Origin of the sequence: Komagataeibacter sp. FNDCF1 (genome assembly GCF_021295335.1) — a bacterium.
Classification (GTDB): Bacteria; Pseudomonadota; Alphaproteobacteria; order Acetobacterales; family Acetobacteraceae; genus Komagataeibacter.
Window position 1 is genome coordinate 807,540 of the sequence record NZ_JAIWOT010000001.1, and the last position, 55,240, is coordinate 862,779.

General features: G+C 62.9%; 62 protein-coding genes and 1 tRNA gene (2 of these 63 only partly in view). 40 read left to right on the forward strand and 23 right to left on the reverse strand.

What is annotated here, in order from left to right; translation table 11 throughout:
• From LDL32_RS03725 to LDL32_RS03810, 18 genes are all read left to right on the forward strand, one after another.
• Positions 1-292: the 3' portion of a gp436 family protein gene (locus LDL32_RS03725; RefSeq protein WP_233064604.1), read on the forward strand. 131 nt of this gene lie to the left of the window's left edge; only the last 292 of its 423 coding nucleotides appear in the window; its start codon lies off the left edge, out of view; the stop codon is at positions 290-292.
• Positions 292-909 (forward strand): hypothetical protein, encoded by a 618-nt coding sequence (locus LDL32_RS03730; protein WP_233064605.1) that lies wholly within the window; start codon positions 292-294, stop codon positions 907-909. The genes LDL32_RS03725 and LDL32_RS03730 overlap by 1 nt, the downstream gene beginning before the upstream one ends.
• Entirely contained in the window at positions 906-1,160 is a 255-nt protein-coding gene (locus LDL32_RS03735; RefSeq protein WP_233064606.1) for a hypothetical protein, read from the forward strand. Before LDL32_RS03730 ends, LDL32_RS03735 begins: the two co-directional genes overlap by 4 nt.
• Positions 1,157-2,641 carry a phage tail sheath subtilisin-like domain-containing protein gene (locus LDL32_RS17985; protein ID WP_233064607.1) on the forward strand — a complete coding sequence of 495 codons (1,485 nt, stop codon included), beginning with the start codon at positions 1,157-1,159 and terminating at the stop codon, positions 2,639-2,641. The genes LDL32_RS03735 and LDL32_RS17985 overlap by 4 nt, the downstream gene beginning before the upstream one ends.
• Positions 2,642-2,647: 6 nt before the next feature.
• Positions 2,648-3,007 carry a phage tail tube protein gene (locus LDL32_RS03745; protein ID WP_233064608.1) on the forward strand — a complete coding sequence of 120 codons (360 nt, stop codon included), beginning with the start codon at positions 2,648-2,650 and terminating at the stop codon, positions 3,005-3,007.
• Positions 3,007-3,420: a hypothetical protein gene (locus LDL32_RS03750; protein WP_233064610.1), complete on the forward strand. Its 414-nt coding sequence runs from the start codon at positions 3,007-3,009 to the stop codon at positions 3,418-3,420. The genes LDL32_RS03745 and LDL32_RS03750 overlap by 1 nt, the downstream gene beginning before the upstream one ends.
• Positions 3,421-3,584: 164 nt before the next feature.
• Entirely contained in the window at positions 3,585-5,843 is a 2,259-nt protein-coding gene (locus LDL32_RS03755) for a phage tail tape measure protein (protein ID WP_233064612.1), read from the forward strand.
• The gene (locus LDL32_RS03760) at positions 5,840-7,219 is read left to right on the forward strand and encodes a DNA circularization N-terminal domain-containing protein (RefSeq protein ID WP_233064613.1); all 1,380 of its coding nucleotides are present in this window, start codon (positions 5,840-5,842) and stop codon (positions 7,217-7,219) included. Before LDL32_RS03755 ends, LDL32_RS03760 begins: the two co-directional genes overlap by 4 nt.
• Positions 7,216-8,580 carry a phage baseplate assembly protein gene (locus LDL32_RS03765; RefSeq protein WP_233064616.1) on the forward strand — a complete coding sequence of 455 codons (1,365 nt, stop codon included), beginning with the start codon at positions 7,216-7,218 and terminating at the stop codon, positions 8,578-8,580. The genes LDL32_RS03760 and LDL32_RS03765 overlap by 4 nt, the downstream gene beginning before the upstream one ends.
• A complete protein-coding gene (locus LDL32_RS03770; RefSeq protein WP_233064618.1) occupies positions 8,577-9,140 on the forward strand; it encodes a phage baseplate assembly protein in 564 nt (187 codons plus the stop codon). The genes LDL32_RS03765 and LDL32_RS03770 overlap by 4 nt, the downstream gene beginning before the upstream one ends.
• 67 nt (positions 9,141-9,207) lie before the next feature.
• A complete protein-coding gene (locus LDL32_RS03775; RefSeq protein ID WP_233064619.1) occupies positions 9,208-9,693 on the forward strand; it encodes a phage GP46 family protein in 486 nt (161 codons plus the stop codon).
• Positions 9,693-10,775 (forward strand): baseplate J/gp47 family protein, encoded by a 1,083-nt coding sequence (locus tag LDL32_RS03780; protein ID WP_233064621.1) that lies wholly within the window; start codon positions 9,693-9,695, stop codon positions 10,773-10,775. Before LDL32_RS03775 ends, LDL32_RS03780 begins: the two co-directional genes overlap by 1 nt.
• Positions 10,772-11,317 (forward strand): putative phage tail protein, encoded by a 546-nt coding sequence (locus tag LDL32_RS03785; protein WP_233064623.1) that lies wholly within the window; start codon positions 10,772-10,774, stop codon positions 11,315-11,317. The genes LDL32_RS03780 and LDL32_RS03785 overlap by 4 nt, the downstream gene beginning before the upstream one ends.
• A complete protein-coding gene (locus tag LDL32_RS03790) occupies positions 11,317-12,555 on the forward strand; it encodes a hypothetical protein (RefSeq protein ID WP_233064625.1) in 1,239 nt (412 codons plus the stop codon). Before LDL32_RS03785 ends, LDL32_RS03790 begins: the two co-directional genes overlap by 1 nt.
• Before the next feature lie 9 nt (positions 12,556-12,564).
• The gene (locus LDL32_RS03795; RefSeq protein ID WP_233064627.1) at positions 12,565-12,795 is read left to right on the forward strand and encodes a hypothetical protein; all 231 of its coding nucleotides are present in this window, start codon (positions 12,565-12,567) and stop codon (positions 12,793-12,795) included.
• The gene (locus LDL32_RS03800) at positions 12,792-13,130 is read left to right on the forward strand and encodes a hypothetical protein (protein ID WP_233064628.1); all 339 of its coding nucleotides are present in this window, start codon (positions 12,792-12,794) and stop codon (positions 13,128-13,130) included. Before LDL32_RS03795 ends, LDL32_RS03800 begins: the two co-directional genes overlap by 4 nt.
• The gene (locus tag LDL32_RS03805) at positions 13,127-13,396 is read left to right on the forward strand and encodes a hypothetical protein (RefSeq protein WP_233064629.1); all 270 of its coding nucleotides are present in this window, start codon (positions 13,127-13,129) and stop codon (positions 13,394-13,396) included. Before LDL32_RS03800 ends, LDL32_RS03805 begins: the two co-directional genes overlap by 4 nt.
• Complete coding sequence (locus LDL32_RS03810) at positions 13,393-13,800, forward strand: hypothetical protein (RefSeq protein WP_233064630.1); 408 nt, start codon at positions 13,393-13,395, stop codon at positions 13,798-13,800. Before LDL32_RS03805 ends, LDL32_RS03810 begins: the two co-directional genes overlap by 4 nt.
• Positions 13,801-14,008: 208 nt before the next feature.
• Here LDL32_RS03810 and LDL32_RS03815 read toward each other — a convergent pair whose 3' ends face one another.
• Genes LDL32_RS03815 through LDL32_RS03825 form a run of 3 tightly spaced genes read right to left on the reverse strand, consistent with a single transcriptional unit; the run spans position 14,009 to position 16,116 of the window.
• Positions 14,009-14,851 carry a PhzF family phenazine biosynthesis protein gene (locus tag LDL32_RS03815; RefSeq protein WP_233064631.1) on the reverse strand — a complete coding sequence of 281 codons (843 nt, stop codon included), beginning with the start codon at positions 14,849-14,851 and terminating at the stop codon, positions 14,009-14,011.
• 27 nt (positions 14,852-14,878) lie between these two features.
• Positions 14,879-15,415: a sugar O-acetyltransferase gene (locus LDL32_RS03820; protein ID WP_233064632.1), complete on the reverse strand. Its 537-nt coding sequence runs from the start codon at positions 15,413-15,415 to the stop codon at positions 14,879-14,881.
• Positions 15,412-16,116 (reverse strand): DUF1349 domain-containing protein, encoded by a 705-nt coding sequence (locus tag LDL32_RS03825; RefSeq protein ID WP_233064633.1) that lies wholly within the window; start codon positions 16,114-16,116, stop codon positions 15,412-15,414. Before LDL32_RS03825 ends, LDL32_RS03820 begins: the two co-directional genes overlap by 4 nt.
• A gap of 68 nt (positions 16,117-16,184) precedes the next feature.
• Here LDL32_RS03825 and LDL32_RS03830 point away from each other — a divergent pair, with 68 nt between their 5' ends.
• On the forward strand, positions 16,185-16,745 hold the full coding sequence (locus tag LDL32_RS03830) for a TetR/AcrR family transcriptional regulator (RefSeq protein ID WP_233064634.1): 561 nt from the start codon (positions 16,185-16,187) through the stop codon (positions 16,743-16,745).
• 129 nt (positions 16,746-16,874) lie between these two features.
• On the opposite strand, the gene hchA is transcribed toward LDL32_RS03830, so the two are convergent.
• Positions 16,875-17,744, reverse strand: coding sequence for a glyoxalase III HchA (gene hchA / locus LDL32_RS03835; RefSeq protein ID WP_233064636.1), 870 nt, complete (start codon positions 17,742-17,744; stop codon positions 16,875-16,877).
• Between the two features lie 207 nt (positions 17,745-17,951).
• Positions 17,952-19,466, reverse strand: a complete 1,515-nt coding sequence (locus tag LDL32_RS03840) for an FAD-dependent oxidoreductase (protein ID WP_233064637.1) — start codon at positions 19,464-19,466, stop codon at positions 17,952-17,954.
• A 67-nt stretch (positions 19,467-19,533) separates the two neighbouring features.
• On the opposite strand from LDL32_RS03840, the gene LDL32_RS03845 reads away from it, so the two are divergent.
• Positions 19,534-19,986 (forward strand): MarR family winged helix-turn-helix transcriptional regulator, encoded by a 453-nt coding sequence (locus LDL32_RS03845; protein ID WP_233064638.1) that lies wholly within the window; start codon positions 19,534-19,536, stop codon positions 19,984-19,986.
• Between the two features lie 162 nt (positions 19,987-20,148).
• Here the strand turns inward: LDL32_RS03845 and istB are convergent, their stop codons facing one another.
• Both istB and istA read right to left on the reverse strand, forming a co-directional pair.
• On the reverse strand, positions 20,149-20,928 hold the full coding sequence (istB, locus tag LDL32_RS03850; protein WP_007396536.1) for an IS21-like element helper ATPase IstB: 780 nt from the start codon (positions 20,926-20,928) through the stop codon (positions 20,149-20,151).
• Positions 20,918-22,441 carry an IS21 family transposase gene (gene istA / locus LDL32_RS03855; RefSeq protein ID WP_233064639.1) on the reverse strand — a complete coding sequence of 508 codons (1,524 nt, stop codon included), beginning with the start codon at positions 22,439-22,441 and terminating at the stop codon, positions 20,918-20,920. The genes istB and istA overlap by 11 nt, the downstream gene beginning before the upstream one ends.
• Positions 22,442-22,629: 188 nt before the next feature.
• On the opposite strand from istA, the gene LDL32_RS03860 reads away from it, so the two are divergent.
• The 5 genes from LDL32_RS03860 (at position 22,630) to LDL32_RS03880 (ending at position 26,352) form a co-directional block, all read left to right on the forward strand.
• On the forward strand, positions 22,630-22,860 hold the full coding sequence (locus LDL32_RS03860; RefSeq protein ID WP_233064640.1) for a hypothetical protein: 231 nt from the start codon (positions 22,630-22,632) through the stop codon (positions 22,858-22,860).
• Positions 22,857-23,198 (forward strand): helix-turn-helix domain-containing protein, encoded by a 342-nt coding sequence (locus tag LDL32_RS03865; protein WP_007400607.1) that lies wholly within the window; start codon positions 22,857-22,859, stop codon positions 23,196-23,198. The genes LDL32_RS03860 and LDL32_RS03865 overlap by 4 nt, the downstream gene beginning before the upstream one ends.
• A gap of 71 nt (positions 23,199-23,269) precedes the next feature.
• Complete coding sequence (locus LDL32_RS03870) at positions 23,270-24,175, forward strand: tyrosine-type recombinase/integrase (RefSeq protein WP_233064641.1); 906 nt, start codon at positions 23,270-23,272, stop codon at positions 24,173-24,175.
• 132 nt (positions 24,176-24,307) lie between these two features.
• The gene (locus LDL32_RS03875) at positions 24,308-25,363 is read left to right on the forward strand and encodes a nucleoid-associated protein (protein ID WP_233064642.1); all 1,056 of its coding nucleotides are present in this window, start codon (positions 24,308-24,310) and stop codon (positions 25,361-25,363) included.
• The gene (locus LDL32_RS03880; RefSeq protein WP_233064644.1) at positions 25,360-26,352 is read left to right on the forward strand and encodes a GTP pyrophosphokinase family protein; all 993 of its coding nucleotides are present in this window, start codon (positions 25,360-25,362) and stop codon (positions 26,350-26,352) included. Before LDL32_RS03875 ends, LDL32_RS03880 begins: the two co-directional genes overlap by 4 nt.
• Before the next feature lie 154 nt (positions 26,353-26,506).
• On the opposite strand, the gene LDL32_RS03885 is transcribed toward LDL32_RS03880, so the two are convergent.
• The 4 genes from LDL32_RS03885 to gatC form a co-directional block, all read right to left on the reverse strand.
• Positions 26,507-26,599, reverse strand: a tRNA-Ser gene (locus tag LDL32_RS03885).
• Positions 26,600-26,698: 99 nt separating this feature from the next.
• Positions 26,699-28,147 (reverse strand): Asp-tRNA(Asn)/Glu-tRNA(Gln) amidotransferase subunit GatB, encoded by a 1,449-nt coding sequence (gene gatB, locus LDL32_RS03890; RefSeq protein WP_233064645.1) that lies wholly within the window; start codon positions 28,145-28,147, stop codon positions 26,699-26,701.
• Positions 28,144-29,628, reverse strand: coding sequence for an Asp-tRNA(Asn)/Glu-tRNA(Gln) amidotransferase subunit GatA (gene gatA / locus LDL32_RS03895; RefSeq protein ID WP_233064646.1), 1,485 nt, complete (start codon positions 29,626-29,628; stop codon positions 28,144-28,146). Before gatA ends, gatB begins: the two co-directional genes overlap by 4 nt.
• A gap of 1 nt (position 29,629) precedes the next feature.
• Positions 29,630-29,917, reverse strand: a complete 288-nt coding sequence (gene gatC, locus LDL32_RS03900) for an Asp-tRNA(Asn)/Glu-tRNA(Gln) amidotransferase subunit GatC (protein ID WP_233064647.1) — start codon at positions 29,915-29,917, stop codon at positions 29,630-29,632.
• A 78-nt stretch (positions 29,918-29,995) separates the two neighbouring features.
• On the opposite strand from gatC, the gene ruvX reads away from it, so the two are divergent.
• The 3 genes from ruvX to LDL32_RS03915 all read left to right on the forward strand — a co-directional run bounded on the left by ruvX (position 29,996) and on the right by LDL32_RS03915 (position 33,343).
• A complete protein-coding gene (gene ruvX, locus LDL32_RS03905) occupies positions 29,996-30,472 on the forward strand; it encodes a Holliday junction resolvase RuvX (protein WP_233064648.1) in 477 nt (158 codons plus the stop codon).
• A 167-nt stretch (positions 30,473-30,639) separates the two neighbouring features.
• Complete coding sequence (locus tag LDL32_RS03910) at positions 30,640-31,569, forward strand: MIP/aquaporin family protein (protein ID WP_233064649.1); 930 nt, start codon at positions 30,640-30,642, stop codon at positions 31,567-31,569.
• Positions 31,570-31,708: 139 nt separating this feature from the next.
• Positions 31,709-33,343: a dihydroxyacetone kinase subunit DhaK gene (locus LDL32_RS03915; RefSeq protein ID WP_233064650.1), complete on the forward strand. Its 1,635-nt coding sequence runs from the start codon at positions 31,709-31,711 to the stop codon at positions 33,341-33,343.
• Positions 33,344-33,404: 61 nt separating this feature from the next.
• On the opposite strand, the gene LDL32_RS03920 is transcribed toward LDL32_RS03915, so the two are convergent.
• Both LDL32_RS03920 and LDL32_RS03925 read right to left on the reverse strand, forming a co-directional pair.
• The gene (locus tag LDL32_RS03920) at positions 33,405-33,758 is read right to left on the reverse strand and encodes a zinc ribbon domain-containing protein YjdM (protein ID WP_233064651.1); all 354 of its coding nucleotides are present in this window, start codon (positions 33,756-33,758) and stop codon (positions 33,405-33,407) included.
• A 281-nt stretch (positions 33,759-34,039) separates the two neighbouring features.
• A complete protein-coding gene (locus LDL32_RS03925; RefSeq protein ID WP_233064653.1) occupies positions 34,040-34,186 on the reverse strand; it encodes a hypothetical protein in 147 nt (48 codons plus the stop codon).
• A gap of 631 nt (positions 34,187-34,817) precedes the next feature.
• Here LDL32_RS03925 and LDL32_RS03930 point away from each other — a divergent pair.
• Positions 34,818-35,312, forward strand: a complete 495-nt coding sequence (locus tag LDL32_RS03930) for a YaiI/YqxD family protein (protein WP_233064654.1) — start codon at positions 34,818-34,820, stop codon at positions 35,310-35,312.
• A gap of 65 nt (positions 35,313-35,377) precedes the next feature.
• On the opposite strand, the gene pgm is transcribed toward LDL32_RS03930, so the two are convergent.
• On the reverse strand, positions 35,378-37,048 hold the full coding sequence (gene pgm, locus LDL32_RS03935; protein ID WP_233064655.1) for a phosphoglucomutase (alpha-D-glucose-1,6-bisphosphate-dependent): 1,671 nt from the start codon (positions 37,046-37,048) through the stop codon (positions 35,378-35,380).
• Between the two features lie 299 nt (positions 37,049-37,347).
• On the opposite strand from pgm, the gene LDL32_RS03940 reads away from it, so the two are divergent.
• Positions 37,348-37,695, forward strand: a complete 348-nt coding sequence (locus LDL32_RS03940; RefSeq protein WP_233064656.1) for a hypothetical protein — start codon at positions 37,348-37,350, stop codon at positions 37,693-37,695.
• Between the two features lie 14 nt (positions 37,696-37,709).
• On the opposite strand, the gene LDL32_RS03945 is transcribed toward LDL32_RS03940, so the two are convergent.
• Positions 37,710-38,159: a Fur family transcriptional regulator gene (locus LDL32_RS03945; RefSeq protein ID WP_233064657.1), complete on the reverse strand. Its 450-nt coding sequence runs from the start codon at positions 38,157-38,159 to the stop codon at positions 37,710-37,712.
• Between the two features lie 130 nt (positions 38,160-38,289).
• Here LDL32_RS03945 and LDL32_RS03950 point away from each other — a divergent pair, with 130 nt between their 5' ends.
• From LDL32_RS03950 to mtnK, 3 genes are all read left to right on the forward strand, one after another.
• Entirely contained in the window at positions 38,290-38,925 is a 636-nt protein-coding gene (locus LDL32_RS03950) for a hypothetical protein (protein WP_233064658.1), read from the forward strand.
• A 22-nt stretch (positions 38,926-38,947) separates the two neighbouring features.
• Positions 38,948-39,145, forward strand: coding sequence for a hypothetical protein (locus LDL32_RS03955; RefSeq protein ID WP_233064659.1), 198 nt, complete (start codon positions 38,948-38,950; stop codon positions 39,143-39,145).
• A 194-nt stretch (positions 39,146-39,339) separates the two neighbouring features.
• Positions 39,340-40,584 (forward strand): S-methyl-5-thioribose kinase, encoded by a 1,245-nt coding sequence (gene mtnK, locus LDL32_RS03960; RefSeq protein ID WP_233064660.1) that lies wholly within the window; start codon positions 39,340-39,342, stop codon positions 40,582-40,584.
• Here the strand turns inward: mtnK and LDL32_RS03965 are convergent.
• The 3 genes from LDL32_RS03965 to LDL32_RS03975 all read right to left on the reverse strand — a co-directional run bounded on the left by LDL32_RS03965 (position 40,581) and on the right by LDL32_RS03975 (position 44,673).
• Entirely contained in the window at positions 40,581-42,221 is a 1,641-nt protein-coding gene (locus LDL32_RS03965) for a class I SAM-dependent DNA methyltransferase (protein WP_233064662.1), read from the reverse strand. The genes mtnK and LDL32_RS03965 overlap by 4 nt on opposite strands.
• A gap of 9 nt (positions 42,222-42,230) precedes the next feature.
• Positions 42,231-43,280: an AI-2E family transporter gene (locus tag LDL32_RS03970; protein ID WP_233064664.1), complete on the reverse strand. Its 1,050-nt coding sequence runs from the start codon at positions 43,278-43,280 to the stop codon at positions 42,231-42,233.
• Between the two features lie 214 nt (positions 43,281-43,494).
• On the reverse strand, positions 43,495-44,673 hold the full coding sequence (locus tag LDL32_RS03975; protein ID WP_233064666.1) for a restriction endonuclease subunit S: 1,179 nt from the start codon (positions 44,671-44,673) through the stop codon (positions 43,495-43,497).
• A gap of 148 nt (positions 44,674-44,821) precedes the next feature.
• On the opposite strand from LDL32_RS03975, the gene LDL32_RS03980 reads away from it, so the two are divergent.
• Positions 44,822-46,204: an MATE family efflux transporter gene (locus tag LDL32_RS03980; protein ID WP_233064668.1), complete on the forward strand. Its 1,383-nt coding sequence runs from the start codon at positions 44,822-44,824 to the stop codon at positions 46,202-46,204.
• A 55-nt stretch (positions 46,205-46,259) separates the two neighbouring features.
• Here the strand turns inward: LDL32_RS03980 and LDL32_RS03985 are convergent, their stop codons facing one another.
• Complete coding sequence (locus tag LDL32_RS03985; RefSeq protein ID WP_233064669.1) at positions 46,260-46,766, reverse strand: hypothetical protein; 507 nt, start codon at positions 46,764-46,766, stop codon at positions 46,260-46,262.
• A 150-nt stretch (positions 46,767-46,916) separates the two neighbouring features.
• Between LDL32_RS03985 and LDL32_RS03990 the strand changes: the two genes are divergently transcribed.
• Entirely contained in the window at positions 46,917-47,243 is a 327-nt protein-coding gene (locus LDL32_RS03990; protein ID WP_233064670.1) for a superinfection immunity protein, read from the forward strand.
• 151 nt (positions 47,244-47,394) lie between these two features.
• On the opposite strand, the gene serA is transcribed toward LDL32_RS03990, so the two are convergent.
• The 3 genes from serA to LDL32_RS04005 form a co-directional block, all read right to left on the reverse strand.
• Positions 47,395-48,660, reverse strand: a complete 1,266-nt coding sequence (gene serA, locus LDL32_RS03995) for a phosphoglycerate dehydrogenase (RefSeq protein ID WP_233064671.1) — start codon at positions 48,658-48,660, stop codon at positions 47,395-47,397.
• A gap of 108 nt (positions 48,661-48,768) precedes the next feature.
• Positions 48,769-49,578: an inositol monophosphatase family protein gene (locus LDL32_RS04000; RefSeq protein WP_233064672.1), complete on the reverse strand. Its 810-nt coding sequence runs from the start codon at positions 49,576-49,578 to the stop codon at positions 48,769-48,771.
• On the reverse strand, positions 49,575-50,081 hold the full coding sequence (locus LDL32_RS04005; RefSeq protein ID WP_233064673.1) for a cytochrome c family protein: 507 nt from the start codon (positions 50,079-50,081) through the stop codon (positions 49,575-49,577). The genes LDL32_RS04000 and LDL32_RS04005 overlap by 4 nt, the downstream gene beginning before the upstream one ends.
• A 142-nt stretch (positions 50,082-50,223) precedes the next feature.
• Between LDL32_RS04005 and LDL32_RS04010 the strand changes: the two genes are divergently transcribed.
• The 4 genes from LDL32_RS04010 (at position 50,224) to smpB (ending at position 53,359) form a co-directional block, all read left to right on the forward strand.
• A complete protein-coding gene (locus tag LDL32_RS04010; RefSeq protein WP_233064674.1) occupies positions 50,224-50,967 on the forward strand; it encodes a 3-deoxy-manno-octulosonate cytidylyltransferase in 744 nt (247 codons plus the stop codon).
• Positions 50,964-51,809 (forward strand): prephenate dehydratase, encoded by an 846-nt coding sequence (locus LDL32_RS04015; RefSeq protein ID WP_233064675.1) that lies wholly within the window; start codon positions 50,964-50,966, stop codon positions 51,807-51,809. The genes LDL32_RS04010 and LDL32_RS04015 overlap by 4 nt, the downstream gene beginning before the upstream one ends.
• A 172-nt stretch (positions 51,810-51,981) precedes the next feature.
• Positions 51,982-52,860, forward strand: coding sequence for a 4-hydroxy-tetrahydrodipicolinate synthase (gene dapA / locus LDL32_RS04020; RefSeq protein ID WP_233064677.1), 879 nt, complete (start codon positions 51,982-51,984; stop codon positions 52,858-52,860).
• A 4-nt stretch (positions 52,861-52,864) separates the two neighbouring features.
• On the forward strand, positions 52,865-53,359 hold the full coding sequence (gene smpB, locus LDL32_RS04025) for an SsrA-binding protein SmpB (protein WP_233064679.1): 495 nt from the start codon (positions 52,865-52,867) through the stop codon (positions 53,357-53,359).
• Positions 53,360-53,539: 180 nt separating this feature from the next.
• Here smpB and LDL32_RS17930 read toward each other — a convergent pair whose 3' ends face one another.
• Entirely contained in the window at positions 53,540-54,232 is a 693-nt protein-coding gene (locus tag LDL32_RS17930; protein WP_305069317.1) for a cold-shock protein, read from the reverse strand.
• A 385-nt stretch (positions 54,233-54,617) separates the two neighbouring features.
• On the opposite strand from LDL32_RS17930, the gene LDL32_RS04040 reads away from it, so the two are divergent.
• Positions 54,618-55,240, forward strand: the 5' portion of a protein-coding gene (locus LDL32_RS04040; protein WP_233064681.1) for a TetR/AcrR family transcriptional regulator. The gene runs 109 nt beyond the window's last position; only the first 623 of its 732 coding nucleotides appear in the window; it begins with the start codon at positions 54,618-54,620; the stop codon falls past the right edge of the window.

The following is a 55,240-nucleotide window of genomic DNA, read 5'->3' on the forward strand; positions in this document are numbered from 1 at the left end:
ATCAAGCCGGATGGACAGCTACCTGCGCCGCCGTTACCTGGTGCCGGTGGCCAATCCGCCGCCGGTGCTGACCCAGTATTGCTGCGCGGTTGCCCGCTACCTTCTGCATTCGGGCGGCAACAGCAATCCCAGTGACCAGATGCGTGCCGATTACAAGGACGCGATTGCGTGGCTGAAGGACATCAATAACGAGCACGCCACGCTGGATGGCGCGATCCCGGCCAACACGACCGAGACCTTTTCGCGCATCCAGATGCGTGCCCCAAGCTTCTATCCCGGAAAGCTGTACTGATGGAACTGCCTGAAAACCAGTATCCGCGCCTGCTGCTGCATGGCGGACCGATCGTGGAGGCATTCATGGCGCTGCGCCAGCGCCTGCATGAAGCGTTCCCGCCAGACATTTTCCGGCACATAATCGTGCCGCCCAATGCCAAGCGCGCAACGTGGGAAAGGCTCCTGACCACAAAGCCTGCCATCGGGCTGGCATGGAATGCATGGAAGCCGCATGGCGATTGTGGCGCAACATTCCGGGGCGATCTGGTTTTTGCCGTGTTCATCGCCGTCCAGCACACGGACCCCGGTCGGCTATATGTCGGTGTTCCCGGAAGTCTGCGCGGCATGGGGGCGATGGGTGCTGCCGGAGCGGCGGCTGCCTTCCTGCATTCACGCCCGCTGCCAGGTGAACTGGGCACCCCCATGGTTCGCCTGGTCGCGCTGCCGCCCACAGCGGACTGGCTTGCGGATGATGTTGGCCTGATATCGCTGGAAGTGACCGTTCCCAACGTGTCGTTCGATGGTTCGGCGTTGGCTCAGCAGCTTGATGACTTCAAGGGCCTGCGTGAGACGTGGCAGGACGCCGAGGGCGACACGCTGGTCGCGCCCCCACCCCAAACAGGAGAAACCGCATGACCACGCTGGTGCATGTGACGCCCGGCCGGGTGGTGAAAATCCCGGCCGGAAACAGGACGCGCAGGCTGCCCGATACGGGCTTTAACGTGAACGAACGAGATCCGTTCTGGGCCGCGCTGCTGCGCAATGGTGACCTGACGGCAGGTGACGTGCCCGCGCAGGCTGCCGCCGCATCCGCCACCCCGGCAAAGGCGACCACCGCCGCAACCCCGGCCACGACACAGGCCGCCAGCGGGAGTGCCACGAAGTGAGCGAGACCATCTCCTTCAGTGAAATCCCCGCAGGCTGGGCCGTTCCGGGCAGCTATGGCGAGGTCACGACCGTCCCCAGCGGTAACGATGTGACCGACATGCCGCTGCGCCTGCTGGTGCTGGGCCAGCGGGGCGGCGGCACGGGCACGTCGCTGGTGCGCTACCAGAATATCTCGCCCGCGCAGGCGGCTGCCCTGGCGGGCCCTGCATCCGCGCTGGCGGCCACCGTGGCCGCCGTGGTTGCAGCCGCCCCGTATGTTGCGGTGGACATGGTAATGGTGGATGCCCCGACCGGGGGCACCGCCGGGGCCGCTACCCTGACATTCACCGGCCCGGCCACGGCCAACGGCACGGCGGCGATTGAAGCCAATGGCGTGCGGGTGCCGTTCGTGGTGACCAGCGGCATGGCCGCGACCGACATGGCCGCTGCTGCCGCTGCCGCATTCACCGCTGACGTGTCGGTACAGACCGGCCTTAACGCCACGGTGGCCCTGGGCGTGCTGACGCTGACCAGTGCGGAAACCGGCAGCTTCGTGAACGACATCGACGTGCGCATGAGTTCGCTTACGGCCGACCTGGTGCCGGGCATGAGCGTGGCCGTTACGGCCATGACCGGCGGCGCGGGCACGGTGGACCTGTCGGCAGCACTCGCGCTGGTGTCCAACGTCTGGTTCACCGATATCGTGTCCTGCCTGAATGACGCGGCCAACCTGACCGCGCTGGCGACGGAAGCCGAACGCCGGTATGGCGCGATGGTCAAGAAAGACACGCATGTCTATTACGGCTACCGGGGCACCTACGGGCAGGCGCTGGCGCTGGCGGAGACGCTAAACAGCCGGTTCATGACCTGTGTTCCGGCACAGAACCCGCGCTGGGCACCGTGGATCATGGCGGGCATTGCCGGTGCCATCGCGGCACAGGCGCTGAACAATGACCCGTCGCGGCAGCTGCGCGCGCTGGAACTGACCGGCCTGACTGGTCTGGCCCCAGATGATGCCGACCTGTTCACGGATGCGATGCGCAACGTGCTGCTGCAATCGGGCCTGTCCACCTTCACCGTTGACCAGGACGGCACCGTGCGCATCGAGCGCATGGTGACGAACAACCAGACCGACGCGGAAGAAAATCCCACCACGGCATGGCGCAACATCATGGTGCCCAAGACCGTCAGCCGCGTGCGCTATGAGTGGAACACTTATATCAGCGCGACCTATCCCCGCGCCAAGCTGGCCGATGATGCGTCGCGCATGGTCGGGATCGCAACAGGCGTGGTGACGCCGGGCGCGCTGAAGGGAAGCTGGGCCGCGCAGTCCGAACTGTATGAGACGGTCGAGGGCTGGCTTACGGACACCGACGCGCTGGCGCAGCAGGCGGCGTTCACCATCAACCCGACCGACCGTAACCGCTGTGACGCGGCCCTGCCCATCCGTGTGATGGGATCGCTGATCGTCATGGCCAATTCCATCCAGCTACAGGCGTAAGGGCACATGGCAGGTTCAACCGTTGGTATCTTCAGGGCCTGGTGGAAGGGCCAGAAGATCGAGATCAAGCCGGGGGCGTCGCTGCGCCTGCCCGGAAACCAGAACAAGACCGAGGAAGCGGGCGGCACCGGCTTTCGCTACCAGCAGTATCAGGTCGGGCAGTTCCGCTGCACGCCCGTGCTGCCGCGTGGCGCGAGCCTTGCAGCCTTCCAGCCGGGCGATGAAGGGGAGCTTCAGGTCATGGCTGATACCGGCCAGCAGTGGGTTTTCCCCGACGCCTACATCATGGACGCGCCGGAACTGGCCGATAGCGGCGGCAATATGCCGCTGACCTTCAACATGAACACCTGCAAGGAACTGCTGTAATGAACGCTCCCGTCGTGAACGGCGCCACTACCCCCGCAACCACTCCGGCCACCAGCGCGCCGGTTGTGCGTCCCGACCGGCCCAAACTGCCCGAAGGTGCGGAATATCAGGCTGATGGGTCGGTCAAGGTGACGTTGCTGTATCCGGTGGAACAGAAGTCCAGCGTCAATGGCACGGTGCAGACCGATCTGGTGAGCACCATCGTGCTTAACCGGCTGAAGGGGCGCGGCATCACCGAGATGCTGAATGCCGAGGGCGAAGGCAACCGCATCCTCGCCATGCTGGAAGCATCCGCAGGCATGACCGGCCCGAAGGCCGATGCCCTGCTGGGCGAAATGGATGGGGAGGACTTCCTTACCCTGTCGCAGGTCGCCAGCACTTTTTTGAAGAGTGGGGCGAAGACTGGCCGGTAATCCTGGCCGCGCTCGCCCACGAGACCAGCTTTTCCGAAGCTGAACTGCTGGACATGCCGCTGCACCGCATCCGCTTCTGGTCCGCAGCCCTGGGGCAACTGGCCGAACGGCGGCGCGCGGCAATCGAGCAGCAGATGACCTGATGGACTGACAGGGAGGCCCCGTTGTCCGGTAACAACATGACGGCGGCCTTCCGTCTCGATTTTACGGTCGGTTCAGAGCCGCTTGAGGCGCTGCGCACGATCCTTTCAGAGGTCAATGGATCACTGAAGGAACTGGCCCGCGCGGCCAATCCATTCGATGAAATGCAGCAGCCCGTCGCCCGCGCGACCGAGGGTGTGACCGGGCTGAACGAAGTCCTGTCCGAGACCGGCGCGGTCGGTGCGGAAGCGGCGGAAGCTGTCGGCACCATTGGCGAAGCCGCCGCAGGCATCGAGGCCGCGACCGCTGCCGTGACCGGGCTGGATGATGTGCTGGGGGCAACCAGGGGCGCTGCGGCCGAGGCGGCAGGCGGCATGAACCGCATCGGCACCGAAGCTGAGGAAGCCGCCGAGCGCAGCGTATCCGCGCTGGGGCGCATCCGGACGGCGGCGTCGGCGCTGGGCAGTGGTGGTCTGGGATACGCGCGCAACGTCGGTGGCGCGGTGCGCGGGTTCGGGCAGTCCATTCAGGAAGGTGTCGGAAGTGCCTTCGGGGCGGCCGCTACCGGCTTCGGGATCGTGATGCCGGTCAGGGCGGCGGCGGAATATGACAACGACCTGACCCATATCGGGATCGGGCTGAACCTGCATGGCGCGGACAATACCCGGTTTGCCGCGACGTTCGGCCGCGACATCGACCGGCTGGCGCGTGACACCGGACAGCGCGGGACAGACCTTGCCGCAGCGGCGGGGTATTTCTCGCGCGAAGGCTACACGCTTGACCAGATCAGGGCGGTCATGCCGACCGTGGCGCGTATTGGCACGGCCTACAACGCAGCACCGGATGGCGTGGCGAAAACCACATTCGCCATGCAGGAGAACCTGGGCATTTCTGCCGCAGAGATGCCCGGCGCGCTGTCGGCCATGGCGCTAGCCGGGAAGTCGGCTGACCTGCCATTCGAGAAGCTGGCCCCGCTGTTCCCGCAGGTTGCGGCCCAGGCGGGCGCGCTGGGCGTGCACGGGCGTGATGGCCTGAACGACATGGCAGCCGCGCTGGCGGTCATGCGCAAGAACACCGGCACGGAAGGCGAGGCCGTAACTGATATGCGCGCCTTCCTGCAAACCATCACGTCCAGTCATACAGCCAAGCGGTTCCGGCAATATGGTGTTGACCTGTTTGGAGTGCTCAAAAACGCCCGCGCCAGCGGTGTGGACCCGATGATGGCGGTCCTTCAGCAGGTCAACCGGATTACGCGCGGCGGAAATGACCTGCGGGCTGTAGGAACGCTGTTCAACAACGAACAGGATCGTGGCTTCGTAAATGCCCTGCTGCATCACCTTGATGGCCAGCAGGGCTATTTCGCCATCCGGAAAAAGGTGGGCGGTGCCGATCCCGCCATGGTGGATGAGGATTTCACCACGGGCCTTGAGTCCACCAAGATCGTATTGCAGGCATTTGAGGAGGCCCTGTCCCAGCTTGAGCGCCGCATCGGGCATGGGTTCGTGCCAATCCTGAAGGCTGCCACTATCGGACTGCATGGGCTGACTACCCGCTTCGACTGGCTGGACCAGCATGTGCCGGGGGCCACTACGGCCATCATCGGCACTGTAGGCGCAATGCTGGCTCTGGCGACTGCAATGGGCGCGGTTGGTGCTGTGGCGGGGCCGTTAAAGGCTGGATTTGCCCTGTTCCGGGCTGTTCTTGCACCTGTCGGGGCGTTGCTGGGCGGCGTCAGTCTGGCAACGCTGGGCGTGGTGGCCGGTCTTGCGGCGCTGACGGTCGGTGTCGTGGCGGCGGCGCTGTATGTCTCGCGCAACCTGACGCGGATTTCCCATGCTTTTGATGCGGGCGGCAGCGGGATCACCGGGGCACTGAAAGGCACATGGAACGTGGCGAAGATGGTGTTCAACGACTTCACCACATGGCTGGATAGCTGGGGCGGCGGGATCGGTACCAAGCTGCACAACATCGTCACGGGGCTGGCGCGGATATTCAGTGTCCCGCTTGTCGCCATGTTCCAGTACGTCAGGGCGCAGTTCGCTGCCCTGGATCAGGCATTCAGCAATTCGTGGGTGGGGCGGCATGTGGAATCGCTGATGGGCCGTGGCGTACAACCCGCGCCCGCGATTCCGGCGGCCCCGCCTGCACGTCCCGCGCAGGATGGCGGCGCGGCCGTGGTCCATATCACGCATGACCCCGCCCTGAAGGCGCGCCAGACGGCGGGACCGCGCGGAGCCGTGCGCATCACGCCGGATCGCGGAAGGATGGTGGCGCAGCCATGAGCATCGGAGCGGGATTCCTTGGCAGCCAGCTTGGCCTGACAGGTGGGCTTGCGGCATCGCCGCTGTCATCCATCCTGTCGGTGGCAAGCTGGCGCGGCGTCAATTTCTACATGCCCAATTCCCGCGAGGCTGCGGGGCGTCGGGTCATGCAGATGTATTTCCCCGGCCGCGACGATTTCCGCGTGCAGGATTTCGGGCAGTTCGACGGCCCGATACAGGTGCGCGGCATTCTGGTGGGCGATGATTACGTCCTGCGCGCCGACCGGATGCGTGCAGCCCTGCTGGCCAAGGGACCGGCAACGCTGGTGCATCCGTGGTGGGGTGCGCTGCGGTGCTACCTGTTGCAGGCCGGGCAGATCGAGTTTTCGGACAATGAAATCCGTCTGGCCCGCTTCGAGGCCACGTTTGTCCGCAAGCCGCCCGCATCGGTGTCCAGCGGCCTGTTCTCGAACATCACCGACACCCTGACCAATGTACTGGAATGTGGCGATGCGCTGGTTGACCAGGGCGTTCTGGCCATGCGCGGCCTGCTGTCGCCTGCCGTGATCCCGCTTGCCCTGGCGAGTGCCGTCAGCAGCACGGTCACGGTGGCAGGCAATGTGTGGAGTGCCGCCACGGCATCGGCCCCGGAACCCGTCCAGTCCGCCACACAGGCATCGCTGGCGGCGTTGCAGACCGGCATCGTGGCACCGGCAAGCAACACGGACACCACCTATGCCGACGGGGTGACGGACCTGCTGGTCAATGTCCCGGCCGCCATCGCGGGCGTGGTATCGACCGGCACGACATCCGCCATTGCGCCCGCGACGCAGGTGGCGGACGGCAGCCAGACCACCGTGGACCCGGCGCAGGCGACGACGCTGCTGCTGGATGGTGCCACGCAGATCGGCGCGCAGGCACAGGCGCTGTCTGTCAAATCGCTTGCCCCGGCTGATGTACTGGTGATCGGGCTGGTGGCGCGTGCCGGGACCGTGGCGCAGGCCATGGCGGCGCAGTCGGCCATTACCCATGTCAGCCAGTCGGACGCCATTGCGTCCCGTGACGCCATGACGGCGGCGCTGGATGCGCTGGCCAGCGACCTGACCAATGTGATCCTTGCCGGGGCGGAAGTCCCGACAGCGGCCATGTCGGGCGCGATCCGCGATGCCCGCGCGGCTGTGGTGGCGGATATTTCGTCACGCCTGGGACGCTTGCCCAGGGCGGTCGCGGTGCCGGTGCCACGCCAGATCAGTGCCTGGCTGGTGGCCTATGCCGTGGCGGGGGACACACCCGCGAACGTGGCGGCCGTGTGGGATGATCTGGTCAGCCGCAATGGCCTGACCCACCCCGCGCTGGCAGGCCCCGGCAGCGTGGACGTTCTGGAAACATCGTCATGAGCGGCACCACCAGCGCCACGGTCACCGCGCGCGGCATGACCGTGATCGTGAATGGCCGCACCCTGAAGACCTACACCATGGCGGAATGCGGGCGTGATCTGGCGGACATCTGCGGGGCGTTCCATGTCGAATACCTGGACGTGGTGCGGGCCAATCAGGCGCTGGGTGGCGACCTGCCGGAATGGGCCATGATCCGCGAGAACGACCCGGTGGAAATCCGCATCCATGGCGTCACCCGCCTGCTGGGGCATGTGGATGACATTCAGCTTGAAATGGCGGACGGCGAAATCCGCGCCACCATTTCCGGCCGGGACAGGACCGGCGATCTGGTGGACTGTTCCGCCAACCCGACAGGACCGGGAGAATATCGTGCCGTTCATCTTGTGGATGTCATCGGAAACCTTACCGGCCCGTTCGGGCTGGCAGTGTCGGCCGACGTGGATACGGGTGATCCATTTACCCTGGTCGCGGTCGATCCGGCCGAACCCGCCATGTCCAGCATCGAAAAGCTGTCGCGCCAGCGCGGGGTTCTGGTCACGTCTGATGGCGTGGGCGGGATTGTCCTGACGCAGGCGGGCAGCACGCGCGCGCCGGGGAAGCTGACATTGCCGGGCAACGTGTACCGCATGGAATCACGGGTATCCGCACGCGGCCGGTATTCGGATGTGTGGGTCAAGGGGCAGTTCAGAAGCCTCTTACGACCCGCTAATGCCACCCTGAGCATGGACGCGGAGCCGCTTTCGGAAACGCCGGAAGATGCCCCCAGCGCACCCAGCGCCACGGAGACGGAAGCCGCTGCCATCGTGCGGTATGGGCACAGTGTTGACCCGGGCGTCGGGCGCTACAGGCCCCGTGTCTGGCTGTCCGCCACCCAGAGTGGTGGGTCAGTTTCCACGCAGGCCACGACGAACCCGCCGCTGGACAGCGCCGCCAGCGGTCTGACCGCAGACCCTGGACCAGCACCGGCCGCGTATCATGCGGGCACCCGGCGGTCGAGACGCCAGCGCACGAAGCCGCGCACGGATGGCAGCCCATGGGGATTGCAGGACCAGGCCGACTGGCGCATGCGCTCGACAAAGGCACAGGCCACGGCACGGGTCTATACCGTGCCGGGATACCGGGGTGAAACGGGGGATATGTGGCTGCCCAACGCCCTGGTGTATGTCCGTGACCTGTATGCGGGCATTGACCGCGACATGCTGATCGGGGCCGTGACCTATGTGGACGCGCCCGATGGCGAGGTGACCCGCATATCCGTGGTGGAACGCGACGCCTATGACCTGACGGGCGACATGGATCACGGCCATAATGGCGCGCGGCGTGCCGGGCGCATCGTGGCCCGTGACGGGATGGCGCGATGATCGACCGGCTGTTCATGGCCGTGCGTGGCCTGTTTGTCCGTGCCGTGGTGCGATCCATTGACGACACGGGGGGCGAGCAGATGCTGACGGTCCAGCCCCATTACGGGCGCGTGCGCTCACGCGTGCCGGTACACCAGCCTTTCGGCTTCGCATCCCACGCCCCTCTGGATGGTGCCGTGGCCCCGGTTGTGGCGGTAGGTGGCGACCATGCCGACCTGATGGCGCTGCCGCCCGCCAATCCGTCCAGGGCGCGGTTTGGCAAGCTGGGTGAAGGCGACAGCGTGCTGTATGACGCCTGTGGCCAGCGTATCTATATCCAGAATGGCAGGATTGTCCGCCTTGACTGCACATCGGAAATGCTGGTGACAATAGGCGGCAGCCCGATCCTTGACCTGACGGCCAGGCAGGCCACGCTGAATGTGCCGCTGGCGGTCAAGGGCGGGATCACCGCCACGGGCGACATTGCAGCCCGGGGCGATGTGAAGGCGGGTAGCATCAGCCTGACCAACCATGACCATCCGGTGACGGATGCGCCGGGCACGACCGGCAAACCCCAATGACCGGGTTCCAGTGACGGGCGACAAGTCGTCCGTGATATGATGCCACGCGCGCGCGGATACTGCGCGCATGCCAGCAGTCATCCCCTTTTCCCAGATCGCCATGGCCTGGTCACCCCGTGTCATGGCCTGCGATCTGGTAATCCAGCCCACCGGCAACGGTCGTGGCCGCATTGCCATTGACGGCACGGCGGCCACGGCGCTGCTGATCGCGCTGGGCACGGATCGCCGCGCGGAACCTGACGACACACTGCCCGATGATGTGACGGGCCTGCCCGCGCAGTCGGCCGGGCTGCTGGCGATGCGTGGCTGGGTGGGCGATGTCTGCCTGCCTGAAGGCCAGCGGCTGGGCACGCGGGCGTGGCTGGAAGCACGCGGCAAGGCCACGGAAGAAACCCGCGCCCGTCTGGCCGGATACACGGCGGAAAGCGTGGAGCCGATTGCTGATTACCATGGCACCGACATCACGACCGGGGCCGCGTGGCTGACGGATGACACCATCCAGATCACCGCGCAGGAAAGCGCCACGTCCGTCGCCACCGTGGTGGGTAGCTGATGCCCGCCGCGATCCCGACACCGGCACAGCTTGCCCAGCGTTTTGCGTCCGGCCTGGCTACGATCAGCTTTACCGCCAGCGACGGGACGCAGGTGGTGCTGGACGCCAATGCGCCGGGCAGCCTGGAACAGGTCCTGTCCATCGTGGCGGGTCTGGCGGGCGCTGAACAGTATCGCTACATGCGCGACTGGCTGCTGGAACTGATGGTCACCACGGCCACGGTGGATGGCCTGCTGCCCGACCACGGAACGGAATGGGGTGTCCCGCGCAATCCGGCCACGGCTGCCATCGGCAACGTGGTGGTGACCTGTTCACAGGCCGAGGTCATTCCCATTGGCACGCTACTGACGGTGGACGGGTCCATCCAGTGGGCGACCACGGCCGAAGGCAATATCGCCGCAGGCGCATCCGGGTCCATTCCCGTGCAGGCGACGGCCACCGGCACCACCGGCAATGTGGGCGGTGGCATCACGCTGACGCTGGTATCGCCCATTGCGGGCGTCACGTCCGTTGTGACCGACAGCGACGGGCTGGCCGGTGGTGCCGCCATTGAGGGGCAGGAAAGCTGGCGCGCACGCATCATCGAGAAAATCCGCAATCCGCCCGCAGGCGGCAGCGTGAGTGATTACGAGGGATGGGCCGAGGATGCCGGGGCTGCGTACGTCAATATCGTGCGCGACTGGGTCGGTCTGGGCACCGTCGGCATCATCGTGGCCATGACTGGCCCCAGCGTGCCGACATCGGCCGAGGTCGCGGCGATCCAGTCATACATTGATGATCCGACCCGCAGGCCCGTGCGGGCGAATGCGTATGTCGTGCCCGCGCAGCTCGCGCCGCAAAACCTGACGCTTTCGATCACGCCCGATACCCAGCAGAACCGCGACCAGGTGCAGACCGCGATTGCCGCCTATTACGCGACCACCAGCATTGCGGCGAAGCTGTTGGTGGCGCGGATTGACGCGGCCATAGCATCCGTCACGTCCGTGACCAGCTACATCCTGTCAGCCCCCACGGCGGATGTGCAGTTGGCCAGCAACCAGATTGCCACACTGGGCACCATCACATGGCAGGCGTCATCATGAGCCGCACGGCTGCCGAAATACGCGATGAACTGCTGATCCAGTTGATGCCCAGCGGCTGGGCATGGCCGAAAAGCACGCAGGCCAACATGGCCGCGCTACTGACACCGTTCGCCATCATGGCGGCGCAGTTCGAGGCGGATATCGACGCCCTGCGCAATGAGATCAGCCCGGCGAAATCGACCCTGCTTCTGGCGGATTACGCGCAAGTGCTGGGGCCTGACCCATGTGGCCGCGACCTGCTGGACCTGACCACGGCCGAGATGCAGGCGCTGCTGAATTCGCGCTGGGTTGGCGGCGGTGGTCAGTCCGAGCAGTTCTTCATCGACCTTGCCCAGGCGGCTGGCGTGACCATCACCATCGACTACCCCGAACCCGCAATCTGCGGTGAAGCGGTCTGCGGCGTGGATGTGTGCAGCCAGGACACGGATCGCCTGATCTGGATCATCAACCTGCCCAATAAAAACACCGGGCTTGAATGCCCCATCCAGCGGTTCTGTCCGCCGGATACGGCGCTGGTCTTCAATTATACGGATGCTGCCTGATGGATTACACAAGCGCCACCGGATACGTCACTGATGCGCAGGGCCGCAGGCAGTATCAGGATCGTGACCTGCTGAATGGGGTCAAGGGCACATCGCTGGTGGCCGCGGATCGCAATGCGATCCTGAACGGGCTGATGTATCTGATCCAGGCCGTTCAGATCGTGCCCAACCCGAACGATGACAGTCAGGTCTGGGCAGCGGTTGAAGCCATGATCAGGGCGGCGCTGCCCGGCGTCGACGGATCGCTGGACTTTGCCCCGGTAAGTGGCGAGTGGGAACTGGGCACGGCGGCGTTACGGGTGCTGGGCATGACCTACCTGATCAGCGCACAGCGGCCGCAGTATTTCTATCAGGATGCAACGGGCGCGCAGCAGCCGGGCGGCACGCTGGCCCTGTATTCCGATGTCACAGTGGAGCAGTCGGCCCGTGTGAGTGGAGACACGGCCGAGGCAACAGCCCGCGCAAATGCGGATGCAGTTCTTGTTTCCGGTATCTGGGCAAAAGGAACGACCGCCTATCAGGTCACCGGCCTGACCTACCTGATCAGTGCAGCCCGCCCGCAGTTCTTCTATCAGGACGATAGCGGCAACCAGTATTCCGGCGGCACGCTGCCCCTGTATTCCGACGTGACGGCGGAGCAGTCGGCACGTGCCAGTGGCGATAGCGCCGAAGCGACGGCACGTGCGAACGCCGATGCCCAGCTTGTATCCGGCGTATGGGCCAACGGTACAGGCGCCGGACAGGTTCTGGGCATGACCTACAACCTGACTTTCGGCGGCGGTGCGCGCCCGCAGGTCTTCTACAACGATGCCAGCAACAGCCAGCAGGTCATCGGGCTGGCCACCTATAACGATCTCTCCGGTTATGTCCCGAAGGGTGGGGTGCAGTATGGCCAGACGTGGGATGTGTGGACGCCTTCCGCCAGCACCACCACGGACCTTACCCTGACGTTCACCTGCGCATCCGGCGGCCTGCTGATGATGTCGGCTGGCGTCTACCCGTTCAGCGCGCAGCCCAGCAACGGCAGTTCCACAAATACGGGATCGGATGTCAACCTGATCCTGGACGGCACCAGCGTGTATGACGACAACGTGCGCAGCGCCACGCATGAGGACGTCCCCCAGCTGGTCGGGGCTGGCACGCATACCATCACCCTTCGATACACGGCCAACACGGCCACGACGGGCTGGGTGAGCCAGCGCGCCAAACTGTCCTACTTCTTCATCCCGACCGAATGAGGCTAAGACATGTCCACATCTGACACCATCCAGAATTACATCCTGTACCGGACGGCCGCATCCGGGTGGCAGGCGGTCGGCTATGTAATCGCCGCCATGCAGCTGACGGCGGAACAGGCGACCGGGGCTGCAACGGGCTTTGCCTATGCGCTGGATACGGCGGGGAAATACCCTGCGGGCAGCATCTATACGCCGACCGTGAGCGCGACCACGACAGATACGGCCGCAGCGGTATCGTGAGTGGCTTTGTCATCAAGCAGGGCAACACGTTTCGACTGGCTGCCCTGATCCGTACGTTTGACGGCAGGCCGCTGGACCTGACCGGCTGCACATTCACCAGCCAGCTGCGCGACGTGCTGGGCAACAGTCTGGCTGATCTTTCTGTCCAGGCCGTTCCCGGCCGGACGGGAATCATCCAGGTCACCTATGACGGCAATACCGGCGCATGGCCGGTCGGGCGCTACCGGGGCGATCTGCGCACCGTCTGGCCCGATGGCACCGTCCAGTCCAGCAATACGTTTGCCGTTACCGTCGTCGCGGGCGTGACGCTGCCTGCCACGGAGAATGCCGCATGACCACCCTCATGCCCCTGACCAACCAGCCGCAGGTGGTCGAGATCGCGCCCGGCAATGCCGCGACCAGACCGCTGTCGATCACGTCCGTGGCGTTTGATGGCGTGGGCAACCTGACCGTCACCCTGTCCGATGGCACGGTCCTGGAGCCGGTGCCGTGTGCCCAGCAGATCGCGGCGGCCTTCGGTGGTGTTGCCCTGGTCGTGGTGGATGCCAACGGCAACCTGCTGGCCAATGGCAGGCAGGTCGGCACGGTTTCCGCTCCATGATCGGGCATGTGTTCGAGGTGGCGAATGCCTGGTCCGGCCTGATCGAGCCTGCGCTGGGTCTGGTCGGTGGCTGGTATGGCAACGTGGCCAAGAACAGGCTGGCCCAGAAGCAGGAACAGCTATCAGCCGGACAGCAGGCGCTGGCGCTGGTGGCACAGACCCGCGAGATGCTTGCAGACTACATCCGGCGCATCGACGTGCTGACGCGCCAGCTATGGGCGCGTGATGACGTGATACAGGAAGTCTATGCCCAGGCTATCGCGGCCCGACTGCTGGTGCATGAACTGGATGCCAGCGAAGGACGGCCGCCACGGCAGTTTGAACCGCTCCCATCCTATCCTGCCCCGCCAGTCGAACCTGTGGCCCCTATGCCTGACCCACAGGGCATAAAAAAAGAGGTCTGATCGACCTCTTATACCCCTCTAAGAGCATTCTGTGGGGTTCCAAATCATGTGTCCCGCAGTTCCAAACCTGTTGGCGCGCTACAATGGAACAAGCGGACAGGCGATAGTCGCCTCATGTCAGACAATGCATGCGTGTTACGTATCTCAAAAACAGACACTCCTCCCGTATTGAAGCCTGCAAAGGTCCAGTGAATTCCTGCAAGAAGGATTATAACCGCAGCACGCCTGCAATCAGGGTTGTTGTCACCCCGCCAACCCAGATTTTTCCATCTTCCAGATCAACATGCACGCGTCCGGCCCGGCCAAGGCAGGTGCCCTGGCTGGCAATGTAATGATCGGGCGCAAGCCCGCTGCCTATGAGCCACTGCGCCAGCCCGGCGTTCAGACTACCGGTGACGGGATCTTCGTTCACCCCACAGGCCATGGCGAAGGCACGCACCTCGAACTGTGGCTGCTTTCCATCCTGTGCGGCATCCCATGGACCGATAACGCCGATACACAGGTCCGACAGGGCTGCGTAATCGGGTTCAAGCGCCAGAACCTCCCGGCGTGACCCCAGCATGATGGACAGCCACCCCGGCCCGTTATCAGTCCATGCCGCAGCCCGGATGGATGAGGCGGGAATCTTCAGCCCATCCGCAACCCGGTACAGCAGGGCAGGCTCCACCGAACCCGATCGCTGCAATGGAGGCGCTGCAAAAGCAAGGCAGCCATTATGCGCGCGCACCGGCACAAGGCCCAGACCACATTCCTGCACGATCATGTTCCCGCGCGGCTGGCCACCCGCAGCCAGCCAGGCATGACAGCTGCCCAGAGTAGGGTGGCCAGCAAATGGCAGTTCGGTCCGGGGCGTAAAGATACGCACCCTGTAATCTGCCTTCGGCGTGGTTGGCTGGAGCAGGAACGTGGTTTCACTCAGGTTCGTCCAGTTGGCAAAAGCGGCCATCTGCTCGGTGGTCAGGTTGTCGGCTCCGATCACTACAGCAACCGGATTGCCTTTGGCCGGTTCAGCGGAGAATACATCGATCTGTTGAAACTGGAATTCAGCCATGGGTGTGTCTGTTTGCCGGGGTTATGATCAGAGATGCAGAGGCCGCGCCGGATTGCCGGCCACGGTTACGCCCGAAGGCACATCACGCGTTACGACACTGCCCGCGCCGATAATGGCATGATCCCCGACCGTGATGCCGGGTAGGAGGATGGCGCCACCACCGATCCAGACATTGCGGCCAATGGTAACGGGGCGGCCAGATTCCAGCATTTTCTGGCGTAGCGCCGGGTCGCGTGGGTGATTGGCGGCAAGGATTTGCACGCCCGGACCGATCTGCGTGCCATCGCCAATCCTGACCGGCACCACATCAAGCACGATGCAGTTAAAATTGAGGAATACGTTGTTCCCCAGAAAGAGATTATAGCCATAATCACAATGAAACGGCGGGCGAATGCAGGTACTCTCCCCAACCGCGCCCAGCCGCTCGGGCAGGGAGGCATTGGCGTTGTTGTATCGGGCAAGCCACCGGGCACATTGTGCCATATCGCGCTGCAATTCGGGATCGCTGGCTATGTACAGCTCGCCTGCCAGCATTTTCTGTTTTTCGCTGCGGTGGGGCATCATGTCAGGTCATGCAGCGCCTTGTTAAGCGGCGGGGTCAGTTTCCAGTCAGAAAAACGCACCTTCAGGCCTTCGCGCTCCGGCGTGCAGCACATCGGCCCGACCAGATAGGACTCAGCCACGGGGAAGGGGGCCAGACGCACAAGCGGCCAGGTCCTGCCATCACCCGAGACCTGAAGCCGCAGCACGCCATCGGCCACGCTTGCGCGCATCCAGAAATCCTTCGGGTCGCCCTCATAAGGAGCCGTGGCCCAGTCCGAGCGGCCATCGGTCAGCACGCTGCTGAGCATGGCGCGGCCATCCGAGAGTTCTATGCCAGCCTTGACCCAACGCGTCTCGTCAATGCGCACCATGAGACCGGCCTGATCGTACAGCTTCTCATACTCAGCACGGATGCGCAGCTGCGCGGTAAAGCGGGCAGGGGCATGCATGCCGTAGAAATGGCCGCTATCGCGCGTGAAGCCGTAGAAAGTTTCGCGCCAGAAGTCGGAGCCTTTGTCCGTTGTCATCTCAAGCGCATCGGCCCTGATCGCGCTCTGGTGTGGTTTGTTGAGCCAGACCCCGCCACGCCATGGGCCGCGCGCGCTGGCATGCGCCCTGCCGCCCAGGGCCATGCCACCGGCTACTGCGCCTGCTGCGATGACCGTGCGCCGTGTCATGCCGGGGGAACCGTTCTTTTCGGTATTCTCGCTCACTGCTACCATCCCGCATCATTGAGATATTTATCTTGTGTACGAATGTACACATAACGCAAGGCTAAACCTGTTTCCTCATGTCAAGCAACCCTTCAGCCATCCGTCGCACTGACCCCGACCGCAAGCAGCGCATCATCAATGCTGCTCTAGACGTGATCGTGGAACACGGCGTGCAGGGCACGACACACCGCCGCGTAGCGAAGGCTGCGGGCGTGCCGCTTGGCTCGATGACATACCATTTCAACGGCATGGACGACCTGCTTCATCTGGCTTTCACGCAGGTGGCCCATGCCAGTTCCGCAGCATTTGTCGGGCGGCTGGCCGAGGCCGGAAACAGGGAGGAGGCAACAGAGGCGATTGTCGATATCATTGCCGGAAACATCTGGTCCACGCCACGCACGCTGCTGCTGAGTTACGAATTATATGCTTTTGCCGCCCGAAAGCCCGAACTCGCGGCCATCATGCGCGACTGGATGCAGGCCAGCCGGGAGGCGCTGGGGCGCTTCTTCGATCCGCTGACCTGCCGCGCGCTCGATGCCCTGGTCGAGGGCATGGGCATTCATGGCTCGGTGGATCACGCCAGGCTGGACCGTGGGCAGATAGAGGACATTATCCGTCGCCTCTGTACGCCGCAGTGAAACGGCCCAGCCGTCATATAGTCTTAAGAATAAATTATAAGAGCATTCTACAGCGGATACCCCGGAAGCATGCTGGAGGTGTCCCCCGGTTGCAAGTGGGGAGACCTCCCTGCGACCGTATAGCCGGTTCTATCTGTTGGCAGCTTCAAGCAGGACTTCAGCTGCCAGCTTGCCAAGATTGTTCGATGCCAGCGGGCTATCGCCCGTCAGCAGGTGGCGATCACGGTGCACCTGGCCGGTAATCCCCGTGTTGATGATCTTTACATTGTATTCGCGAAGTTTTTCACCGACCAGCCACGCCATTGGCCCCGGGATGTAGCCAATTTCGATATTGGCCCCGGTATCCAGACTGTCTGGAAAGACGCACATCTCATAGCCTTCATATGCGAACCTGCCACCATCGACCGTTGTCGCCAGCAGGCTGGCGGGCCCATGACAGAGCGAGATCGTGAAGCGTTCGTTGATCTGTGCCCAGCGCAGGATATCGCCAACCTGTTTGCTGAATGGCACACCATTGAGGACGCCGTGACCGCCCGGAATGAACACACCAAGATACGGTGCTTCAGCAGTGAGGCCTTCGCCTGTCACGTCAGCAAGTTTCTTCGGCGCTTTGAGCTGCTTTTCGTATTTCCTGTAGATCGATCTGACGGCCTCGTCTTCATGCGGGAAGGCCCACCACTCGAACTTTACCGGATCGCCGGAGATGGTCGCGATATCGATCTCAAATCCCGCCGCATCCAGATGATACATGGGCAGAAGCATTTCGACCGGATGATTGCCCGTCGAGAAAAACTCACCGTCTTTCATCATCAGGTATCTCTCCTGAGTGCCAATCATCAGTATTTTCCACTTTCCGCCGGTGTAAGGTGCAGGATAGGTGATGCCGTCAAAATCGGTCTTTGAAGACGTGTATTGGGTCAGGGAATATTCCGACGGGAAGAAAGCGTTGTCCTCTGCCCGGTCGGGCATCGGCGCGCGGCTCAGTTGTTTATCGCTCATGAGTATTCTCCTGTTGTCAGCCTGTCGCGAGCGACCGGCTTACGGTCAGACCTCGCGGCATCTCCTCAATCAGAAAGCGTGGCAAGGTATGCACCGAACCATACGTTGCTTCGCGGAAGAGATGAAAGGGGGGCATCCCTCAACACGAGACCATCATGAGGGGTATTCATGTGACTTTTCGATAGCCGACATCTGGCTTTCCCCCCATCATGACCTTTCGAGCGTATCGGCCGGGCAGGACGGCAGCACGTGCGCGAGGTAGCGCGAAAGCTGCGGCCCCAGTCCGTCAGAGGGAAAGATCCCGGCGATGTAACCGTCCGGACGCACGAGCACCCACTTACCGGGTTCGATCCCGTACGCTGCGGCGATATCGCCATCTTCGTCGACGAGTTCATGCCCCACTCCGACAGTGACGATACGGACGCCCGCGATGGCCGACGGCCGGTCGTGCGGCTGGTAGCCGAGCAGGGTCCAGTGAGACCCTTGAAGAACCGTGAACAGCCGTGTCCGTTGCCCCGCCTGCCCGCGACAGGGAGCATCGGGTGCGCGATCGCCCGCCTGCACCCTGCCGCCCACCAAGCCGGGCGCGCTCAATGATGAGCCGCGATAGCCGAGGTCGAGTTGACGCGCTTCGCGATCGCGCCGCATTGTGCCCTGCTTTGCTTCACCAAGCAGCCGCGTCGAGAGATGAAGCATGTCCGACGCAATAGGTCGGCGCTCCGCCTCGTAGGTGTCGAGCAGCGCTTCCGGCGCACCCGCGAGCACGGAGGCGAGCTTCCAGCCGAGATTATAGGCGTCCTGAACGCTGGTATTGAGACCCTGACCACCGGTTGGCGGGTGAACATGAGCGGCATCCCCCGCAATGAAGACGCGTCCGACCCGGTAGCGATCAGCCAGACGCGCATTCATCACATAAACCGAGGACCAGGACACCGAGCGAACGGCGATGTCCGCTCTGCCGGTCCGGCCCCCGATGAGCGCGGTCAGTCCGGCCGGAGACAGGTCGATCTCTCCCTCCAGTGCCACGGGCGCCTGAATCTGGAACAGATCGGTTCCCGCCAGTGGACAGATCATCACCTGTGTCGCCGGTGAACCGAGCTGGAAACGATGCCAGACGGACCGATCAAGACCTTCCAGCCGCACATCGGCAACGATCGCACGCACGCCCAGTGCTTCTCCCGGAAAATCAATAGCCAGGGCATGGCGCACGAAGCTGCGGCCGCCGTCGGTTCCGACGAGGAACCGGGCGCGGATCATATGCTCGCCGGTTTCCCCTCTCATCCTCGCCGTCACGCCATGTGCGTCCTGTTCAAATCCGGTCAGCCGTGTACCGAAGCGAGGATGATGCCCAAGCTCGGCAAGCCGCTCCCGCATGACGGCTTCGGTTGCGAACTGCGGCAGCATCAGCGGCGCGGCGTAAGGTTCGGCGGGAGTGGGGAAGACTTCCGCCTCTGTCAGAAGCGACACCTTATGGGTTCCATCAGGACGATACTGGCACAGCGGCGGATAGGGGCCGCCTGCTGCCGCCACGCGGTCGACGAAGCCGAGATCCTCGAAGATCTCCATCGTCCGGGGCTGGATGCCTTTCCCGCGCGATCCGCTGAACGGCTGCGTGTTCTGTTCGATCAGTCGGAACGAAACCCCGCGTCGGGCGAGATCGATCGCAAGTGTCAGGCCTGCGGCCCCGGCACCCGAGATCAGGACGTCTGTATCGAAGGACACTGGCAACTCCGCGAATCAATGTGTAATATTCACGTATCTCGGAGCGACGTCCAAGGCAACAAAAAGCGTGAATAATACACATGATCCTGATATCCTGCGCGGGCTGCATGTCGCGATCATCGATCTGGTCGATGAAATCAACCAGCCGCGTCGGGATGATCGACTGATCGAAGAAGCGGGCATTCCACTGGATCGCGCCCTGTTTCCGCTTCTGGCGCGCGTAGGACGCTACGGTCCTGTCGGTGTTGTCGAACTCGCGGACCGTACAGGGCGTGATCATACGACGATCAGCCGACAGATGACCAGGCTGGAAGAGCTGGGCCTTATCGAGCGCCACCCGTCTGCCGCGGACAGGCGTGTTCGCGAAGCGACAGTGACTGGAAAGGGACAGGAAATGGTCGACCTGCTGAATGCGGCCCGCCAGAGGCTGGCGAACCGCATTCTCGTTGACTGGACGGATGCCGACCTCGATCAGTTACAGACGCTTTTGCGACGCTTCGCTGACGACCTGATGCGATGATCAATCCAGAATCAAACTGGTTGCTTCCCTCGTAAAGCTATGTCGTCTTCAAGAATGGAGCAGACAGGCGACAAACTGTTGATTTTCACTGAGAACTGACCCGGGTTTTTCATCAGGAATTGACCCAGCCAGCTGCTATTTCAGGCATAGTCGGGCGGGCGGTCAAGAAGAGGATCTGTCCTTTCTGTTTTTTGACGCGGCGGTGCTGGCGCGGAACCTGTAGCTGTCATTTCCTGTCTCGAGGATATGACAGTGATGGGTCAGCCGATCGAGGAGCGCCGTTGTCATCTTCGGGTCACCAAAGACGTCTCCCCATTCACTGAAGCTCAGATTGGTTGTGATGATGACACTGGTGCGCTCGTAGAGGCGGCTGAGCAGATGGAACAGCAGGGCGCCCCCAGACGCACTGAAGGGGAGATAACCGAGTTCATCAAGGATCACGAGATCCAGGCGGAGCAGCCTGTCGGCAATCTGCCCGGCCCGGTTGGCGGTCTTTTCCTGTTCGAGCGCATTGACCAGGTCGACCGTTGACCAGAAGCGCGCCTTCTTGCGGTGATGGGTGATCGCCTGGATGGCCAGCGCGGTCGCCAGGTGGGTTTTCCCGGTTCCCGGACCGCCGATCAGCACGACATTTTCAGCACGCTCGATGAAGTCCCCGCCATGGAGCTGGCGGATCATGGGCTCGTTGACCTGCGTATCGGCAAAGGAGAACCCGGACAGGTCTTTATAGGCGGGGAACCGGGCGGTCTTTGTCTGGTAGGCGATGGAGCGCACTTCGCGTTCGGCCAGTTCCGCCTTCAGGAGTTGTGAGAGGATGGGAATAGTCGCCTCGAAGGCAGGTGCGCCCTGCTCGATGAGGTCGGCCGTGGCCTGGGACATGCCATACATCCGCAATCCACGGAGCATGACGACAAGTGAAGCAGCAGCAGGATCATGACGCATGGCGGCTGTCCCTTCGCAGGATGTCATACCGCCCTGTATCGGCGCACGGTTCGTGTTCGAGCACCAGGGCCTGTGGGGCATCGAGCCGGGGAACCACGGTTCTCCTGGCATCGATCAGGCGATGAAGCGTATTGAGAACATGGGTCTTGGTCGCCACGCCGTCTTCAAGTGCCAGTTCAACCGCGCAGAGGACAGCCTGCTCATCATGCTGCAGCACGAGGGCCAGGATTTCAGCCATTTCCCGGTCGCCTCCAGGCCGCCTGAGCAGTTGATCCTGCAGGGTCCGGAAGGCAGCCGGCAATTCGGCAAACGGCGCGCCATTGCGTAGGGCGCCCGGTTTGCGCTGGATGACCGCCAGATAATGCCGCCAGTCATACACCGTGCAGCCTGGCACACCATGCGAACGCGTGATGATCCGGTCATGCACGCACAGAACCTGCCCTTCGGCGATAATGCGCAGCCTGTCGGGATAAACCCGCAGGCTGACCGGACGATTGGCAAAGGAGGCCGGCACGCTGTAGCGGTTGCCTTCGAACTGGATCAGGCAGGTTGGTGAGACGCGTTTGGTCTGTTCGATAAACCCGTCAAAGGGACGCCCCGGCACCATGAGGTGAGGACGCTCGCTGGCATGGACCTCGGCGATGCTCCGGGCCAGTTCGATATGCTGCAGCCGTTCCCAGCAGGCCAGGCAGCGGGCTTCCAGCCAGGCATTCAGCGCCCCCAGATCAGGAAAGGCAGGCAGATCCTGCCAGATCTGGCGTCGGGCATCCTGCACGGTCTTCTCGATCTGCCCTTTCTCCCATCCCGCTGCCGGATTGCAGAAGGTCGCCTCGAACAGATAATGGCTGGCCAGGGCCATGAAGCGCAGATTGACCTGACGTGCCTTGCCAGAGCCAATCCGGTCCACGGCGGTCTTCATGTTGTCAAAAATACCCCGCCGTGGCACGCCACCGAGCACGCGGAAGGCCTCGGCAAGCGCATCAAAAAGCATCTCGTGGGTCTGCAGGGGATAGGCCCTGAGTATGAAGGCCCGGCTGAAGGACAGTTTGGTGTGGGCAACCTGCAGCCTGACGCGACGGCCGGCAATGACCGCCCAGTCCTCACCCCAGTCGAACTGGAAGGCTTCCCCGGGCTGGAAGCTCAGGGGCACGAAAACACCCTGACCCGTTGTCTGGCGTGCCTGGTGCTGTTCGTGTTTCCATTGCCGGATGAAAGCGGCCACCCGTCCGTAGGATCCATCATAACCCAGTGCCACAAGGTCTTCATGCAGTCGTCGCGCCGTGCGCCGGTTCTTGCGGGGGCGGGCGGCTTCCAGGACCAGCCATCCCCTCAGCCTGTCAGCAAACGGGTCCAGTCGGCTGGGACGTTCGGGTAACTGGAACTGCGGTTCAATACTCTGTGCCCGGAGATATTTCCGGATCGTATTGCGTGACAGTCCCGTCCGGCGTTCGATCTCGCGGATCGGAAGATGATCCCGGCAGTGCCACCGACGGATCACACTCAGAAGCTCCATGTCAATCACTCCTCAAACCCCCAGCAGATGCTGCCGGGGAGTGTGAAGGCATGGGTCAAATCTCGATGAAAATTTCCGCCCTACCCGGGTCAGTTCTCAGTGAAAATCAACAGGCTGGCCCTGTCCACCAGTCAGGGCCAGTGCGGTTATGCCGCGCCATCCGCCGCAACGCGCGGGCAGGGGGCGGCATGAGCGACCTGCCTGACCACCCGATCCTGCAGGGCCTCGAATTCGGACGCGAGATCTACAGCATCGAAATCCACGGCAACGGCCGGGGCGAATACGTGGGCATCACCTGCGAGGATGACAGCCCGTGCCGCATCGTCTTTCGCGGCAGGCTCATAACCGAGAACGGCCGCAGGATCATCCGCGCACGTGGCACGCAGGCATGGCCCAAAGCGGGGAGGGAAGGCGGATGACGCAGCCACCCTCCACCATGGAAAAGCGCGTTGATGCGCATGTCATCGCGGAACGCACCGGCGTGCCCCACCGCACCATTCTTGCACTCGCCCAGCGCGGGGAAATCCCGGCCGCCAAAATCGGCCGCCGGTGGACATTCAGCCCCGCCCGCATCGAAGCCTGGATCATTGAACAGGAGAGCCTTAATTGCCAAAGCCGCCGCGTAGACAGTCGGGCAAAACACCGAAAAACTGCTTCCTTCGCGGCGATACGTGGTGGGCGCAGATCATCATTCGAGGTGAACGATACCGAGAAAGCCTACGCACAGTTGATGCAAGGGAAGCGGAAAAGCGCGTAAAGGCCCTGCGCCTGCGGCTGGAGCGTACCGCCCTGGACGTGCCCGGCGAGGAATCTTGGAAAGCAGCCGTGGTGCGCTGGTCAACCGAGGGGCTGGATGGCGTAAAGGAATCAGTCCGTACCCGCTACCTGTCCAGTATCCGCCGGTTTGATGAACGCTTCGGGTCGCTGCTAATCGCATCCATCACCACGCGGGACATTGCCGACTGGATCAGCGAACGGAAGCGGACCGGATCCGTGAGGGCACAAGGGGAGGGGAAGGCGATCTCGAACGCCTCGATCCAGCGCGACCTGACAGCACTGTCCCGGCTGCTCAGCTTCTGCTGCTCGATCGGCTGGCGTACGGACAATCCCGTACAGGCCTTCGACCGCACGATCATCCGCGAGCGCCGCGAACCCAAGCGGCCGCCCACACGCAAAGAAATCCAGACCGCGATAGATGCGGCACCACCCGGCATTGCCGGTATCCTGACCATACTGGCCGAGACCGGCATGCGCATGAATGAAGCCGTGATGCTGGAACGCTGGCAGGTGGACAGCAAAAGCCGCCAGGTCCTGCTGACCAAAACCAAGACCAGCAGGCCACGCACCATCAGCTGGCACACGCCCGGCGGGAACGCCACCAGGGTGCTGGAAGAGGGAGCACCGTCCGGCTTTCTCTATACCAGCGGCACCACGGGCAAACCGTTCGCCAATTTCTCATCCAACCATGCCCAGGTCATGCGGCGCATCCAGCGCGACAATCCACTGTTCCGGCGCTTCGGGGTGCATGACCTGCGGCATGCCTTCGCGGTGCGATGGCTGAAAGAAGGGGGGAATATCTATCGCCTGTCCCGCCACCTTGGACACAGTTCCGTGAAGGTGACCGAGCAGAACTATCTGGGCTTCCTGACCGTGGAGGAACAGGAAAAAGTCCAGTTCCAATCTGAACAAATGCTTATCGGAAAGGAAAATATTCATAAACCAGACTGTATTTAATGCAACCAAGTTCTTAAGATCTAATATTCTTTCGATTTAAAATAAAAATGCATATCTCCTTTTCATTGCATAGCAGCACTGGCTATCGACTTCGGCTCTTGCCTATGGTCATCTGCCCTCACAGGAGGGGATATGTCACTTGAAAATTTAACAATTGAACGAGTTTGTCTTCATGAAGTGTATCGTCGCAATGATGATCGTAACATAGCCTCACCTACTTATGGAGATGAATTACTTGAACTCGATGCACGTGCTCTAGATGTTTTTACCAGTAGAGTGCTTTCTGCTTTCAGAACAGACGCCAAATGCATGCAGATGGCGATCGAATCCTATGGCACTGAAAGTATCGCTGCGCTAGGAGCAGAACTAGTTAACTCTAATGATAAAGAGTTTGTCGATCGCTCAAAGGCCTTTGCTGATCTACTGGCTGGCGCGCAGACTTCTCGTGCTTATCCCGGTGGCCTTGTTATCGTATTCACCGGTACTGTTGGCTATCCGGCCAAGTCATTTTTCGCGGTAATGAAAGCCGAACTACACGAGGCTTTCATCAAAAGTCCTGATTTGAAAGCTACTTTTGTAGATAGCGTTTTTCTTGGACCCAAAACGAAACTATACAAAATTGGCCTGTTCATAGCAGCAGACCAACCACCTGCTCCTCTTCCACTTGGCTGGACAGCAACGGTTTATGACAGTCAGCTAACCGCAACGCAACGTGATGGAGCAGCCCTTTATTTTCATGAGCGCTTTTTAGGGCTTAGAATTCCAGATAATAGTGCGCAACAAACAAAGAACTTCTACCAAAACACCCGTGATTTTATTGCAATCGCACCTGTAGATGAAGAAAAAAGAGTTGGATTATACGACAGCCTTCACACATATCTAAAACTAGACCGTAGTCCAACAATTCAAGTTGGCACCTTTGCTGAAATTTTCATGGATGAAGATTTAGGAGACAAATATCGACGCCACATGCGCCGGAAAAATTTTCCCGATCATGCCATTCAAAAAGATCTTACCGAGATAGCTGGACGTTTGCGTACTCGCAAATTTCGATTTGGAGGACGAATTACCTTGGCTGGTCCAGCTGATGCTATAGCCAACTTGGTAAGCGTTGAAGCGATCACGGACGAGAAGGGAAATCATCAAACACGCCTAACGATACAAGGTGAAATTGAGAGCCAGGAATGACGCCGGAACAAGCCTTTCTCTCGCGCTGGCATAAAGAGAAACAGGCATACCTTGCTTGGGGGAAATGCATCTCAAAGCAAGTTTCTGCTGTACTCGAGCAGCAGATCGCACCAATAACGGTTTCTCATTTTTTAAAAGCTCCTCCAATTCCTAGGCTTAAGGAGGATCTTAGGCTTGTTGAAAAAGCATTCTATCGAAAAAAAAATTATCATGATCCCTATGTTGACATTACCGATAAAGTAGGAACTCGGTTTATCGTCCTGCTTGGCCGAGAGATCCAATTGGTAGCCAATGTGTTGGAGCGAATTAAAGGCTGGACATGGAGCCGTGATCGCGACTACGAAGAGGAACAAAGCAGAAACCCAATCGCGTTTGATTATGCGGCGGTGCACTACGTTGTTCGACCTTCCGAAGATATCTCGGTTGATGATATCCTGATCCCCGCCAACACTCCTTGTGAAGTCCAGATCAAGACCATTCTGCAGCACGCATACAGCGAGCTCACCCATGACACGATCTATAAGCCGCAGATCAAAGCCACGACGGCGATGCAGCGTAATGCCGCCAAGGCAATGGCTCTGCTCGAAGCGACCAACGACTACTTCGAGGATGTGGCAGATCAAGTTGAAGCTGCCCTGAGCGGCGTGAGAGAAATGACGCAAAGCCTATCACAGGTGTATCGCACAGCCACAGGCCTAGAGCCCCGGCCAAGCTTGCTTGAGGGTCTACTCCTGGAAGCATACGAGAAGGGGAACATCTTTGACGTGGACTGCTCCGCTCAGGTCCAGCAGATGCTGACAGAACGACCCTTCATAATTGATCGTATCAAAGAACGCGTTGCGCGTTCCAATCCTCTTTTTTCACAGCCATCCATCCTGCTTGCCTATCTCGACATCGTTGAGCGAGGGCGACGCGCACTTAGAACATGGCCTCTGACACCAGACGAGATGGAACCGTTGCTCAATGATCTTGGTGAGAGTCGGTACTAAGGCACGGTGAATGGGAGTGATTTTGGCTTCAAGCTAAACAAATTTTTGAGGTAGGTACCACGTTTTCTACCACACCAGTCTGAAAAACCGTCCAGAAACGACCAAAGCGCCCCGGAGGGCGCTTGGCGATTTCTTGTTTATTTACAAGAAGTTCTGGCGGAGGGGAAGGGATTCGAACCCTCGATACGACTTGACATCGTATAACGGTTTAGCAAACCGCCGCCTTCAGCCACTCGGCCACCCCTCCGCCGAAGAGCGCGCATTATAAGTAACACGGCGTTTGCAGGGCTGCTTTTAGCCTGTAGCCGCAGCCCTGCAAAGCCCTAAAATGCGCTAGCGTCCGTTTTTATAGAACTTTTTTCAAAGCCTCGTTCACCATGGCCGGATTGGCCTTGCCCGCCATGGCTTTCATCACCTGGCCAACAAAAAAGCCGAACAGCCGGTCCTTGCCACCACGGTATTCTTCCACCTTGTCCGCATTACGGGCCAGCACGTCAGCTACCGCCGCGTCAATCGCACCCGTGTCGGTGACCTGTTTCAGGCCCTTGCGTTCCACAATGTCAGCCGCACTGTCACCAGTCTCCAGCATGTCCTCAAAAACCTCCTTGGCAATCTTGCCATTGATGGTCTTGTCAGACACCAGATCCAGCATGCCACCCAGCGCCTGGGCCGAAATCGGGCTGTCGGTAATGGTGCGGCCAGTCCGGTTGAGTGCGCCAAACAGGTCACCCGTCACCCAGTTGGCGGCAAGGCGCGCATCGCGGCCCTTTGCCACTTCTTCATAATAATCGGCAATGGCCTGCTCAGCCACCAGCACGCTGGCGTCATAGCGGGGGATGCCATACTGCCTGACGAAGCGGTCCCGCTTGTCATCGGGCAGTTCGGGCAGGGCACGTTCCAATTCATCCACCCAGGCCTGTTCCACCACCAGCGGCAGCAGGTCGGGGTCGGGGAAGTAGCGGTAATCGTGCGCGTCTTCCTTGCTGCGCAGCGAACGGGTTTCGTTGCGCGACGGATCGAACAGGCGGGTTTCCTGATCGACCTCGCTGCCATTCTCCCATACCTCGATCTGGCGCGTGGCCTCGACCTCGATCGCGTGCATGACGTAGCGGATGGAGTTGACGTTCTTGATCTCGCAGCGCGTGCGGAACGGTTCGCCCGCCTTGCGCACCGACACGTTCACGTCGGCGCGCATGGACCCTTCCTCCATGTTGCCATCGCAGGTGCCAAGGTAGCGCAGGATCTGCCGCAGCTTGCGCAGGTAGGCGCCCGCTTCCTCCGGGCTGCGGATGTCGGGTTCGCTCACGATTTCCATAAGCGCGACACCGGCGCGGTTCAGGTCGATAAAGGACCGTGTCGGGTCCTGATCGTGCATGGACTTGCCCGCATCCTGCTCCATATGCAGGCGGGTGATGCCGATATGGCGCACCGTACCATCAGCCAGTTCGATCTCGACCGTGCCTTCGCCCACGATGGGATGGGTGAACTGGCTGATCTGGTAGCCGGTCGGCAGGTCGGCATAAAAATAGTTCTTGCGGTCAAATCGGCTTTCCAGATTGATCCGCGCGCGCAAGCCAAGACCCGTACGGATGGCCTGGGCCACGCATTCCCGGTTAAGCACTGGCAGCATGCCCGGAAAACCGGCATCGACCAGGCTCACATGGGTATTGGGCTCACCACCGTAGGAAGCGGATGCGCCGGAAAACAGCTTGGAATGGCTGATGACCTGGGCATGCACTTCCAGACCCACCACGATTTCCCACGTGCCGGTCCGGCCTTCGAGTGTGTAGCTCATTTCGCCACCTCCGCACGCAGGGCAGGGCGATGCGTGAAACCTGCCGCCGCTTCCAGCGCGCTGCCCGCAGCCAGAAGCGTTTCCTCGTCAAACGGGCGGCCAATCAGTTGCAGGCCCAGCGGCAGGCCGGTGGCCCCAAGCCCCACGGGCACGGACATGGCAGGCATGCCCGCCATGGAAGCCGGCACGGTAAAGATATCGTTCAGGTACATCTGGACCGGATCATCGCTCTGTTCACCCTGCGCGAAGGCAGGCGTGGGGGCCGTAGGGGTCAGCAGCAAATCAACCTGCTGGAAGCTTTCGGTAAAGTCGCGGCGGATCAGGCTGCGGACCTTCTGCGCCTTCAGGTAATAGGCATCATAGTAGCCTGCCGAAAGCACATAGGTTCCCATCATGATGCGGCGGCGCACCTCGGGGCCGAATCCCGCGCGGCGGGTGGCTTCGTACATGGCGTCCAGCGTATCGCCCGGAACCCGTTCGCCAAAACGCAGGCCGTCATAACGGGCCAGATTGGATGAACATTCGGCTGGGGCCACGATATAATAGGTGGCCAGGCCATATTTTGTGTGGGGCAGGGAGACATCCACGATCTCACACCCCGCCGCCTTCAGCCACTCGATGCCCTGCTGCCACGCCGCCTCGATCTCGGTGGACAGGCCCTCGGCACGGTATTCGGCAGGGATGCCCACCTTCAGCCCCTTCAGGCTGCGGCCAGTGGCGGCGGAATAATCCGGCACATCACAATTCACGCTGGTACTGTCGCGCACATCGAAACCCGCCATGGACTGCAGCAGGATCGCGCAGTCCTGCACGCTGCGCGCCATGGGACCGGCCTGATCCAGCGAGGAAGCATAGGCAATGGTGCCGAACCGGCTGCACCGGCCATAGGTCGGCTTCAGCCCGACAATACCGCAATAGGCGGCGGGCTGGCGGATGGACCCGCCGGTATCGGTGCCGGTCGCTCCCATGGCAAGGCCGGCCGCCACGGCGGCAGCGGACCCGCCCGACGAACCACCAGGCACGAGGGCCGCATCATCGCCCTTGCGCTTCCACGGGTTTTCCACCGGGCCGAAGGCGGAGGTGATGTTGGCCGACCCCATGGCGAATTCGTCCAGGTTGGTCTTGCCCACAAACACCGCGCCATCGCGCAGCAGGTTGGCCGTGACCGTGCTTTCATAGGGGGGGGCGAAGTTCTTCAGGATGTTGCTGGCCGCCGTGGTCCGCACGCCACTGGTGCAGAACAGGTCCTTGATCCCCAGCGGAATACCGCTCAGGGGCCTTGCCTCGCCCTTCGCCAGTGCTTCATCCGCATGGGCCGCGGCCTGCAGCGCCGCGTCCGACGTGGTGGTGATGTACGCGTTCAGGCGCGGGTTCAGCGCGGCAATGGCGTCCGTGTGCGCACGCACCAGTTCCACGGCGCTGAACTTGCGCGCGCGCAGTCCCGCTGCCGCATCGGCAATCGTCAGTTCGGTCAGGCTCATCTTATTCAACAACCTTGGGCACGGTGTAGAAGGGGCCAACGGCATCGGGCGCGTTGGACAGCACGGCGTCGCGGCAGTTGCCATCGGTCACCACGTCATCACGCGTGCGCAGCGCGGCGTGGCCCGTGCCGACCATGGGGGCGACCCCTTCGACATCGACCTCGTTCAGCTGCTCGACCCAGCCGAGGATCCCGTTAAGCTCCCCTTGCAGGGCAGGAACATCAGACTCGTCAATACCAATCCGTGCCAGTCTGGCAATGCGGCGGACGGTCGCGGGATCAAGCGACATGAAGCAATAACTTTCCATCGTAACAGGGGAAGAATATCCTGCGGCGCAGGACGACCGCCAAGGAACATACCCCCGACCATGCCCCTGTTCAACATATCCGATCTCCGTGCGCTTCTGCGCCGCGACCAGCGCCTGCTGGGGCTTGACCCTGGCAAAAAGACAATCGGCGTGGCCCTATCCGATGTCGGGCTGATGCTGGCGTCCCCCCATACGGGACTGAAGCGCGGGAAACTGTCAGTCAATGCAGCGGAAATCGGCAGGATCGCCCGCGCGCAGGACGTAGGCGGACTGGTGGTGGGCCTGCCGCTATCACTTGATGGCAGCTTTGGCCCGGCGGCCCAGGCGGCGCGGGACTGGACGCTCAACCTGTCGGACATGACCGGGCTGCCGGCGGCGATGTGGGATGAACGGCTGTCGTCCTCCGCCGTGAACCGCTTCCTGATTTCGGAGGCCGACATGACCCGGCAGCGCCGGGGCGCGGTGGTGGACCAGATGGCAGCCGCCTACATACTGCAGGCCGCGCTTGATGCCTCCATCCCGCAGGAACGGACATAGACGGATTTCGAATTCGTGATGGCATGACTGGATTGTGCCAAAACCGGACCCGCCCGGTGCGGGGGCTGCTATGGTCGCCCATGACCACCGGCGCGCACCGGGAGGCAATCCTTCCCCCCAATGCCTTTTTCCGCCGGACCCATGTTGCATAAACAAGGAAACCGGCCATGCGCCTGCCGCACCTGCATCTGCCCTATCTGCACGTCCACGTGCATGACCGCCCGCTGGCAGGCGACCCGCACCCGCACAATCCCTTCCACTGGAAGCTGTATTTCTGCGAGGCGATCGCCACCGCCATCCTCATGATCCTTGGCCTGAGCGCGGTCATCCTGCTGACGGCCCCCGGCAGCCCGCTTTCACCGCCGCTGCTGTATCATCCCTATATCCAGACCGCGCTGTGCGGTCTGTGTTTTGGCCTGTCGGGCACCGCCGCGGCCATGACGCCATTTGGCAAGGTCAGCGGGGCGCATATCAATCCGTCGGTGACCCTTGCGTTCTCGCTGGCCAAGCGGATCGGGGGCGTGGACGCGCTAAACTACATGATCGCGCAGGTCATCGGCGCCTTCCTTGGCACGGCCGTGGTTTATGAGGCAGGTCGCCTGATTGCATGGTGGGGCAACATGGCGGTGGCCGTGCGGTATGGGGCGACGGTGCCATACGGGCAGATTTCGATCTGGTGGGCGATGTGGTCGGAAATGTTCGTGACCGCCGCCCTGATCGCCATGCTGTACTGGCTGGCGGCCCACCCGAAATGGAAGTTCATCACGCCATGGTCGGGCGGGCTGTTCTTTCTGGTCATGAACCCGATCACGGCATGGCTGTCGGGCAACAGCGTCAATTTTGCCCGCACGCTGGCGCCCGCGCTGTTCGCGGGACAGTGGACCGGATTGTGGATCTATGTAGTGGGGCCGTTTGCCGGGGCGTCGCTGGCTGTCATGGCCATCCGCATGAACCTGCTGGGCAAGCTGCACCTGCTGGAGGCGCGACTGGTCAATTTTGGCCACCATGGCCGCGTGCCGGGGCTGGATGACCCGCATCGCAAGCTCAACCACCCCGATGACCCCGGCCACGTCCCGCCCGGCGGCGACCCGGCCTGAAGCGGCGTCGGGCTACGTGCCCCGCATCTGGCGCAACCCACTTCTGCCATATTCCGTTGTTCTGCTGGGGCGGCATACGCGGCAATAGTCGCGGTGGTGTCATGGCCAGCCATGAACCGGCAAGGGAGAAAGCATGATAATGAAGCGTTTTTTCAACACGCGGGAGACAATTGTAACCGAAGCGCTGGACGGGTTCCTGCGTTCGGCGGCGGGTCGGCACCTGTGCCGGCTCGATGGCTATCCCGATACCTGCGTGATCATGCAGCGCGAGCCGGAACATGGACTGGTTTCGGTCATTTCCGGGGGGGGATCGGGGCATGAACCCGCCCATGCCGGGTTCGTCGGGCGCGGAATGCTGACAGCCGCCGTATGTGGCGCCCTGTTCGCATCGCCATGCGTGGATGCAATCGTGGCCGCCATACTTGCCACAACGGGGGAGGCGGGCTGCCTGCTGGTGGTCAAGAACTATACCGGTGACCGGCTGAACTTCGGCCTTGCCGCCGAACGGGCACGCGCGCTGGGCAAGCAGGTGGAAATGGTGATCGTGGGCGATGACATCGCCCTGCCGGAATCCAGAACCCCGCGCGGTGTCGCGGGCACGGTACTGGCGCACAAGCTTGCGGGCCATGCCGCGGCACAGGGCTGGCCGCTTGCGCGTGTGGCCGAATTCGTGCGCGACGGGGCGGGGCGCATGCGCACCATCGGCATGGCGCTGGAAGACTGCAACCCCTATGAGACGGGCCGCACCAGCCGACTGGCCACCAATGAGGCCGAACTGGGCCTGGGCATCCATGGGGAACCGGGCGCGCAGCGCATCGCCGTGGCCCCGGCCAATGATCTCATGCACAAAGTCACCGATACGCTGGAGGCCAGCCTGCCCGCCACAACGGGTGATACCCGCTTTGCCGTGCTGCTCAACAACCTGGGCTGCGTGCCGGAGGTGGAGATGGCGCTGCTGCTCGAAGCCTTCAGCCACACGCCTCTGGCCCGCCGTGTCTCGCATGTGATCGGTCCGGCGCCGCTTATGACCGCGCTGGACATGAACGGTTTTTCACTGACCCTGATCGAACTGGATACCGCCATAACCCATGCGCTGGAAGCCCCGGTCCAGCCACATGCATGGCCGGGCATGGCGCCGCTGGGCAGTCCGGCTGTCATCCCCATGCCCCCCATGCCCGATGCCTTTCCCCATCCCGCCAGCACCGACCCTGCCGTAAAGGCGCTGCTGGAACGTGGGGCGCGGATCCTGATCGCGAACGAGGCGCCGCTTAATGAACTGGATGGCAAAATCGGGGATGGCGATGCCGGTTCCACCTTTGCCGGGGCCGCGCGGGAAATAACCGCGGCGCTGGACCGCCTGCCCATGGCGGACCCGCACCAGCTGATGACAACGATCAGCAATATCCTGACCCAGCACGCGGGCGGGTCGAGCGGCGTACTGTTCGCCATCATGTTCTCGGCGGCGGGACGGAGCAGCGCACCCTGGCAGCAGGCACTGTGCGAGGGACTGGAGCACATGATGGCCTGCGGTGGCGCCAGACCCGGCGACCGCACCATGATTGACGCACTCCATCCCGCCCTGAAGGCCCTGGCTGAAACCGGCAGCCTGGCCGATGCCGCGCGCGCGGCGCGCGCGGGCGCGAACGCTACGACCACCATGGATACGGCGCGGGCAGGGCGTGCGGCCTACGTGCCAAGCGAACATGTCCGTAACGTACCTGACCCCGGCGCCGAAGCGGTGGCCCGGCTGCTTGAAGGGCTGGCCAGAGACTGAATGACCATACCCGCCCCCGCAGGGCCATGCGGGGGCGGGGCTACAGGCGCTACGTGGCGGTTCAGGCCTTGCGGACGAAAGCGGATTTCAGGTTGATCGCGCCAATGCCTGCGATCCTGCAGGCGATATCATGCCCGTCCGTGCCATCAATCAGCCTGATACCCCTGACCTTGGTGCCACCCTTGATGACCGAGGACGCACCCTTGATCCTGAGATCTTTGATTACGGTTACGCTATCACCATCAGCCAACACATTGCCGTTGGCATCACGGATTTCATCCGTTCCATCCGCAGGATCGGTCGCGCCGTCCGCTCCGGGGTTCCATTCATGCCCGCATTCGGGGCACGTCCACAGGGTGCCATCGGGGTAGGTATGGGTGCAGCCACATACGGGGCATTCGGGGTCCGTGCTCATGATCGTCCTCAACTGGTTGGATCGCTGCACTTACCGCACACGCCACCCGACGCAAAGAACATGGATCATGCCTTACGCGTTTCACCACGGATGCGGCAAATGCGCCCCATGATAATAACGTCAGGCCCCTTCGGGGTGATGGCACAGGAAATATAATCAGGAACACCGGGCAGGCAGGAGTCTGGCTGCCACCCGCTGTTGCGGCGGACCCGGTCAGGCTGGTGGTACAAACCGCCTGGTCAGGGATAGCAGCCATATCCGGGCATGCCCGGCCTGTCGGCCTATTGCTGTGGTGCAGTACCACCATGGGTGCTGATACCCGGTCCACCGCCACCATCCGAACCGCCACCAGCAGGCTTGGGCTTGTCACACCCGGCAAGGCAGCCCAGAACGGCTACGGCAAACATCATCCGCGTAAGGTTGTGCATCGGTTTTCTCTCCTCCAGGTATTCTGGTCCTGCAGGGGACTAAACCGCCTGACCGCTCCACGGTTGCGTGCAAGAAGAGGGCACCGCTGCAGGAGCAGGGTTACACGCGCCATTTCATGCATGTGTCCGCAGCACCGATAGCGACGCTGGCAGGAAGGATATTCCATCCGGTCGATGTCCATGTCACATGTCCAGGTCTTAACGGACGGTCTGCTTTCTAAAAAAACGCTCGACCGCCAGCATGCCAAGCAGCAGCGCGACCCCAAAACCTTCGCGCATATGATAGATGAGGTAACGCATGACGGCCTCCTCTGCTTGCTGGATAGACGGTATAGTGCGGTATCCACCTGCCTGATGGAAGAAAAAACGTCTTTTTCAGCCATCACGATTCCAGCCGGGCAGCATGCCACCCGACATGGTCCCGACCGCGCAACGCACAATCGGATCGCAGGTTGCGAAGGCCCTGTTCTTCATATTTTCAGGAACAATATCATTTGCCGGCCCATGCCTGCCCGTTCGCATGCAGGTTCCATCGAGACCGGAAAACCGCACGAAATTTGTCAAACCGGGACATACTGACCTAGTACACCCGCATGCTCTTACATGACACCCAGGGCGCGGGGCACGCGCTTTGACCCGGATTTTTATTGATGCGGATGCCTGCCCCGTGCGTGACGAGACCTATCGCGTTGCCCTGCGCTACGGGCTGCATACCTTTGTCGTGTCCAACAGCATGATGGCCGTGCCCGACACCCCGCTGGTCGAACGCGTGGTGGTCACACAGGGCATGGACGTGGCCGATGACTGGATCGCCGAACATGTGGCGACGCATGACATCGTGATTTCCGCTGATATTCCGCTGGCCGCGCGCTGTGTCGCGCGCGGGGCCAGCGTGCTCGACCCGCGCGGACGCATACTGGATGAGAACGCCATCGGCATGGCGCTGGCGATGCGCAACCTCATGACCGACCTGCGTGACACGGGGGCCATGACCCAGGGCAGCCGCGGCTTTACCCGCGCTGACCGCTCCTCTTTCCTCTCGGCACTTGATACGGCGGTGGTACGTGCGCGCAGGCAGGTGGCGGGGCTGGGGCGCAGGCCGCCCTTCATCCCGCCAATCCCATAAAAAAACGCCGCCCATCCCCCAGGGGAGCAGGCGGCGTGTACCCTGTCATCAAAAGGGCAGGCAGGTCAGTCAGCCGCGACCTTTTCCGCAGCCCGGGCAAACAGGGCGGAAATCGCGTCCTGCGCCTCGGTCTGGATGGCCTTCAGATGGGCAGCACTTTTGAAGCTCTCGGCATAGATCTTGTAGACATTTTCCGTGCCGGAGGGGCGTGCGGCAAACCAGCCATCCTTTGCCGAGACCTTGAGCCCACCAATGGCCGCCCCGTTGCCCGGCGCGTTGGTCAGCGTGCTTTCGATCGGCTCGCCCGCAAGGTCGGTCATCCCGATCTGCTCGGGTGAGAGTGCCTTGAGCAGCGCCTTCTGCTCCGGATTGGCCGGGGCATCGATGCGCGCATAGTACGGCGTGCCAAGCCGCTGGGTCATGGCTTCATACGCGGCACCGGGGGTCTTGCCGGTACGGGCGGTAATCTCGGCTGCCAGCAGGCCAAGGATGATGCCGTCCTTGTCCGTGCTCCATACCGTTCCATCGCGGCGCAGGAAGGAAGCGCCGGCACTTTCCTCACCACCAAAGCCCAGCGTGCCGTTGTACAGCCCGTCAACGAACCATTTGAAACCCACCGGCACTTCCACCAGCCTGCGGCCGATTTCCTTTGCCACACGGTCGATCATGCTGCTGCTGACCACCGTCTTGCCCACACCGGCAGCCGGGTTCCAGGCATCGCGGTTGTTGAACAGGTACTCGATGGCAGTGGCGAGGTAATGGTTGGGGTTCATCAGCCCGAATTTGCCTGACACGATGCCATGACGGTCGGCATCGGTATCATTGGCAAACGCAATGTCGAAGCGGTCCTTCATGCTGACCAGCCGCGCCATGGCATAAGGGGAGGAACAGTCCATGCGGATCTGCCCGTCCCAGTCGGCGGTCATGAAGCGGAAGGTAGGGTCCACCTCCTTGCTGACGATGGTGGCGTTGATGCCGTATTTGTCAATGATCGGCTGCCAGTAATCCACGGCTGCCCCGCCCAGCGGGTCGATGCCGATGGAAATGCCGGACTGCCGGATGATCTCCATGTCCACCACGGCGCCAAGGTCATCCACATACGGGGTGATGTAATCGTAGCGCCGGGTGGTGGGGGCCTTGAGCGCATCCTCGAAGGAGATGCGGTTCACGCCCTCCATCTTCTTCCTGATATACTCGTTCGCGGCAGTTTCCACCACCTTGGTGATATCGGTATCGGCCGGGCCGCCATGGGGGGGGTTGTACTTGAAGCCGCCATCTTCCGGCGGATTATGCGATGGCGTGATCACCACGCCATCGGCCAGTTCCGTGCTGCGGTCGCGGTTATAGGTCAGGATCGCGTGCGAGATGACGGGGGTGGGGGTATAACCGTCCTTCGCGTCGATACGCACTTCCAGCCCGGCCGCGGCAAACACTTCCAGCGCGGATTTGAGCGCGGGGCGGGAGAGCGCATGCGTGTCGATGCCGATGAACAGCGGGCCGTTGATACCCGCGTTCCTGCGGTAATCGACAATCGCCTGGCTGATCGCAAGGATATGCTCTTCATTGAAGCTGGTGCTCAGCGAGGACCCGCGGTGCCCCGACGTGCCAAAGGCCACCCGCTGCGCCGCAATGGCGGGATCTGGCTTGAGGATATAATACGCATCAAGCAGGGCGTCGATATTGACAAGGCGGTCCGGATCGACCGGCTTACCGGCAAACGGGCTTATGCTGGGCATTGACTGCTCCCGAAATGTAATAATGAAAAAGCACGTATTCCAGCAAATTTCCTTACAGACCGGAAAATCGACCGTCCAGACGCAAACCGTGGCACACCACGGTACAGGCCACGGAAACGGGCAACGGAGCAGAAAGAAAAATGCATCACGCCCGGACACTGGCGCGCGGATCAGGCTGGTGACATTGAACTATATCAAGATCAGTACCTTTTTTGCTGGCCTGCCATTTTTCGTTATGGCCACCATCACGATCCCGCGCGCGGGTTGTGACATGGGGGAGCAATCCCTATCGTACGGAGATGGATATTTCGCCCACACCCGCGACACCAGCCCCGCACCCCGCCGAAAGCCTGCGCCGCAGGCGGCTTGAGCGACTGCTCCGGCGCCTGCCCACGCGCGGTGAACAGGCCATGCGCTGGCTGCTCCAGCCCGGCAGGGCAGCCCTGCGCTTTGTACTGGGCAGCCTGCTGATCATCGGCGGTGTGCTGAGCTTCCTGCCGGTACTGGGGCTGTGGATGCTGCCGCTGGGCGTCATCCTGCTATCGGAAGACGTGCCCCTTTTCCGCCGGGCCAGCGCACGCATGCTGGAATGGATCGAGCGCCGCCACCCGAACTGGCTGGCACCGGAAACCGGGCCGACATCATAGAGGCGCACCAGCCTTCAGCCGCGCGGCTTGGCCTTCCCCTTCGGGCGGCCCACGACGGACAGCCGGGTGGTCACCAGATCATAGCCCATCTGGTGCACGATTCCCTCCAGCAGGGAATCCAGTTCGGCGTTCTCAAACTCGATCACGTTGCCGCTATCGGCATCGATCAGATGATAGTGATCGCCATGATCGCCATCCGCCACTTCGTACCGTGCGCGTCCCCCGCCAAAATCACGGCGCTGGAGAATGCCGTTCTCCTCGAACAGGCGTACGGTGCGGTACACGGTGGCGATGGAAATGCGCGGGTCCACCTCCACCGCACGGCGATAGAGTTCCTCCACATCCGGGTGGTCATCACTGTCCGACAGGACAAAGGCAATCGTCCGGCGCTGGCCTGTCAGTTTCAGGCCGCGCTGGCGGCATAGCTCCGCCAGGGGAGAATCGGGTAAATTCGGCGCTTTCATCGTTACGTAACGTAATCCAGACGGACCGCTGCGGTCCAGTAGGCATGAGAGGGCATGCGTGTCGATTTTAATTGCAAATGATAATCTTTCTCATTATACCGACCCTACCGACATATCAGGGAGCGGGCGGATGATGATCAACACGACGGTTTCCATGAATGATCTTTCGTGCAGCGAACGGCTGCTCGTATGGTGCGTACGCCGCCTGAGCGGGGGGGGCGATACGGGGGCGTCCATGCCGGGACTGGCGCTGCCCTGCTTCCGGGCGGATTTCGCCGCCGTGGCCGATGCCTTCCATATGGCGCTGGGCCGCCTGCGTGCCTGCCAGCGCGAACCGATGGATGTGGCAATCTGCAGCGCAACCCGCCTGACCAGCACGGAAAGCCGCTTTCTCCTTGCCGCCGCGGCAGCGCAGGAAGGGCGTGAGGCGGAGGTGCGACGCACCCTGCGACCAGTTTTTGCCCATCATCACGTTCTCTCCCCCTTCGCCGCCGCCATTACCCAGCTTGGGGCCTGCATGGCAGGCGCGGGCTACTGGCTGCCACGCCGGGGCAATACGCCCGCCGCACCGAACCAGACGCCAGTCACACGCCTGCGCAGGCACACCACCACGCCGGTCGGAACACAGTCCCGGCCCGCGTCAGCCAGCGCCCACCAGCCCGTGGGCGCCGGCTGCCTGGCCACCATGCGCTGGCATAATGCAGATATGGGCACGGCCCACGTCATGTGGCCCGGCAATACCCTCCGGCAGGCAGGCGGCGTGTAGCCCGAACGGCAGGAGATCGGCCATGGCCATGCGCATCCCGTCACTACACCGTGCATGCCTGTTCATGGAAAGCGCATTCCTCGACCTGCTTGACATACTGGCCTGGCAGGAGGGGATCACACCCGTTCCAGCAGCCCCGCGCACCGCCCGGACCCGACGCATCACCCTGCATGGGCATGCCGCACCCGGCACGGAAGGGAGCGCGCGGCCGGTGGAATAAACCCGGCGCCGGGGTCGGGCCGGCACGTGGCCTGCCCACGCATCACGGAATATAGGAATGGCCCCGGCGTGTTGGGTCCCGTCCTGCGGGCGGGCCATCGGCACGGGCCGGCATATAAGGCGTTGCGCGCCGGCGCTTTGCGCGCGACCCTGCCAGGCCCGCCAGCCGTGGCGCATGAGCAGGAGGAAAGCCGCATGAACCCCACCGCCTATCGCACGCTGGATGCCGCGGCCATATGCGACCTGATGGCGGGGCTGCCCGCCATTGCCGCACGCCTGGGGGGCGCCCCCGCGCAGTGGCAGGTGCGTGAGGTCAGTGACGGCAATCTGAACAATGTCTTCCTGGTTGGCGGTACGGCAGGGGAAGTCTGCCTCAAGCAGGCCCTGCCGCATGTGCGCGTGGACCCGACATGGAAAATGCCGCTCGACCGCACGTTTTTCGAAGCCGAGTGGCTGCGTGCCATCCAGCCGCTGGCAGGCGGGCTGACCACCGAATTCCTGCATTACGATCCGGACCTGTATGTCCTGATCGTGGAAAGCCTGTCCGGCCATACCGTGCTGCGTACCGCCCTGATGCAGGGGGTACGGTGGCCGGGGGTTGCCCCACGTATCGGCACGTTCGTGGCCCATGCCACGTTCGGTACCTCCCTGCTGGGACGCCCGTTCGAGGACGTGTTCACCGCGCGCCGCCTCTTTGCCGCCAACCTTGCGCTGACGCGCATCACGCTCGACCTTGTGCTGGATGACCCTTACCGCGACCATCCGCGCAACCACTGGCATGACCCGGTCCTGACCCCCATCGTGCTGGACATACGCTCCAGCGCCGCAACGCTGCTGGCGGTGGAGAACCTGCGCCGTCGCTTCCTTTCACAGCCACAGGCGCTGCTGCATGGCGACCTGCATACCGGCTCGATCATGAGCACGGCGGACGATACGCGCGTGATTGATGGCGAATTCGCGGTTTACGGCCCCATCGGGTTCGATTGCGGCATGTTTGTCGGCAATCTCGTGCTGCATTACTTCGCGACACCGGACAGGCTTGCCCGCCAGGCCACGCTGCATGATATCGCGGCGTTCTGGCACAGCTTCCATGAAAGCTTCCTGGCGTTGTGGACCGCGCCCGAAACCCCGCCGCCGGGCACGCTGCGCCCGCTGGCCTATGGTCCTGCCGCCCGCGTCGCACGCCAGCGATTCATGGACGAGATCATGGCCGACACCATAGGCTTTGCGGCAGTGGAAATCATCCGCCGCATCATAGGCTACGCCCATACGGCGGATTTCGACATCATTGCCGATACCCGCCAGCGTGCTACCTGCCGCGCGGGCGCTCTGGGCTTTGCCTATTCCGTTCTCGACCATCTGGCAGACGTGCACACCATGGCCGATTTCCTCCGCCATCTGGCGGAACACGACAGGACCGGGCTGCCCGAAACCCGCTAGCCTCCGGCACCGGGCATGAGAGCTGCGAGTTGCGCCATGGACCGGCGCAGATCATCCTCGATCACGCGCAGCGGGCGTGGCGTGGGGGGCACGCTGAAATACCGGGCGAACGATATGGCGCAGCCCACGGTGCTCCGCGCCATGTCCAGCCGGGCCGTGGGGTCAAAGGGCTGGATCATGCGCGTGAACCATGCCTGCGGGTCCTGCGCCATGTCCACGGTGAAGGTGGTGCGGGATGCGGCACCTGCCTCCCGCGCCGTCCGTTCCACCGTCAGGCTACGATAGAGAAAATCCTGCCCCGGCACGGTACGGGACAGCGGTACACGGTCCCGGTCGCACCCGGTTGTGGCGGGTGCGTCCCACGCCACGGTCTGCCACGTGGCGGCTCCACCATCCGCTTCGGGCCGCATGATCAGGTCCATGTCGGTATCCGCCATGCTGGCATGCTTCACGGTCGCGATATGCGCCTGCGTCATCTCGCGCCGTTTCTCGCCACTGCTGCGCACACACCGGCGCCACAGCCCCGTGGCGTCCACCAGCCGCACCATGCCCCGCCTTCGCGCGGGCTTGCTGTTGTCGAATATCCACACATAGGTCGCAATGCCGGTATTGACGAACATGTCACCGGGCAGGGCGATGATGGTATCGATCAGGTCATGCGCCACCAGATGGCGGCGGATGGCGGATTCACCCGATTCCGCGCCCCCGCCGCCCAGTGCGGCGCCATGCGTGGCCATGCCCATGCGCGCACCACCCTGGGCAGGGCTTCGCATCTTGGCCAGCAGGTGCAGCATGAACAGCATCGACCCGTCCGCCACACGTGGCAGGCCGGGGGCAAAGCGCCCGGCGGGACCAGCCTCATGCTCGGCCTGGACCTGGGGGCGTATGGCGCGCCAGTCCACCCCGAAGGGCGGGTTGGACAGCATGCGGGCAAAATGACGGCCCGCATGGTGATCCACCGCCAGCGTGTTGCCGGAATGGATACGCGCGGGCTTCTGCCCACGCAACAGCATGTCCGCCTGGCATATGGCACTGGCGCGGGGACTGATTTCCTGCCCAAACAGGTCCACCGCCACATCGCGCGCGGCCAGCCGGTCGGCCGCGCGGCCCAGAAGCGCCCCCGTACCGGCAGCTGGATCATATAATGCATGCCGGGTACCCGCCGCATCGGGGGCAAAGACCAGATCGGTCATGAGATCGGTCACTTCCGGCGGCGTATAATGCGCGCCCGTGCTCCGATCATGATCGAAATGATGAACCAGTTCCTCGAACAGTCGTGCCATGGCCTGGGTGCCATACAATGCGGGAGAAAGATCAAGCGCCGCGAAATGCGCTGCCACAGCCCCCAGCACGCCGGCACGGGCCAGCCGGGTAGCAAGCAGCCCCATGTCCATCTGCGCCATCATGTCGCGCACCGGGGCGGGCAGGCGGGCCAGCAGCGTTTCCAGCCGGGCCTGCGGGTCCGCGGCACGCGCCACCGCGGCAAGGGCCGCCACCGGGCGGCCACGCGCAAGTTCAAGCCTGCGGAGTACGGTAAAGGCCAGTATGACCGGCCCGTAATCGCCCGGCGGCACCGCGCCGCGCAGCAGTTCGGCCACGCGCCAGATGGCGGGAGCGGACAGCAGGGGCCGTGACATGGACCGGCCTTAACGCGCCTGTTCTTCCGCCGCCGCCGTGCGCCACAGCGAAAGGGCGACCGCGATGACCGTGGGGCCGATGAACAGCCCCAGCAGGCCGAACATGTGCAGCCCGCCCAGGATGGCGGTCAGCACCGCGAGGAACGGGATGCTGGTGCTGCCGCTGATCAGCTTGGGACGGACAAAATGGTCCCCCGCGCCATAGGCGATACTGCCGATCACGCCGACGATCACCGCCTGCGTCACGCCATTGGCCGCAAATGTCATCAGCACGGTGGCGCAGAGCAGGATCGGCCCGCAGAACGGAATGATGCTGACCACCGCCGTCACCAGCGTAAGCAGCGCGGGGTGCGGCGTCCCCGCGATGAAGTAGCCGATACCCACCAGCACGCCCTGGCCCAGCCCTACCAGTACCAGCCCTGCTACCGTGCCACGCACGGCGCCCACGGTATTGCGGATCACGTCCCGCCCGCGCGCGCCCAGGAAGCGGCTACCCACAGCGCGGATATCCGCCTGCAGCGTACGTGACGCGACAAGATAGAAATAGACCGACAGCGTGGCGATGACGAATGTTTCCGTCATCTCCATAAGACGGTGCGGCAGTTCACGCCCATCCCCCGTGGCGAACATGCGTGACGCGACACCAGTCCAGTGCCGCAGTTCATCGGGGTCGGACAGGTAGTGCCGCCACAACCCGGCCAGACGTGGCCCGACACGGGGAATTTCCGCGACCTGCGGCGAAAGGGGAATGCCATCATGCAATGCCCCGCGCCCCCATGCCATGAGCGATGGCAGTTCCATCCCGGCCCGTACCGCCATGGCGATCATCGGCACGGCAAGCAGCGCGAAAATACCCGCGGCGATCAGTCCCGCCGCCAGTCCGTTTCCCATGCCGCGTTCCACCAGCCTGCGGTAGAGCGGGTAGGTGGTAATGCTCAGGATACCGCCCCATGCGAAGGCGAACAGGAAAGACTGCTCGATCCATGCCGAGAACAGCAGGACCGTGCAGGCAAATATAAAGGTGCCGATATACTGGGTCCGGCTTCGATTTTCATCCATATGGTGGGATCTGTCCTGTAATGTGATTGAGGGGCCACCGCAAACCCGCGTCATGCAATGTAACATAAACATGGCCCCCGCTAAGGATGATAATGGGGTCCTGACCCTGGTAGCCGACAGCCATTACGGGTTCTGGCATACCTGCCTTGACAACAGATGAAGGGCCGCACGCGAATACCGCCCCCGTGGGACGTATCCGGCTGGCGGACCCGGGCTATGGTGCCTGCCCGCGCACCAGCGCGTGGCGCAGGGCGAAGCGGTATTCGTGCAGCACGCTCACCATGTCCGTGCATGCCGTGGCCTGCCCCGCCAGACGGTCCAGCATGCCCCATGCCGAGCGGGCCGCCGCGCGCTGGGCGGGCAGGGAAGGCAGGGGCAGTTCAAGTGAGGCAAGGGCGGGCGTATCCACCTCGGCGAACACGCTGCCGCCCGCACGCTGGCGCAGTACGGGTGCGTATGCGCGCAGGAGCAGACCCGCATACGCCGGGTCCACATCCCCTTCACGCGGCTGCAGCGCCTTGCACCCCTGACTGACCGATACCGCCACCGCCGCCATGCCGACCCGCCCCACCGGCGCGCGGGTGGAGACAACCAGCGCACCGGGCGACGCAAGCGTGGCCCGGCAGGCGGCCAGTCCATCCATGGTTAGGCTGCGCGCGCCATGGCGCAGCCACGCGGGCGGTCCCGCCGGCAGGTCGGCGGGGGTGATCCATGGTACATCCCCGCCCCAGTACGCGGGCTGGGTCGTGGCGGGCGTGCCACCGCCCACGATATCGAACACGCTGCCCAGCAACCGGGTCGTACACTCGCCTTCCCCAAGGCGGACAGCATGCCACAGCGCGGCGTCAGCCTGCTCGCGTACCAGCGCTTCATGCATGGCCAGCGTGCGCAGCTGGCGCGCCACGCGCTCCAGCGCCACATCCAGTTCATCCGCGACCCGGCGCTGACAGTGCAGTGGCGGGCACGGCACGGGCAGGCCGTTCATGCGCGCACGCGTCAGCTTGGGGCGTATCGCCCCCTCCACATACGCGCCATAGGCCACGGTATTGAGCGCATGGGCCACGAATCGCCCGTCAACGCCTGCGCGCGGGCGCAGTACATGCACATGGTTGCCCGCCCACAGGGGACCATCATGAAAAAACGCGACATCCCTTGCCGGGTCGAAGAAGGGAGCGCCATCCTCACCCAGCAGGATGAGCGGACCGTCAAACAGCGCGCGGTCCACGTACCCGGTCACGCCACTGGCACCATGATAGGGCACGCTGCCCGGGCGGCACGCGCGCTGGGCGCGGTTGAGCGGCACACGCCGTGCGTCCAGACAGTCCACCAGCGCGCCCAGCGGCACGCATGGCCACCGGTTCCCTGCCGTCCGCCTGCCGTCGTGATCATGCATGCAGCCGTGGTGGCGGCAAAAAGGGGAATCTGTCAACCGGTCCGGGCGCATGCTGGCAGCCAGCCGGCAAGTCGTATACACCCCGGCAGGCCCGTCCCCGGCGGGTGCGGGACAAGATCCTGCGGGCCACGGAAGATGACAGGATGACATGACCCGTCCAGCCAGACCATACAGGCCGGAATTCAGCGCCATTCTCGGCATTGCCGTGCCCATGGGCCTGTCGCAGTTCGCCCAGATGCTGATGGGGCTGACCGACAGCATGCTGCTGGGCGGTATCGGGGCGCAGGCGCTGGCGGTGGGTGGTCTTGCCACGGGTACGTTCTTCACGCTCAACGCCATCCTTGCCGCCATGGTCGAAGCCGGGGGCATCATGCTGGCGCAGGCGCGCGGACGCCATGACCATGACAGCCCGGGCACCACCATCACATCCATGCTGGTTGTGGCGGGGGCGCTGTGCGTGCCGGAACTGTACTGCCTGCACCATATTGACCACCTGCTGGCGTGGCTGGATGAACCAGAGGCCATACGTGGCCCGGTGGTGACGTTCGTTCATATCCTGATGTGGGCCGTACCACCCGCGCTGCTGGGGCAGGGCATCCTGACCACGGCGCTGCCGGTCATGGGGGCGCAGGGCATACCCATGCGCGTCATGCCATTCGTCACGGTGGTCAATGGCGTGCTCAACGCGGCCCTCATCCACGGGTGGTGCGGACTGCCGGCGCTGGGGCTGCATGGCTCGGCCGTCGCTACCGTGATCACCCTGTGGTGCATGCCACTCATCATGCTGTGCTTCGTGGTGCGCAGGCCCGATCTACGCCGGAGCCTGCGCCCGCGCGGGCATGACTGGCGGCATACGCTGGTCCTGCTGCGCACGGGGCTGCCCATGCTGGCAAGCGCGATGGCGGAGGTCACGCTTTTCCAGGTCAACAGTCTGGAGGCCGCGACCTTGGGCAGCAATGCGCTGGCCGCGTTCCAGATCATGCTGGGCATCGGCCTGCAGTCCTTCACGCTGTACCTGGCACTGGGACAGGCATGCAACATACGTGTAGGATACTGGACCGGGCGGGGCGATCCCGCCATGATGCGCCGCGCCGCGCTGGCGGGCATGGTACTGGGCGTGGGGCTGGCCGGTACGGCAACACTGCTGCTCGCTCTGGGGCGGCATGCCATTATCGGCTTCTATCTTGATACCGCGCTGCCCGACAATGCGCAGGCTGTCCAGATCGCGCTGGACGTGCTGCTGATCGGTGCCGCCTTCCAGCTTCCCGATGCCCTGCAGGCCATTGCCACCGGCGTGCTGCGCGGCCAGGGGGACACGACCGTGCCCATGCTGGTGGCCGTGACCGGCTACTGGGGCATCGGCTTTCCCGGCGGGCTGTACCTCGCCTTTCATCAGGGGCTGGGAGCGTGGGGACTGTGGTGCGGCAACGGGATCGGACTTGTCTGCGTTTCCGTTCTGCTGGGCGCACGGATCATATGGCGCATGCGCCCGCGGGTAGCAGCGAAACAGGCCGCGCCGCCTGCCGGATGAGGGAAGGGGCGCACCATTTCGGCCCGCCCGCCATGAGGCCCGCCATGCCTCCGGCCTACAGGCGCTTGTGCATTTCCTCACGGATGCTGTTGCATTTTCTGGTAAACACGGCCGCCTGGGACGCCGTCATGAAATTGATCAGGAACGCCCCCAGCAAAGAACAGAAGGACAGGATGATCAGCACACGGCCCATAAGCGATATGGCCCCCCCGTAATGCTCGGCCGAATACCATAGCAGCCCCAGGCTGAGTACCGCACCAAACACACCCAGCACCCCGGTGGAGCGGATGAGGGATTCCTCCTCGCGGATGAAGGTGGAGGATTCCTGCCACAGCATGAACAGCTTGCGGTCCATTTCCTGCACGGAGGCCGCGTAATCCGCCGCATCATCAGGGTACTGGTGGTCCGTGCCGCTGCGGTGCAGTTCAAGCTCCTGCCGGGCCTTGGCAAAGACGCGCCTGCGTTCCTTGATGGCAGGCAGGCTGATATCGACAAAGCTGAGAATGGCAACATTCAGTCCCGCCGAAAGCTGGATCACCGCCTGGAAATCACCCCAGATCACAGGTTGCCCCCCGATAAGGGCCGATAGGACTGCACACAGTAGAAAATCCTGATAGATTGGCTGCTTCCAGCATACGCAGGCCGCACGCCGGACCCCAGCGCGCCATGCATCATGGCGGTACGCCTGCATTCAGGAATAGCATGAACCGCCATGAATATCCATGTTCCCACCACGTACGAGGTCTACCACGCATGGCAGTCCGTGCAGGGTACCGGGCTTCAGATCGGCACGGCACTTCTGCTGGGGCTGGGCATGGCATGCGGGCTTGGCATGGTCGTATTCCTGGTGCCCACCTTCATTGCCTGCCAGCGCCGGGTGCATAACACGGCAGTCGTGGCGGTCGTGAACTGCACGCTGGGCATGACCGGGATTGGCTGGGTCATCGCCCTGATCATGGCATGCGTAATGGAAACCGACACACACCGCCACATCCGCCTGCGGCAGGCGGAACAGACGACTTTCCTGACCGTGCCATAGGGAAAGGACAGTTGACAGGAAGGCAGGGGCACGACGGCACCCACCGGAAGACAGGACGGCATACCCGGCAGGCATATGAAACCGGCGCATGAAAAAAAGGACATGCCCACAGGACATGTCCTTTTTTTCATGAATGACTGGAGCGCAATTCCTACTGCTGCTTGTACAGCAGGCGGGCGCGCAACGTTCCCTTGAGTGCGCGAAGACGCTCGAGGATGCGATTGTCCTTTTCCACGTCACGGCCGGTATCTGCCTCGACAACCACATAGCCCAGTTCACCTGCCGTCTGGAGGTACTGCGCGGTCACGTTGCTGGCTTCGGAGGAAAATATCTCGTTGATCTGCAGCATGATGCCCGGCACGTTGCGGTGCACGTGCATGAAACGCGTTCCATGCGGGTTTTCGGGCAGCTGCACCGTAGGAAAATTGACGGCACCCAACGTGCAGCCGATATCGGAATATTCCACCAGCTTGCGTGCCACTTCCACGCCAATGCGTTCCTGCGCCTCTGCCGTGGAGCCGCCGATATGCGGGGTCAGGATCACGTTATCCAGGCCACGCAGCGGGGTTTCCAGTGCTTCGTCCGCCTGCCTGGGCTCCTTGGGGAACACGTCGATCGCGGCACCAAGCAGATGCCCGTCCTTGAGCGCCACGGCCAGCGCATCAAGGTCCACCACATTGCCGCGTGCGTTGTTGATGAGGAAGGAGCCCTTCTTCATCGCGCGGATCTGGGCTTCACCGATCATGCCCGCGGTCTCGGGTGTCTGCGGCACATGCAGGCTCACCACGTCGCTCTGGGCAAGCAGGTGCTCCAGTGTATCGACCGGGGTGGCGTTGCCATGCACCAGCTTGTCGATCACGTCATAGTAGAACACGCGCATGCCAAAGGCTTCGGCCAGCACCGAAAGCTGCGAGCCGATGGAGCCATACCCCACGATGCCCAGCGTCTTGCCACGCACTTCCCAGCTGTTGGTGGCGGATTTCTTCCAGACACCGGCATTGCATTCTTTTGACTTGGGAAAAATGCGCCGCATCAGCATCACGATCTCGCCCATCACCAGTTCGGCCACGGAGCGGGTGTTGCTGTACGGCGCGTTGAAGACCGGAATTCCCACTTCGCGCGCCGCATCCAGGTCAACCTGGTTGGTACCGATGCAGAAGCAGCCGATGGCGATCAGGCGGTCAGCCTTCCCGATCACTTCGCGCGTAAGTTGCGTGCGCGAGCGGATGCCCACAATATGCACACCTTCCAGCGCCTTCTCCAGCGCTTCGCCCTCCAGCGCAGTCTTGAGACGGGTTACGTTTTCGTACCCGTTATCCCTGAGCAGGCTGATGGCACTGTCATGTATGCCCTCAAGCAGCAGGATGCGGATCTTGTCCTTGGGAAGGGAAAGGTGGCCGTTTGGCTGGCTGGTCATGTCACGTGCTCCCGCTTCTGATAAACTCGTCAGGTGCGTCGTCCCTATCCGATTGCCTGATCGCCCGCTAGGGGGAAGATGGAACGTTCCGCACCCCCATCGTGCCGGTTACGTCACGATCGTGGACAGCAGTCCCGTCACGCAGGGCATCAGGCGGGCGTCGCCTACCGCCAGCACCGTACCGTCGCCATCCGCGCGCAGGGGCTGACCGGACCAGTCGGTCATGCGTCCGCCAGCCCCTTCGACTATCGGCACGAGGGCCGCCCAGTCCCATATCTTCATGGTGCATTCGGCAATGATGTCGATCTGCCCCAGCGCCAGCAGGCCATAGGCGTAACAGTCGCCCCCCCAGCTCGTGCGCCTGGCGGCAGCGGCCAGCGCATCGAATCCCGGGCGGTGGGGGGCGTCGAGTATTTCCGGCGCCGTGCACGACAGTTCGGCAGCCGCCACATCGGCGCAGGCGCGCGTGGCGGGTATCCCGGGCAGGCCGGACAGGTAGCGTGTGGGTGCGCCGCGCAGGCCGATCCACCGCTCCCCCGTGACCGGCTGGTCAATCACGCCCAGCAGCGGCACATTATTGTGCAGCAGGGCAATCAGCGTGCCGAAGGTGGGTCTGCCGGTAATGAAGGCGCGCGTGCCGTCAATCGGGTCGATCACCCAGCGATAGGGACTGTCGGCCCCTTCCAGCCCGAATTCTTCGCCCATCAGGCCAAAACCGGGCAGGCGTTCGGACAGGACAGCCCGAATCGCGCGTTCCGCCGTGCGGTCGGCCACGGTAACGGGACTGGCGTCACTTTTGTCATCCGCCCGCACGCCACGGCGGAAGAAGGGCATGATCACGCTGCGCGCCACATCGGCCGCAGCGATGGCGGCCTCCAGCACCGCGTCATGCGGAAAGTCGTGGGGGAGGGTGGTCATTCCGGCTTCTCCGGGTGCAGGCTGCGCAGGTAGGCGATCACGTCCGCCCGGTCGGTCTCGGACGCGATGCCGGGAAACGACATCTTGGTGCCGGGCGCGTAATCCGCCGGTCCCCCCAGCCATCTGGAAAGGGTGGCATTCGTCCATGTCTCGTCCTTGTGCGCTTTCAGCGCGTCCGAAAACTCATAGCCCGGTATGTCGCCCACATGCGTGCCCACCACGCCATACAGGTTCGGCCCGATTATGGCCGGGCCACCGGGGCCCATGCTGTGACACATCGCGCATTGCCGGTCGGCGATGGCGCGGCCTTTCTCCACGCTGGCACCGGCCACCAGTTCATCAATGGAGCCACCAGCCGGGACTTCCGGGCGGGGAATGGCCACACCGGACCTGGCGGGCAGGGGCTCGGGCACTGCCGTATGGGCAATACCCCAGCTTGCGCCTACCGCCAGCACCGCGAGGAGGCATGCCGCCCCAAGCCGGTTAAGCCTTGCGCTATCCATGGAATGCGGCACCTTTCCCGTGTGGTTGCATGAAAACCGCTCCTTACCTAGACTGCCGCGCGCCCTGTGTGAAGCATGCGGGGCGCGCGGCGGCCGGCCCCTGCCACCGCTACAGATTACGGATGGCCCAGACCCAGATCCCATGAACCCCATTGTCCTGATTCCCGCCCGCATGGCCTCGACCCGGCTGCCGGGCAAGCCGCTTGCCGACATTGCCGGCCGTCCCATGATCCTCCATGTGCTCGAGCGCGCGCAGGCCGCAGGCGTAGGACCTGTGGCCGTCGCCACGGCGGAACATGAAATTGCCGAGGTGGTGACGTGCGCGGGCGCCACGGCCATCCTGACCGATCCCGCCCTGCCATCGGGTTCCGACCGGATATGGCAGGCTCTGCGCGGGCTGGACCCGGCGGGCGTGCACGACACCATCATCAACCTGCAGGGCGACCTGCCGGGGGTAGACCCGGAATGCCTGCGCGTGGTGCTGCGCCCGCTGGCCGATGAGGCGACCGATATCGCGACCCTTGTCGCCCCGGTGCGCGACACGGCGGAGGCGGAAGCGACATCGGTCGTCAAGGTCGCATGCAGCTTTGCCCCGGACAGGGAAGATGACGTGGCGCGCGCGCTGTATTTCTCCCGCCTGCCCATACCGTGGGGGGCAGGGCCGCTGTGGCACCATGTCGGGATCTATGCCTATCGCCGCGCCGCACTGGCCCGCTTTGTCAGCCTGCCCGAAAGCGGACTGGAAAAGCGCGAGAAACTGGAACAGCTACGCGCGCTGGAAGCGGGCATGACCATAGGCTGCGCCCGCATCGCCACCGCCCCCTTTGGCGTGGACACTCCGGCCGACCTGGCGCGCGCGCGCATGGCAATGGGTACGGCGGCGTGAGTAGGGCGGGCATCATTGCCTTCCAGGGCCGTCCCGGCGCGTATTCGGACCTGGCATGCCGCACCGCGCGGCCTGGCTGGACCACGCTGCCATGCCAGACCTTTGCGCAGGCCATAGCCGCCGTGCATGATGGACTGGCGGAAGAAGCCATGCTGGCCTGCGAGAACAGCCTGGCCGGCCGGGTACCCGATATCCATGCCCTGCTGCCACAGGCGGGACTGTTCATCGTGGGTGAGCATTTCCAGCGCGTGGAACACTGCCTGATGGGCATACCGGGCAGCACGCTGGATGATGCAAGGCGGGTGCATACCCATCCGGTGGCCATGGCACAGATACGCGGTGTGATCCGCGAACTGGGGCTGGAACCGGTGGTGGAATTCGACACCGCAGGCGCGGCCGAAATGGTGCGTGACTGGGGCCGCAGGGAAGACGTGGCCGTGGCATCGGCACTGGCGGCGGAACTGAACGGGCTGGAAATCCTGCGCCGCAACGTGGAAGACGCATCCCACAACACCACGCGTTTCTACATCGCATCGCGCAGGCCCGCGTCACTACCCGCCGCGGGGCCGGACCACATGACCACGCTGCTCTTTCGCGTCAGCAACCATCCGGGCGCGCTGTACAAGGCACTGGGCGGTTTCGCCACCGCGGGGGTAAACATGACCCGGCTGGAGAGCTACATGCTGGAAGGGTCATTTTCCGCCACCCAGTTCCTGCTGGACGTGGAAGGTCACCCCGAAGCCCCACCACTGGCGGAAGCATTGCGGGAACTGTCCTTTTTTTCGGAACAGCAGGAAATCCTGGGCGTCTATCGCGCATCTCCTTTCCGCCAGCATGCATGAACGGGCGGCAACGGACAGGCATGGCATGTTTTGCCCCATGGGGCATATTGCCTGTATAGTAGCATGCAACCCATGCCCGGGGCAGCAGGGCAGGGCCATGATAATAGCGCGGGATGCCACTGGCCTGCCGGCTCCCGCATAGCCAAGACACAGGATCCAGGTGGAAACAACCATGTTCAAGGGTTCCATTACCGCCCTTCTTACCCCCATGAATAAGGATGGATCGCTGGATCTGCCCTCCATGGGCCGCTTCATCGACTGGCAGATCCAGCAGGGCACCGCCGCCGTGGTTCCGGTCGGCACCACGGGTGAAAGCCCGACCCTGACACATGAGGAACATGCGAAGGTGGTGGAATTCGCCATCAAGTCCGTAGCGGGCCGGGTACCGGTCATCGCGGGTGCGGGTTCCAACAGCACGGCAGAGGCCGTGGCCATGGCCCGGCAGGCCGAGCAGGCCGGCGCATCGGGCGTGCTGGTGGTGACACCGTATTACAACAAGCCGACACAGGAAGGGGTGTACCGCCACTTCATGGCGGTAGCGGATGCCATCGGCATTCCCATCATCCTGTATAATATTCCAGGCCGCTCGGTCATCGACATATCGGTCGGGACCATGGCCCGCCTGGCCCTGCATCCCAACATCATCGGGGTAAAGGATTCCACCGCCAACCTCATGCGTCCGCTACAGGTGCGCCGCGCGGTCAAAAAGCCGTTCAACCAGATTTCGGGTGAGGACGGAACGGCTGTCTCCTTCCTGGCCGCCGGTGGCGATGGCTGCATCAGTGTGACCGCCAACATCGCTCCCGCCCTGTGCGCGCAGGTGCAGCAGAGCTGGACGGACGGCAACGTGATGGACGCCATGGAACTGCAGGACCGCCTGCTGCCGCTGCATGATGCCCTGTTCTGTGAAAGCAACCCCGTGCCCGCCAAATTCGCGGCCAGCGTTCTGGGTCTGATGGATGAAACCTGTCGCCTGCCGCTCGCCCCGCTGAGTGATGCGGGCCGCACGCAGGTCAAGGCCGCACTCGACGCGGTCGGGCTGCTGGATTAGGCACATGGCTGCGAAAAACAAGGGCAGCGGCATGATCTCCACCGGGATTGCCGCACAGAACCGCAAGGGCCGCTTCAACTACACCATTGTCGAGACGGTGGAAGCGGGGCTGGTGCTGAAAGGGCCGGAAGTCAAGAGCCTGCGCATGGGCCGCGCCACCATTAACGAGGCCTATGCCGGGGAGCGCAATGGCGAACTGTGGCTGATCAACAGCTATATCCCCGAATATCAGGGTGGCGTGCTGTCCCGCTTTGAACCCCGTGCCCCGCGCAAACTGCTTTTGCACAAGAAGCAGGTGGACAAGCTGCTGGGGGAGACCGCGCGTAACGGCGTGACCCTTGTCCCACTTGACATCCACTTCAACAGTCGTGGTCTGGCCAAGCTGACGCTGGGCGTGGGTGAGGGGCGCAAGAAGGCCGACAAACGCCAGGCCATAGCCGACCGTGACTGGGCACGCGACAAGGCCCGCCTGATCCGCAACAAGGGACGGGACGACTAAACTCCACCCGCCCGAACTGGCAGGGCTGGCTAGGTCCGTCTGTTCCGCATTATCCCTGTTGGTGACTTCACACGCCGCACAGGACAACAAAAAACAGGGCTATCCCGATCGGGACAGCCCTGTTTTTTATATCCATTGACCATTCCTGCCCCGACATGGCCGGGGCAGGGCAGGTAAAGGTCAGTCTACCGACAGTGCTGCCGCTTCCGGGCCTTTCTGGCCTTCGACAACCTGCACGTTTGCCGTCTGGCCTTCCGTCAGGCCGGACAGGCCCGAACGTTCCAGAGCTGATGCATGGACAAAGATGTCCTTGCCACCATTTTCCGGCGTGATGAAACCAAAGCCCTTGGTGGCATTGTACCACTTCACCGTGCCGCGCATGTCCTGTGCGTGGGACAGGTCGGGGGCAGGACGACCGGAACGGGAGAAGCCACCACGGGCACCACCAGCCGGGCCACCAAAGCCTGCAGGCGCGCGCGGGCGCTCGGGCTGTGCCGTGCTTTCATCGACTGAAAGGACGGCTGCGACCTGGCGACCCTTGGGGCCCTGGCCAATCTGCACAACCAGCGTGGTTCCCGGCGCGACCGTGGCGTGACCCGTGGGATTCAGGGCATTGGCGTGCAGGAACACGTCACCCGATCCATCGGACAGCTCGACGAAGCCGAAACCCTTTTCGCTGTTGAACCACTTTACAGTGGCGCTGATTTCCGGGCCGGATGCGACGATCTGCGGACCACCACCTCCACCACCAAAGGAGCGGCGCGGCGGCGGGGCACCGCCGCGATCACCAAATGAAGGCGACGACATGAAATCATCGTCAAACCCGCCGCGGCGCGGGGAGCGGGAGCTGCGGTCGGTCCTGTTACTTCTCAACGGTCGTAATCCCGAGGTCTAGGTGGTGGATATCCCCTGTGGGAACACCACCGAATGAAAGCACGTTTGCAGGATGGAAGCTGGCCTGTCTGGTGTTCACCGCGGGTGCGGCTGGCCCGGCACAGGAAACATCCTCCACTCCTACGGTGACCCTAGCATAAATCGCATCGGCATCAACAACACCAAAGCATATTCCCCGCTTTGGTTGCCACACGAATTTTCATTCTGAACAGTTTGTGAGGGGCAGGGATGCAAAAAGATGGAATCAAAAGGATAAAGATGCAGATAAAATTCATCTATTGTCTTGCATTCCATTCTCACTCGCACATTATCATGGCCAGGCTTTGTAGCCTTGTGTAACCCCCATGCTGGTGGAAAGCCATTCATGTCCGATATGCCCCTTCCCCGGCGCGGCCGGGGCCGACCGCCAAAAACCGCCCGCGCACCCGAGGGCACGCGCGCCATGCTGGTGCGCGCGGGCGTCGGGCTGCTGACGGAAAAAGGATTCTCATCAACCTGCGTGGATGACGTGCTCAATGCGACCGGTATTTCCAAGGGGTCGTTCTATTACTGCTTCAGCAGCAAGGAAGAATTCGGCCAGGCGCTGATCGAGAATTATGCCAGCTACTTCAATGCCAAGCTGGACATGTGGCTAACGGACCAGCAGGCACTCCCGCTGCAACGCCTGCTCAACTTCATGCATGACGCGAAAGGCGGGATGCAGCGCCATGATTTCCGCCGTGGCTGCCTGATCGGCAACCTGGGGCAGGAAATCGATATGCTCCCCGATTCGTTCAATAGCCTGCTGCTTACCATCATGCACGGCTGGGAACAGCGCGTGGCGACATGCCTGCTTGATGTCTTTGCCCCCCATCCCACCGCGGCGCACAGGCGCCTGTGCATGGATCTTGCGCGTTATTTCTGGATCGGATGGGAAGGGGCGGTCATGCACGCCCGTATCGAACACGAGGCCGGGCCGCTCGACCTGTTCGCGATGTTCTATCTTGC

Bases quoted from the DNA above. Each gene is read 5' to 3' on its own strand.
- LDL32_RS04005 (WP_233064673.1), bottom strand. From the start codon at position 50,081: ATGGATAGCGCAAGGCTTAACCGGCTTGGGGCGGCATGCCTCCTCGCG.
- LDL32_RS03730 (WP_233064605.1), top strand. From the start codon at position 292: ATGGAACTGCCTGAAAACCAGTATCCGCGCCTGCTGCTGCATGGCGGA.
- LDL32_RS03970 (WP_233064664.1), bottom strand. From the start codon at position 43,280: ATGGATGAAAATCGAAGCCGGACCCAGTATATCGGCACCTTTATATTT.
- LDL32_RS03915 (WP_233064650.1), top strand. From the start codon at position 31,709: ATGAAGCGTTTTTTCAACACGCGGGAGACAATTGTAACCGAAGCGCTG.
- LDL32_RS03860 (WP_233064640.1), top strand. From the start codon at position 22,630: ATGAGCGACCTGCCTGACCACCCGATCCTGCAGGGCCTCGAATTCGGA.
- LDL32_RS03760 (WP_233064613.1), top strand. From the start codon at position 5,840: ATGAGCATCGGAGCGGGATTCCTTGGCAGCCAGCTTGGCCTGACAGGT.
- LDL32_RS03735 (WP_233064606.1), top strand. From the start codon at position 906: ATGACCACGCTGGTGCATGTGACGCCCGGCCGGGTGGTGAAAATCCCG.
- LDL32_RS03975 (WP_233064666.1), bottom strand. From the start codon at position 44,673: ATGCATGATCACGACGGCAGGCGGACGGCAGGGAACCGGTGGCCATGC.
- LDL32_RS03990 (WP_233064670.1), top strand. From the start codon at position 46,917: ATGAATATCCATGTTCCCACCACGTACGAGGTCTACCACGCATGGCAG.
- LDL32_RS03980 (WP_233064668.1), top strand. From the start codon at position 44,822: ATGACCCGTCCAGCCAGACCATACAGGCCGGAATTCAGCGCCATTCTC.
- smpB (WP_233064679.1), top strand. From the start codon at position 52,865: ATGGCTGCGAAAAACAAGGGCAGCGGCATGATCTCCACCGGGATTGCC.
- LDL32_RS03965 (WP_233064662.1), bottom strand. From the start codon at position 42,221: ATGTCACGGCCCCTGCTGTCCGCTCCCGCCATCTGGCGCGTGGCCGAA.
- gatB (WP_233064645.1), bottom strand. From the start codon at position 28,147: ATGAGCTACACACTCGAAGGCCGGACCGGCACGTGGGAAATCGTGGTG.
- LDL32_RS03790 (WP_233064625.1), top strand. From the start codon at position 11,317: ATGGATTACACAAGCGCCACCGGATACGTCACTGATGCGCAGGGCCGC.
- mtnK (WP_233064660.1), top strand. From the start codon at position 39,340: ATGAACCCCACCGCCTATCGCACGCTGGATGCCGCGGCCATATGCGAC.
- LDL32_RS03770 (WP_233064618.1), top strand. From the start codon at position 8,577: ATGATCGACCGGCTGTTCATGGCCGTGCGTGGCCTGTTTGTCCGTGCC.
- istB (WP_007396536.1), bottom strand. From the start codon at position 20,928: ATGCGTCATGATCCTGCTGCTGCTTCACTTGTCGTCATGCTCCGTGGA.
- LDL32_RS03865 (WP_007400607.1), top strand. From the start codon at position 22,857: ATGACGCAGCCACCCTCCACCATGGAAAAGCGCGTTGATGCGCATGTC.
- hchA (WP_233064636.1), bottom strand. From the start codon at position 17,744: ATGAGCGATAAACAACTGAGCCGCGCGCCGATGCCCGACCGGGCAGAG.
- LDL32_RS03940 (WP_233064656.1), top strand. From the start codon at position 37,348: ATGGATATTTCGCCCACACCCGCGACACCAGCCCCGCACCCCGCCGAA.
- LDL32_RS03815 (WP_233064631.1), bottom strand. From the start codon at position 14,851: ATGGCTGAATTCCAGTTTCAACAGATCGATGTATTCTCCGCTGAACCG.
- ruvX (WP_233064648.1), top strand. From the start codon at position 29,996: ATGCCCCTGTTCAACATATCCGATCTCCGTGCGCTTCTGCGCCGCGAC.
- LDL32_RS03795 (WP_233064627.1), top strand. From the start codon at position 12,565: ATGTCCACATCTGACACCATCCAGAATTACATCCTGTACCGGACGGCC.
- istA (WP_233064639.1), bottom strand. From the start codon at position 22,441: ATGGAGCTTCTGAGTGTGATCCGTCGGTGGCACTGCCGGGATCATCTT.
- LDL32_RS03765 (WP_233064616.1), top strand. From the start codon at position 7,216: ATGAGCGGCACCACCAGCGCCACGGTCACCGCGCGCGGCATGACCGTG.
- LDL32_RS03805 (WP_233064629.1), top strand. From the start codon at position 13,127: ATGACCACCCTCATGCCCCTGACCAACCAGCCGCAGGTGGTCGAGATC.
- pgm (WP_233064655.1), bottom strand. From the start codon at position 37,048: ATGCCCAGCATAAGCCCGTTTGCCGGTAAGCCGGTCGATCCGGACCGC.
- LDL32_RS03945 (WP_233064657.1), bottom strand. From the start codon at position 38,159: ATGAAAGCGCCGAATTTACCCGATTCTCCCCTGGCGGAGCTATGCCGC.
- dapA (WP_233064677.1), top strand. From the start codon at position 51,982: ATGTTCAAGGGTTCCATTACCGCCCTTCTTACCCCCATGAATAAGGAT.
- LDL32_RS03825 (WP_233064633.1), bottom strand. From the start codon at position 16,116: ATGGTAGCAGTGAGCGAGAATACCGAAAAGAACGGTTCCCCCGGCATG.
- LDL32_RS03920 (WP_233064651.1), bottom strand. From the start codon at position 33,758: ATGAGCACGGACCCCGAATGCCCCGTATGTGGCTGCACCCATACCTAC.
- gatC (WP_233064647.1), bottom strand. From the start codon at position 29,917: ATGTCGCTTGATCCCGCGACCGTCCGCCGCATTGCCAGACTGGCACGG.
- LDL32_RS04000 (WP_233064672.1), bottom strand. From the start codon at position 49,578: ATGACCACCCTCCCCCACGACTTTCCGCATGACGCGGTGCTGGAGGCC.
- LDL32_RS03955 (WP_233064659.1), top strand. From the start codon at position 38,948: ATGGCCATGCGCATCCCGTCACTACACCGTGCATGCCTGTTCATGGAA.
- LDL32_RS03745 (WP_233064608.1), top strand. From the start codon at position 2,648: ATGGCAGGTTCAACCGTTGGTATCTTCAGGGCCTGGTGGAAGGGCCAG.
- LDL32_RS03750 (WP_233064610.1), top strand. From the start codon at position 3,007: ATGAACGCTCCCGTCGTGAACGGCGCCACTACCCCCGCAACCACTCCG.
- LDL32_RS03880 (WP_233064644.1), top strand. From the start codon at position 25,360: ATGACGCCGGAACAAGCCTTTCTCTCGCGCTGGCATAAAGAGAAACAG.
- gatA (WP_233064646.1), bottom strand. From the start codon at position 29,628: ATGAGCCTGACCGAACTGACGATTGCCGATGCGGCAGCGGGACTGCGC.
- LDL32_RS03875 (WP_233064642.1), top strand. From the start codon at position 24,308: ATGTCACTTGAAAATTTAACAATTGAACGAGTTTGTCTTCATGAAGTG.
- LDL32_RS03780 (WP_233064621.1), top strand. From the start codon at position 9,693: ATGCCCGCCGCGATCCCGACACCGGCACAGCTTGCCCAGCGTTTTGCG.
- LDL32_RS03820 (WP_233064632.1), bottom strand. From the start codon at position 15,415: ATGATGCCCCACCGCAGCGAAAAACAGAAAATGCTGGCAGGCGAGCTG.
- LDL32_RS03785 (WP_233064623.1), top strand. From the start codon at position 10,772: ATGAGCCGCACGGCTGCCGAAATACGCGATGAACTGCTGATCCAGTTG.
- LDL32_RS03910 (WP_233064649.1), top strand. From the start codon at position 30,640: ATGCGCCTGCCGCACCTGCATCTGCCCTATCTGCACGTCCACGTGCAT.
- LDL32_RS03810 (WP_233064630.1), top strand. From the start codon at position 13,393: ATGATCGGGCATGTGTTCGAGGTGGCGAATGCCTGGTCCGGCCTGATC.
- LDL32_RS03830 (WP_233064634.1), top strand. From the start codon at position 16,185: ATGTCAAGCAACCCTTCAGCCATCCGTCGCACTGACCCCGACCGCAAG.
- serA (WP_233064671.1), bottom strand. From the start codon at position 48,660: ATGACCAGCCAGCCAAACGGCCACCTTTCCCTTCCCAAGGACAAGATC.
- LDL32_RS03925 (WP_233064653.1), bottom strand. From the start codon at position 34,186: ATGCACAACCTTACGCGGATGATGTTTGCCGTAGCCGTTCTGGGCTGC.
- LDL32_RS03950 (WP_233064658.1), top strand. From the start codon at position 38,290: ATGATGATCAACACGACGGTTTCCATGAATGATCTTTCGTGCAGCGAA.
- LDL32_RS04010 (WP_233064674.1), top strand. From the start codon at position 50,224: ATGAACCCCATTGTCCTGATTCCCGCCCGCATGGCCTCGACCCGGCTG.
- LDL32_RS03775 (WP_233064619.1), top strand. From the start codon at position 9,208: ATGCCAGCAGTCATCCCCTTTTCCCAGATCGCCATGGCCTGGTCACCC.